This window comes from Shewanella sp. 10N.261.52.F9, assembly GCF_041471165.1.
Taxonomy (GTDB): domain Bacteria; phylum Pseudomonadota; class Gammaproteobacteria; order Enterobacterales; family Shewanellaceae; genus Shewanella; species Shewanella marinintestina.
Genome location: NZ_JBFRNX010000044.1, coordinates 1 through 41,197, shown reverse-complemented (window position 1 = coordinate 41,197; position 41,197 = coordinate 1). Strand labels below are relative to the sequence as shown.

Genomic DNA, 41,197 nt, shown 5'->3' with positions numbered 1-41,197 from the left:
ACGTCAGCCCGGTGAATGATGCCCCAGAATTCCGCTCCGGAAGTGATGTTGCTGGCGATGATGCCAATGACGATAGTTACAATTTTGGCAGTATCAATGAAGGAGCTACCGCAGGAACAGTTGTAGGCACAGTGGTTGCAGATGATCCTGACAGTGGTGATAGGCTAACTTATAGTTTTGCGGGTGGCTCTCTCACCGATGGTGTATTTACGATTGATGCCGATTCTGGCGAGATAACGCTTAATAAAGAGATCGATGATGCAGATCTAGGATCTTTTACTCTAAATGTTGTTGTAACTGATACTACTGGATTAACAGATACTGCAACTGTAGCAATTGAGCTGGCAAATGTTAATGAACCTCCGATTGCTACAGATGACTACTTTGGAGTTGGACTAAGTGGTTCTTATTACAGCTACAACGATAGTACTGATGGCGGCAACTTATCTTCTGTAACACAGGTTAGAAATTTCATTAATAACAATGAAGCCAATGCAACCTTCTTTGCTACGACCCTAAATTATGCTTGGGGTAATGGAAACTTAGGTACAGGTAATAGTCTGCAACAATTCTTGGGTGATGACGCTACAAGCTTAAGCAATGATCCAGGGAATAGCTCTGATGCCATCTTACACATGGAAGGTTCTGTTCAATTAGATGCTGGAACCTACGGCTTAAAAGTAACTGCAGATGACGGTTATTCTGTAATGATTGATGGTGTTGTCGTAGCTGAAGTATCAAGAAACCAATCTTCTAGTACTCGAGTACCCGGCGATGACGGGCATATCTACTTTGATATCGATGAATCTGGCGCTCACTCAATAGAAGTTATTTATTGGGATCAAGGTGGTGCTTATCAACTAAATATCGAATTGGGCGAATTTGATAGTAATAATCAACAAATTGGTGATTACACTCCGCTTGGAGATCAGATAATTGCCAATGGTGTTGCCGTATTTGAGGATACGCCATTCACCTTCACTGCTGATTCAATTCTTGCCAATGATACCGATCCTGATGGTGATATACTGTCAATCATAGCTGTAGGCAATCCACAAAATGGTACGGTAGAGCTAGATATTGAAGGCAATGTTGTATTTACACCCGACGCAGGTTTTACCGGCTCAGCTAGCTACGAATATACCGTCCAAGATGCTGATGGCCTGACTGATACGGCTACTGTTTATTTTGATGTCATGCCAACACGTGATTACGACTACATGGGCGGTACTGATGGTGACAATATTATTCAAGGTTCAGATGACCATGAGATTATTGTCAGTGATACCAGTGGCTTACAAATTGTTCAAGGTGAAAATTATAATTTAGCCTTTATTCTCGATTCCTCTGGAAGTATGGGCGTAACTGCTGTTGATAATGCAAAAACACAATTAATCGAAGTATTTAAAGTGTTATTAGCGTCAGCATCCGGTCAGCACTCTGGTGTTGTAAATGTAGCCGTTATTGACTTCTCAGGTTCTGCAACTCTTAGCCTATCTTTCAACATAAAAGATCTTGATATAGCTGCTCTAGAAAACAATACAAGTGAGGCATGGAAAGCTATTACAAGTGGAGGGAGCACCAACTACATAGATGCGTTTAGCACAACTAAAGATTGGTTTAATAGCAGCGATATATTAGCCAACCCAGGAAACAATGTTACCTACTTTATCACTGATGGAAAACATAACACTGGCGGCAGTCCAAGCTCGGCATTTGATTTACTAAATGGAGTCTCAGAAGTCGAAGCTGTAGGGATAAAAAACTCTATTAAAGAAAATGATATCAAGGATTATGATAGTGACGGTAATGTGAGGTTTAAAGTTGATGTAAACGATTTAGCCGACATTATTTTAGGTAATGAAACCGCATTAGAGCCAGGGAATGACAAAGCGTTTGGCGATGCAGGCAATGACATTTTGTTCGGAGATCTCGTTCAGTTCACTGACGGTTCAACTACAGTTCAAGGTCTATCAGCACTTAAGGCTATTGTAGCGAAAGAAAGCAATGTCGATGAGAACAGTCTCTCAATGCAAGATATCCATCAGTTCATTTCAGACAACCCTTCTGTTTTTGATACTGCAACCGACGCGGATGGCAATGACACACTCGAAGGTGGTGAAGGTAATGACACTCTCTTCGGTCAAGGAGGTAATGACATACTAATTGGCGGAATGGGAGAAGACACCTTAATCGGTGGTCTAGGCGATGACACGCTAACTGGTGGCACTGGAGCCGATACATTTATTTGGACTAAAAATTCAGTAGATAGCAACGACGACATAACAGATACCATTACAGATTTCGATCTTGCTGAAGATAAGCTTGATTTAAGTGACATTCTGCAAGGTGACTCGATAAGTGATTTAGCGCCTTTAATCAGCTTTAGTGTTAATGGCGGCTCTACCACAATCAATATTGATACCAATCAAGATGGTAACTTTGATCAACACATCACTCTAGATGGCATCAACTTAGAAACTGAATACGGTGGCTCTGAATCCGAAATAATATCTGGTTTATTAGGCAACAATGGCGACGGTCCACTTATTGTTGGTACTTCAACAGGTGATCCTGTTACCCAATCGGTCAATGGACCAGATCCACTGGACGATCCATTTAGTCCCGTTGGTTTTGATCATATACCTTAAACGAAAGAAGCAAATAATGGCCTGTGGCAAAACAGGCCGCTATGACCGATACTTCAATAATAATAGATAATAAAATCTTAAGGATAAGTACCTAAAGTGTCTGCTTCTGATCCTAATAGCACAGAGCAGTGGACGATTTCGGCCTCACAACGAGTCATTGTCGATCCTCTGTTAGACAGCTTAGTTCTGCTCACCGAGCATTTCGGTAGCCCCTGTTCCAGTGACTCATTGGCTGCAGGCCTGCCAATGCAAGGTAACGTATTAACGCCTGAGCTATTACCGCAGGCAGCAAATAGAGCTGGACTTGCAGCCAAGTTATCTCGCAAAGGTTTAGACGAAATATCGGCGATTATGTTGCCGTGTATTTTGCTACTTAAAGATAAGAAAGCCTGTTTACTTCGCGAACTTGATATAGAAAAAGACCGTGCTGTTATCCAATTACCAGAAACGGGTGGCAAAGAAACCCTATCCATTGAAGATCTAGAAGCACTGTATGTCGGCTATCTATTTTTAGTTAAGCAAGAATACCGCGGAGACATGGGCCTAGATGTTCATCTGCATGACAGTAAAGTTCACTGGTTATGGCAAACCGTAAAAGACTCTGCACCAATTTATCGAGACGCACTTATCGCGTCAGTGCTAGTTAACTTATTTGCTTTAGTATCACCACTATTTATCATGAATGTGTACGATAAAGTGGTTCCCAACCTAGCATTTGACTCATTATGGGTATTGGCGATTGGTGCTGGTATCGCTTACATCTTTGACTTAATTATGCGCCAATTGAGAAGCTACTTAATTGATGTGGCAGGCAAAAAAGTCGACATCATAGTCTCTTCTCGACTATTCGCAAAAGCAATTGGTATCCCTTTAGAAAAACGCTCGCCTAGCGTTGGTGGTATGGCTAAGCAGCTTGGCGAGTTTGACAGTATTCGCGACATACTAACTTCGGCGACCATAACTACTCTAGTTGACTTACCCTTTGCGTTATTCTTCCTGACCATCATCTATATCGTTGCAGGTGATCTCGCAATTATTCCGCTATTAGGTAGCATAATTATTATTACTTACACATTGATTATGCAGCCAAAGCTTAAGGCTGCCATTGATGAAAGTAATAAGTTTTCAGGACTTAAACACGGCCATCTTATTGAATCATTAGCTTCAATTGAGTCAATTAAATCTAGTGGAGCTGAAGGACTCGTACAAAAAAGCTGGCAGCAGATGATAGGCCACACTGCAAATTGGCAGCTTAAATGTAAAAAAATCACAACATCGGTGACTAATGTGGCCACTTTTGTGGTGCAAACTTCAGTGATTTTTGTTGTGATTTTAGGCGTCTACCGTGTATCGGAAAATGAAATTTCTATGGGTGGAATTATCGCAGCGGTGATCTTATCTAGCCGTGCGATTTCACCGATGGCACAGCTAGCAGGCTTAATGACTCGCGGGAACCAAACCGCGAGTGCACTACGACAACTTGATGAATTAATGACTCAAGAAGATGAGTTTGAAAACAAAGGCCACTTAGTCAGTCGCCAGCGCCTTTTAGGCCAAATTAGTGCGCATCATGTAGGTTTTAGTTATTCCGGTTCTGAGCGTCCAATTCTGCATCCATTATCGATGAATATTGATCCCGGAGAGCGAATAGCAATTATTGGACGCAATGGTTCAGGTAAAAGCACACTAGCAAAACTTCTCGTTGGGTTGTTTCAACCTACTAAAGGTAGCCTGACTTATGACGGCCTAGATTCTGCACAGATCCACCCAAGCGATCTAAGGCGGAACTTTGGTTATTTGCCGCAAGATATCACCCTATTCCACGGCACAATCCGTGACAATATTCTATTTGGGACCCGCCAAGTTACCGAACACCAGCTCATTAGGGCTGTTCAATTGTCTGGCGTTAATCTGTTTACCAATTTAGAAACCGAAGGTCTAGATCAACAAGTTGGTGAGGGTGGTCGTGAGCTATCTCGTGGTCAACGACAAACGATTGCCCTTGCTCGCGCGACACTAAATGACCCTCCGGTTTTATTAATGGATGAACCAACGGCAAGTTTAGATGCTCGTGCAGAAAAGCAATTTATCAATGCGATGCACAACGTCAGCAAGGATAGAACTTTGCTGCTTATCACTCACAAGATGCATCTTCTTAATCTAGTTGACCGAATTATTGTGCTCGATAGAGGCCATATTGTGGCTGACGGCCCTAAAGCTGAAGTGCTTAAAAAGCTCAATGATGGCTTATTAGCTGGAGCGGCGAAAAAATGAGTAAACATCTAACAACCCATGACTTAGAAATGGTCGATGACGTTTATGGCGCAATGATGACCGATGCACCAGCTAGTCATAGGTTAACCATTTGGGCATTAGCTGCGCTAGCCATTACCTTTGTTCTTTGGGCTTACTTTGCAGAACTCGATCAAGTAACAACCGGAATGGGAAAAGTCATCCCCTCCTCTCAAGTGCAAGTCATTCAAAGTTTGGATGGTGGTATTTTACAAGATATGTATGTGCAAGAGGGTTTGATTGTCACTAAAGGTCAGCCATTAGCTCGAATTGACGCTACACGATTTCAGTCTGACTTTGCTCAACAAGAGCAAGAGGTTAATAGCTTGCTTGCCAATGTTATTCGACTGCAAACCGAACTCAATAGCATCACTATTTCTGGCATCAGTAATGATTGGCGAGAACAGGTAAAAATCTCTCCTCAGACACTAATCTTTCCGGCAAGTCTTGAAGACAGCGAGCCAGAGCTAACTCGACGTCAACGTGAAGAATACGTTGGTAGACTCGACAACCTTAGTAATCAGCTTGAAATCCAAGCTAGGCAGATCCAACAGCGAAATCAAGAGATCCAAGAACTCGCGTCTAAGATTAAAACCTTAACAACTAGCTTTCAACTGGTCTCAAGAGAACTTGAACTTACTCGCCCGTTAGCACAAAAAGGTATTGTTCCTGAGGTTGAATTATTAAAACTACAGCGCGTAGTTAACGATATTCAAGGAGAGTTAGCCTCACTTCGCTTGCTCCGCCCTAAAGTCAAATCAACCATGGATGAAGCCATTTTAAAACGTCGTGAATCAGTATTAATTTATGCAGCCGACAGCCGAGCCCAGCTCAATGAAATGCAAACCAAGCTATCACGCATGAACGAAGCTCAAGTAGGCGCACAAGATAAAGTAAGCAAGGCGGAAATTGTCTCACCGGTTAACGGAACGGTTAAAACAGTTCATATTAATACCCTAGGCGGTGTAGTCCAGCCAGGGGTGGATATTATTGAAATCGTCCCATCTGAAGACAAATTATTGATTGAAACCAAAATCATTCCTAAGGATATCGCCTTCTTACACCCAGGGTTACCAGCTGTAGTAAAAGTTACCGCTTATGACTTCACTCGCTATGGAGGTCTTAATGGCACGGTCGAGCATATCAGTGCCGATACTAGCCAAGATGAAGAGGGTAACAGTTTTTATATCGTAAAAGTTAGAACTGAATTTTCTAGCTTAACCAAGGACGACGGCACTGAAATGCCAATCATACCAGGGATGTTAACCTCCGTTGATGTGATTACAGGGCAAAGATCCGTTTTAGAGTACATACTTAATCCAATATTACGGGCAAAAGACACCGCGCTCAGAGAGCGCTAGTCCCGAAAACGACCAGGAGGGGTAAACATGGGTAGTAGCAAAATACGGCAGCTCAAACGAAGTGCACTAGCACTGACTGTTGGTGCACTGATGATGCCGGCATCTGCTTATAGCCAAACACTAGAGCAAGCCGTTGCACATACTTTGGATACTAATCCAGAAATTAGGATTGCATTTAACCGCTTCAAAGCACGTGAAGAGCAAGTCAACCAAGCAGTTGCAGGCTATATGCCAACGGTTGATATTAGTGCGGGTTATGGTTGGGAACAAACCAATAGCCCCTCCACTCGCCGCCGTGTCGTCAACGGTGTTGGCCAAGGTGAAGTCGACGATGATGGCGTAATCGAGCTTGAACGTGGTGAAGCTGGGTTTAGTATTAAACAAATGCTATTTGACGGCTTCTATACCAGCAGTGAAGTGGATAGATATAGTTTTGAAGCCAGTGCAGAGCAGTGGGCACTATTTGCCGCAGCTGAAGATATGGCCTTAGATGTCGTCAATGTGTATATCAACTACATCCGTAGTGAACAAGTACTCACGTTGGCGGAAAAGAACCTTGAAAGCCATAAAGATATCTATGAGCAAATCAAACAGCGGACAGATTCAGGTTTAGGATCGACTGCAGATTTATCGCAAATAACAGGTCGTTTAGCACGGGCCAATGCAAACGTTATTTCAGCACGTAACAATTTTTATGATGCTAAATCGCAGTTTGTCCGCATAGTAGAGCAACAACCTGAAGATATGATTGTGCCAGTTCCTGATGCCGATATGCTGCCAGCTGATCTTGGGACCAGCATTATTATGGCTCAAGAGAATCATCCGATCCTCAAGTCAGCAGCAAGTGATATCAATGCTGCGAAAAATGAAAGAGATTCCGCTCAATCAAATTATTACCCTAAAGTTACCTTAGAGCTTGATGGTAACTGGAATAATAATCTTGATGGTGAAGATGGAATTTCTGGTAGTGGAACATTTCAACGTGATGTAGGCGGTCATAATAATGACCTCGTCGCTATGGTGCGAATGAAGTACAACTTATTTGCCGGTGGCCGCGATCTCGCACGAGAAAAGGAAGCAGCCTACAAAGTTGGCGAAGCCAAAGAGATCCGCCAAAGAGCACATAGACAAGTAGTAGAAGGTGCAAATTTAGCTTGGAATGCTTACGAGCTACTTACGCCACAAAAAATGTATATCCGTGATCATGTTATTGCAGCAAAAGACACTCAAGTTGCCTATAGCCAGCAATTTAACTTAGGCCAACGTACATTACTGGATTTACTTGATACTGAAAATGAGCTGTTTGAAGCCAGAAAAGATTATTTAGAATCTGAATATGATGAGATTATTGCTCAATACAGAGTACTCAATGCAACTGGGCAATTACTTAATTCATTACGCGTAACTAGACCTGACGTTTGGCAAGGCGAAAGAGACTATGAAGGAGGAGTCCCACAATGAAAATCTTATTAATTCTATTAGGTATCATCACACTGGGTGGCTGCTCAATGCGTGACATAGCCACAATGGATGAACCTACGGTACAAGTTAACGATCTTAGCGATATCGATCATGACGGTGTTATCGTTGCTAGAGAGCGTTGTAATGAAACAGCTTTAGGTGCAACTATCGACAATTATGGTTGTGGTAAAATTAAACCGATTAATGAGCGTCAAGAGCTTAAAATTCTGTTCGCGAATGACTCTTACTATATCGACCCTATGTATTACTCTCAGGTAGAGGTCATTGCTGTATTTATGAAAGAGTTCCCAAATACAGATGCCGTCATTGAAGGACATTGTAGTAAAACGGGTAGCCATGAGCATAATCAGGTTTTATCGCAAAACCGTGCTAATGCCGTCAGTTCTTTACTATCAGAGCGTTTTGGTATTGATTCAAATAGGCTCAGTGCTATAGGTTATAGCTTCGATCGCCCAATTGACCCGACTCATACCGCTGCAGCTCACAAGGTAAACCGTAGGGTGATTGCAGAATTAACCGGAGACGATACCACTGCTGATATGAAGTGGCACATCTATACGGTAGACGAAGAAGTTAAATAGGAGTTTTAATAGAGCATCATGGTTGGCAGGCTTTATCCATTAAAAAAATTAAAAAAAGTCTGCCAATTCAAATTGACGGTGTTAACTCTGTCTGTCTTTTGTCTTTATGCTGCTCCGGTAAAAAAACTCGATTCAGCCCTAATAACCCAAACAATTGAGTCACAGTATGGTGAACGTGCGGGTAAAAGAATTAGGGCTTGGTTTAAAATTTTAGATGAAGCGAAGGATTTGCAAGATAGCGATAAAATTCTAATGGTTAATAATTTTTTTAACCTATTTCATTTTGTCGACGATATAAAACTTTGGGGAAATAAAAATTACTGGGCAACGCCCATGGAGTTTATAGGCGTTAGTGGTGGCGACTGCGAAGACTTTTCAATTGCCAAATACTTTACCCTACTCCAGCTTGGCGTTTCAGAAGACAAGTTAAGAATTACTATGGTTAAAGCAACCAGTGTAAATCAATACCATATGGTACTTGCCTATTATGAAACACCAGCCTCTATCCCTCTAGTTTTAGATAATCTTGATAAACAAATAAAGCCCGCGACTCAAAGAACCGATCTGTTGCCTGTTTATAGCTTTAACGGTCGACAATTGTGGTTAAACAAAGAAAAAGGACGCGGTGTGTTAGCAGGCTCCTCGTCTAAATTAGCGAAATGGAATGACCTAAAAGATCGCTTGGGTGTAGAGCGACTTAATCAACCCAAGATAAAACTGGAGTAGTTAACAAGATGACACTGTTTCGACAGATATACACACTACTGTTTGCGCTATTTTTACTGGTGGTTGCAAGTTTGGGTTATGTTCAGTTTACTGAAACTCAAAACTTCCTCACAAAGCAGATGGAGTCTGATCTCAATAATACCAGTCACTCTTTAGGGATTATGCTGGTTCCTGATCTCGAAGCCGGAGACATTGTTGGCGCCGAAACCCTGATAAATGTCATTTTTGAAGGTGGCTATTATCAACAAGTAAAGCTCACCTGGCTCGTCGATGGCAAGCAGCAGGTTTGGCAAAATCCTGTAACTATTGAAGGTGTACCACAATGGTTTATCGACCTAGGTTTATTTAAAACCATCAAACGCGAAAGCACTATCACCTCTGGCTGGATCCAATTAGCACGTCTTGAAATCACCGCTCATCCAGGGTTTGGTTACCACGAGTTGTGGCGCACAATGACTAACGCGATTACCGTATTTTCAATTCTATTTCTTATCGCCATTATCTTTGCTCGCTTAGGCTTAACATGGATATTAAAACCTTTGCACGAAATAGCCGAGCACGCCAAAGAAGTTGCTAATCGAAAGTTTGGCCCAGACATGAAAGTGCCAAAAACTGTTGAGTTAAAATCAGTTGTTCTTGCTTTCAATAGCATGTCAGATCAGCTTAAGCAGATATTTAACTCTCTCGATGAAGAGGTCGGTGAATTAAGAAAGAAAAACTTAGTCGACCAAGTGTCTGGCCTGCCTAATCGCCAATATATGATGGGGCATTTAAACAGTTGGTTAAGCGAACCTAAAAGCGGTGCGCTTATGATGGCTAAGTTTGATTGGCTTGAAGAGGTTCATAGCAAATATGGTTATCAAGTGCGCGACGAAACCATAAAATTACTCGCAGATAAAATGCAACAACATTTAGATGGGGTAACAACATCTGTTATCGCAAGGATCTCAGCTTATGAATTTGCTTTTCTTGTCACTAATTCAGAACATGAGCAAACAAGTAAGTATCTGCAAACACTGATCCGTACTATCAATCAAGAAGTATCAAAAGCTGGCTGTAAGCCCAATGAGCACTTTGCTATCGGTATTGCCGAACGCACAGGGCAAATGTCGGTGACCGATATTCTCGCGCAAGCTGACAACGCTCTGCAGAAATCTATTCAAGATAATAATGTTTTCCACTGGTTTGAAAGCAATGAAAAACAATTGTTCACCAGAGAGCAATGGCGTGAACATTTAAGTACTGCAATAACTGACGGTGAGTTTAAATTTAAGTGGCAACCGATATTGCTTAACGGAGCTAACTCTATTTTACAAAGAGAGCTTTATTGTCAGTTATCTATTCACGGAAAAATGGTACAAGCAGGCCAGTTCATGCCATATGTCGAGTTGCTTTCACTGGGAACATTGCTAGATAAATGCCTCATTGAAAGTATTCATAACAAAAAGCTCCTCGAAAGAAACTTTGAGCCTATCGCTGTGAATTTGACCTTCCAAAGTATGGGCGATCCAGAATTCCACCAATGGTTAAACAAATTCTTGCGCTCATCACCGCTAAGAGAACGGATCTGTTTCGATATCCCTGAAGCGGCAGTTTATAGCGCACCAGAGTCCTGTGAGGCGCTCTGTGCTGTCATTAGAGACAACGGCTCCCATTTTGGTATCGACCATTTCGGTCGTCAGTTTGGTTCTATGTCGTATTTACAAAACCTACGCCCAAGCTACGTTAAACTTGATCAATCTTTCGCTTATTATGACGAAAGTGAGCACAGTAGCGAGCTTTGTCGAGCTCTAATAAATGTGGCTAAAGGCTTAGATATTGAAGTGATTGTGACGGGTATTGAAGAGAACGAGCAGCTAAAACGTTTTGTTCCATTAAAAACGAATGCCTATATGGGTTATATCTCACCGCCAACACCTGTGGAGTAACCGCAAACGGATAAAGGCCTCTCATTTCTCAAGAGGCTTTTTGAAAAGTATTCGCCATGGTTCCATAAAAAGAGAGGATTCGAATCCTTTGCCGGTTTTTAAATACAAAAAAGCGTTTCGATTACTCGAAAGGCTTCATGTAAAAGTGGTCGGCTATGGTTTCATAAAAGAGAGGATTCGAATCCTTTGCCGGTTTTTAAATACAAAAAAGCCTTTCGATTACTCGAAAGACTTAATGTAAAAGTGGTCGCATGACAAAAGAGTGAGGATTCAAGCTCTTTCCCAGCAAATATAAACGAAAAAAGCCTCTTGATTTCTCAAGAGGCTTTTCGAAAAGTGGTCGGCCATGGTTTCATAAAAAGAGAGGATTCGAATCCTTTGCCAATTTTTAGGTACAAAAAAGCCTCTAGATTTCTCTAGAGGCTTCATGTAAAAGTGGTCGGTGATAGAGGATTCGAACCTCTGACCCTCTGGTCCCAAACCAGATGCGCTACCGGGCTGCGCTAATCACCGAAAATCTTTTGTCTTACTTAACTTGCTAAATATCGAGTAAACTCGTTATTTATAAATGTGGTCGGTGATAGAGGATTCGAACCTCTGACCCTCTGGTCCCAAACCAGATGCGCTACCGGGCTGCGCTAATCACCGAAACAATTTAAAGCGTTAGGAAAATGGGGTGACTGATGGGGTTCGAACCCACGACAACCGGAATCACAATCCGGGACTCTACCAACTGAGCTACAATCACCACTGATATTTCCTACTAACAAGTCTCGTTTCCATTCTGGTGCACCCAGAAGGATTCGAACCCTCGGCCTCACCCTCCGGAGGGGTGCGCTCTATCCAGCTGAGCTATGGGTGCCTTGCCTTGTTAGCGGGGCATATATTAGGTCCAAATCGCCTCGCCGTCTACACTTGTTTTGCTTTTTTTACAGGTTTTATGTGCGTTCGCTCAAGATTTGAGTGATTTGTACATTATTTTGTCACTGCGCGTCAAAATAATGACTTGGATGGCACCTGTTTTCGTGTTATCAATAAGGATTAGTCCAAATCCTAATCAAATTAGAATAATAGCGATTGGCGGAACGGCATGTTTAGGGAAGAACCAACTCAGTCAAAATCAACACTGAGGCTACACAAAAGGATTTCTCGCTTAAAAGCGTTAGCGCTGAAATATAAACGAGCAGAAATTACTCAGAATGCTCTGTTAGATATTTCTAACTTTGCAGCAAGTGTAACCACGCCTCAAGAATTCTATTCATCATTGCATCAATCCATCAATGAACTGATCCCGGCTGACAATTTTTTTATCGCTACGCTCAACTCTACTAACGGTAAAATCGAAGTCCCTTTTTTTCTAGATGAAAAAGATTCTCACCCTAACGACTTTTACCCCGACGAAGACTTATCTGACACCTTATATAGTGGTCTAACCGGTTATGTGCTCAAGACAGAGCAGGCGCTGATCTGTAACGATGACACCTATCGTGAGCTAGTTGCATCTAAAGCGATTACGCTGAGAGGAAGTAGTTGCCATCAGTGGATTGGTACCCCTATCAAAAATGCTGATGCCACAATCGGTGTATTGGTGGTGCAAAGCTATAGCCCTAACATTGTCTATACTGAAGTTGAAATAGAGCTAATGAACTTTATTAGCCACCATATAGCAGGCGTTATCCAGCGTCTTGAAAATCAAGAACAGTTAGAGCATGCAATTGACACCCGCACTAAAGAGCTAAGTATTGCCTACAATAAACTTAAGCAAGAGGTCTACGAACGACGTCGCGCAGAGCGTTTGCAGAAATCCCTATTCGAAATAGCAGACTTAGCTAATGCCAATATCGACAGCCAGCAATTTTACACTGAGATTCATCGCGTCATTAGCCACTTGTTACCCGTTAATAACTGTTTTATTTCATTGTTAGATGAGCAAAAGAAAACGTTAACGTTCCCTTATTTCGTTTCTCAGTTTGACCAGCCTTCACCAAAGTCTCGCACACTAGGTGATGGCTTAACTGAATACATCCTTCTCAACCATAAACCAAGGTTACTTAATAAGCAGGATATTAACTCCCTTATCGACTCTGGCGAGCTTTATAGTATCAATCCAGAGCTTAATGATACCAAAGAGATCCATCAATGGATTGCTGTGCCGCTGTTTATCCACGGTAAGGTTTGTGGCGCATTGACTATTTACAGCTACAGCTTTAGCCAGAACTACCAAGAAAAAGACCTAGAGCTACTAACGTTTGTCTCGCAGCATATTGCTACCGCAATAGAAAAGAAACTCTCAGCAGAATCCCTTAAGCTTAGCTACGAGCAATTAGAAGATAAAGTTAATCAACGCACCCGAGCACTAGAAATTGTAAACAGTGATTTAGAGAAAGAAATTAACCAACGTAAACGCATTGAGCGCCAATTAGTTCATGATGCTAAGCATGATAATTTAACCGGCCTACCTAACCGTTCGATGTTTATGGAGCGACTCACTCAGGCAATTAAGCATGTACGCAGGCATACCCTAGAGCGATTTGCCGTACTCTTTATTGATATGGATAGGTTTAAGTTACTCAACGATACCTTAGGTCACTTAGAAGGTGACCGCTTTCTTATTGAAACCGCCAAACGACTAAATCTCTGTATTCGTAGTAATGACATGCTAGCTCGTTTAGGAGGGGATGAGTTTGTTATTTTGCTCGACTCAATTAGTGACTCTCAAGATGCTGAGGATGTTGCAGAAAGAGTATTAGCAGAGCTCTCACGCTCCTATCAATTGGTTAATCAGCAATTTAATTCCAGCGGTAGTATTGGGATTGCTATGAGCGGCCAAAGCCATTCTGATACTAGTGAGTCTATTTTACGAGATGCTGATACGGCCATGTATCAAGCAAAATCACAAGGCAAAGGCTGTTACGTAATATTTGACTATGCGGCTAACAAGCAGCAAATTACCGATATAAAACTCGAAAACGAGCTGAAAAACGCAATCAAAAATAAGCAGCTACAACTAAGCTACTTGCCTATTATGCAGCTCAACACCAGTGTGATAGTTGCATTTGAACCTAGGTTATTTTGGCACCATCCAACACTCGGAAAAATCAAGCAAGCACAGATCAATAATATTGCAGAGCATTGCAATATGGTGATTGAGTTGGATAACTACTTGCTAGATTTTGTTGATAGTCATTTCAGCTCTATGCAGAAAGAATATGGCAAGCAAGTACAGTTACAGGTTTCAGTATCAAGTCAGCACCTAAATCATAAATACGCAGTAAGAGCCCTTAAAAATAGGCTTAAACAGTGCCGGCTCGACAAGAGTAAGTTAACAGTGTTTTTTGATGAAAAAGCCTTTGTGCAAAATGCCAATAATCACATTAGTGCATTTGAGAGCCTAAAGCCTCTTAATATCAATCTTGGTATTGAAGCCTACGGTAGCGCACACAGTGCCATCAGTAGCTTAACTTTTTTACCAATTAACGCATTAAAACTGGATTCAAGCTACTGTGCTCATTTAGAAAACAGCCAACACCTTAAACTAGTTAAAGCTTACTTTAATGCTGCGCAAGCAATGGAGTTAACGGTATTTGCCGTTGGGGTAAACAACGATATGCAAAACCAAATACTTCAACAAGTCGGCTTTGAGTTTGGCCAAGGTATGTCATTAGGTAACGTGGTAGAAGTTACCGCACAGGCTGACTTAAGCCTGAGCAACAACCAGGTATGCGCATAAGCCAGCACTATCAATAACCGATTAAAGAGCCAAGAACTTACGGTACGTTAGCTCTATGCGGGAGGTTATTTATTCTTAAACATATCTCTTAAATTAGCGATATTCGAACGCCCTGATTGCTGCATTTGCTCTGCAGTTTGCGCAGGTTTACGGTTTTCCCAAATCAGATCATCTTGAGGAAGTTCCATCAAGAAGCGGCTTGGTTCACAGCGAATCGTTTCACCAAATTGGCGACGCTCGCGACAAATAACAAACCACAACTCTTTTTGCGCACGAGTGATCCCCACATACGCTAAGCGACGCTCTTCATCGACATTATCTTCATCAATACTACTTTGATGTGGCAAGATCCTCTCTTCTGCTCCCACCATAAAGACGTACGGGAACTCCAAGCCTTTAGACGCATGTAAAGTCATCAATTGGACTTGATCGCCGCCCTCGTCTTCACTGTTACGCTCCATCATGTCGCGCAGCGTTAAACGAGTTACAACCTCAGGTAATGTCATCCCTTCATCAAGATCATCGCCTTGCAGCATTTCAGTAACCCAACGATACAGCTCTGAAATGTTTTTCATACGCATTTCTGCCGCTTTCGCGCTAGTACTGGTCTCATACAGGTAATCTTCGTAGTTAATTTTACGAATTAACTGCTTCACCGCATCAACAGGATCACCTCGTTCTGCCAAATCCCCTGTTTCAACGACAAAGCGGCCAAAATGATACAAGCTAGACATCGCAGCAGGCGGCAGCTCATGGTTCAAATCTGCTTCAAAGATCGCGGCAAACATAGAGATCTGCTTCTTGTTAGCAAAGTTGCCTAAGCGCTCAAGTGTTGCAGGACCAATACCACGCTTGGGTAAGTTAACAATGCGCAAAAAGGCATTATCGTCATCAGGGTTCACGATTAAGCGTAGGTAAGCCATGATGTCTTTAATTTCAGCGCGACCGAAGAAAGATGTGCCACCACTTAGCTTATAAGGAATACGGTTAGTCATTAGCGCACGTTCAAGCAAACGAGACTGATGGTTACCGCGGTATAGAATTGCGTAATCGCCAAAGGAAGTTTTACCCACAAACTTATGGCGGATCATTTCAGCTACTACTCGTTCGGCTTCTTGCTCTTCATTGGCAGCAATAAGCACTCTTATAGGCTCACCATAAGCGAGTTCACTGAATAGTGCCTTTTCATAAACGTGAGGGTTATTGGCAATCAAGATGTTTGCCGCCCTCAAGATACGCTGGCTAGAGCGATAATTCTGCTCTAGCTTAATCAATTTCAATCTAGGGAAATCTTTACCCAGTAACACTAAATTTTGCGGTTTTGCACCACGCCATGAGTAGATAGATTGGTCGTCATCACCTACCACAGTAAAGCGCGCACGCTCTCCCACCAGCAATTTAACCATTTCATATTGGCTAGTGTTGGTATCTTGATACTCATCCACCAGCATATATTGAATACGGGTTTGCCAGCGAGTTCTTACCTCTTCATTCTGTCTTAGCAATAAAGTCGGCAGTAGAATCAAGTCATCAAAATCAAGCGCATTATAGGCTTTCATATGCTGCGCATAGCGCTGGTACAATAGCGCAAACAACTGCTGCTGTTCATCTTTAGCAATTTTGCGCGCCTGCTCAGGAATAACCAGGTCGCCCTTCCAGTTTGAAATGGTCGTTGCTAGCAGCCTTAATAGATCTTTATCTTCATCAAGCTCATCTTGGGTAAGCTCTTTTAATAAAGCCAAGGTGTCTTGATCATCAAATAGCGAAAAACCCGCTTTTAAGCCAACCACCTTATGCTCACGCTTAATGATCTCAAGTCCTAAAGTATGGAAAGTTGAAATCCATAATCCACGTGCTTCTTTACGCCCCATAGACTGAGACACACGTTCTTTCATCTCGCGTGCCGCTTTATTGGTAAATGTTACAGCGGCAATATTACGTGCCTTATAGCCACATTTTTCCACCAGATACGCAATTTTATTAATAATTACTCTGGTCTTGCCACTACCTGCGCCAGCAAGTACTAAGCAAGGACCGCTAACATAGTGCACGGCATCATTTTGTCCGGGATTGAGCTTCATGGATACGTTAAAACCAAGATATTGAGGAAGGTGCTAAAACAGGAATGATAGCAGAAAGCCTTAACTAAGCGGAAAAGTTATCGACAATATCTCTTACTCAAAAATTTACAGCTATATTTATCCATAGTTCAATCATCTACTTAGCTACTATGTCCCGAAGTTTTTTCGTACAGCTACTTGCTAACATTTAATCCTAACACTAAACTAGTGAATGAACGTTCATTCACTTTTGAGTCTATTATGCGCAATAAACACGATCGCATTCTTCGTGCTGCAGAGAAAATTATCGCCGCTGGCGGAATACAAGGTTTATCAATGCAGCAGGTTGCCAAAGAGGCTGAAGTCGCAGCTGGCACTATTTACCGTTACTTTAAAGATAAAGATGAACTTGTCTTAGAGCTTAGAAAAGATGTCTTAGCTCATGTTGCTGCTTCGGTATTAGCCGATCATGACGTCGGTACACTTGAGCAAAGATTCAAAAGAATTTGGATGAAAATGCATGACTTTGGTAAACAAAGATCACCGACCAATTTAAGTTATGAGCAATACGCTCACCTACCTGAAAGTAATACCGAAGAGATCCGTGCGATCGAAATGAAGCTCTTCGAGCCATTACACCGGCTATTTGAACAAGGGCTAGAACAAAAACTGATTCAGCCTCTACATCCACGAGCGCTATATGCCATCTCGATGGAGCCAGCAATGGCAATGGCACGAGCAATGAGGCGTGGCCTCGTTGAATACGACCAAAAAGAAATCACACTTGCCTGCGATCTATGCTGGCGAGCCATTTTAATCCCAACTACACAGACCAACTAAAGGAGTTATCAGGACATGAAAAAATGGACCCTGGTGATGATTATCATTGCAGTACTGGCCTTTGGCTCAGTCATCGGTTTTAACCTATTCATCAAAGGAAAAATTGCCGATGCAATTGCCAACATGCCAGAAGCTGTTGCTCCGGTCACAGCAATTGATGTTATAGAAGCCAAATGGCAACCCACTATCAATGCTATTGGATTTGTAGAACCAAACCAAGGCGTCACTATCGCCAACGAGTTAGCAGGTGTAGTTTCAGCTATTCGCTTCGAAAATGGCAGCCCAGTTAACGATGGACAGATGCTTATTGAGCTAGACTCAAAAGTGGAAAAAGCCAACCTTAAGAGCAAGCAAGTACAATTACCGGCAGCGGAGGCTGACTACAAACGCCTGAGTAAGCTCTATAAGCAAAACTCTGTCTCTAAGCAAGATCTCGATAATAGCCAATCTAAGTACTTAGCTTTGATGGCTGACATTGAAAGCTTAAGTGCCACTATTGGTCGTCGTGAGATAAAAGCACCGTTTAAAGGCCTAGTTGGTATTCGTAATGTTAATTTAGGTGAGTACCTTCAAAGCGGCACAGATATCGTTCGCCTTGAAGATATCAGTACCATGAAGATCCGTTTCACTATTCCACAAACTCAGCTGTCTCGTATTGCTACCGGCCAAAAAGTGCACGTATATGTTGATGCTTATCCAACCGAACCGTTTGAAGGTGTTATTTCAGCGATTGAGCCTGCGGTATTTTACCAAAGTGGTTTAATCCAAGTACAAGCACAGATCCCTAATACCGATGCTAAATTACGTAGCGGTATGTTCGCCAAAGTAGACATTCAATTACCTGAGTTAACAGAGCAAGTCGTACTGCCGCAAACGGCAATCAGCTTTACCCTTTACGGTGACTCTGTTTACCTAATTGAAGAGAAAACCGAAAATGGCGAGCAAGTAAAACGCGTTAAACAAATCAACGTAACTGTACTTGAGCGTGATGAACTCAACGCCTTAGTCAGCGGTGATATTAAAGCGGGTGATAGCGTAGTGACCTCAGGACAAGTTCGCTTAAGTAATAACAGTAAAGTCAAAGTGACTGAGGATGATGCATTAACCCCTCCAGCCACATTGCCACAGCTGTAAGCGGAGGGTTAGCCAATGCGCTTTACTGATATATTTATCCGCAGGCCGGTACTTGCCGCCTCAATCAGCTTTCTGATTTTACTACTAGGCTTTTATTCGCTTAAAAGCATGCAAGTACGTGAATATCCAGAGATGACCAACACTGTAGTGACTGTAACCACCAGCTATTACGGTGCTGATTCAAACTTAATTCAAGGCTTTATCACTCAACCTTTAGAGCAAGCCTTAGCCCAAGCTGACAACGTTGACTTTATGACCTCAGACAGCTTTTTGGGTAGCTCTAAAATCTCTGTGTATATGAAGCTTAACACTGATCCTAATGGTGCTTTGGCTGATATTCTGGCGAAGGTAAACTCGGTGCGTTCCCAGCTACCAAAAGAGGCTGAAGACCCAACAGTAGAGATGTCGACAGGTGCGCAAACTTCTGCGCTATACATCTCGTTTTATAGTGATCAAATCAACTCTAGCCAAATCACTGATTACTTAGAGCGTGTGGTTAAACCTGAACTGTTTACTATTGATGGTGTTGCTAAGGTTAACCTATACGGCGGTATCAAGTACGCCATGCGTATATGGTTAGACCCCGCTCGTATGGGAGCTTTTAACCTGTCTGCTACCGATGTAATGAATGTACTGCAGGCGAACAACTATCAATCTGCAGTTGGCCAAACAAACAATACATTTACGCTACTAAACGGTACCGCTGATACTCAAGTTGCAACCGTTGATGAACTTGAGAAACTGGTTATTGGTAGCAAAGACGGCTTAGTGATCCGTTTAGGTGACATAGCCAGCGTTAACTTGGAAAAAAGTCACGATGTTTACCGTGCTCTAGCCGATGGTCAAGAGGCTGTAGTTGTCGGTCTCGATGTTACCCCTACTGCTAACCCACTGATTGTTGCAGCCGATGCGCGAGCAATGATGCCGCAAATTGAACGCAACCTGCCAATCTCAATGAAGGCTCGCGTACTTTATGACTCATCACTGGCTATTGATGAATCAATCAATGAAGTTATTAAGACCATTGGCGAAGCAGCATTAATCGTTATCGTGGTTATCACTCTGTTTCTAGGTTCGTTCCGTGCCGTCATCATTCCAATTGTGACAATTCCACTGTCGCTCATTGGTGTTGCAGTTATCATGCAGATGTTCGGTTTTACCCTTAATCTGATGACACTACTGGCAATGGTACTCGCCATTGGTTTGGTGGTGGATGACGCCATCGTGGTGGTAGAAAACGTCGACAGGCATATCAAGCTAGGTGAAACGCCATTTAGAGCCGCGATTATCGGAACCCGTGAAATCGCGGTACCCGTGATTTCAATGACCATCACACTTGCTGCGGTATACGCGCCTATTGCACTGATGGGTGGTATCACAGGTTCACTGTTTAAAGAGTTTGCCTTAACCCTTGCTGGAGCCGTATTTATCTCTGGTATTGTAGCACTGACTTTGTCACCTATGATGTGCTCAAAAATCCTTAAAGCACACTCAGAGCCAAACCGTTTTGAGCGCGGCGTTGAGAACTTCTTAAACGGATTAACAAGTCGCTATAACCGCATGCTAACAGCCGTGCTCAATAAGCGCCCTGTGGTGATTGGCTTTGCGTTTATCGTATTCGCTTCGCTACCTATCTTATTTAGCTTTATTCCGTCAGAGCTAGCACCAAACGAAGATAAGAGCGTAGTAATGATGATGGGCACAGCGCCCTCTAGTGCTAACCTCGATTATATCCAAGCCAATATGACATTGGTGACAGATATGATCAGCGCTCAACCAGAAGCGGCGGCATCTTTAGCATTCGTCGGTGTGCCTAACGCCAACCAAGCCTTTGGTATTGCGCCACTAGTGCCTTGGAGCGAACGCGACAAGAGCCAAAAGCAGATGCAGGAGTTCTTTGGTAAAGAAGTGAAAAACGTACCTGGCATGGCAGTAACCACCTTCCAAATGCCTGAGCTACCGGGCGCTTCAAGTGGTCTACCTATCCAGTTTGTTATCACTAGCTCAAGTTCATTTGAGAGCTTATTCCAAATTGGTTCAGGCGTACTTGAAAAAGTGCAGCAAAGTCCGCTGTTTGTATACTCAGAGGTGAACTTAAAGTTCGACTCAGGTTCAATGAAGATCCATATTAAGCGTGACGTTGCCGGTGCCTACGGCATCACCATGCAAGATATCGGTCTCACGCTTACCACCATGATGAGTGATGGTTACGTCAACCGTATCAACTTAGACGGTCGCTCGTATGAGGTGATCCCACAAGTTGAACGAGCATTGCGTGCTAACCCTGAAGCGCTAGCGGGTTATTACCTCACCGCAGCTGACGGTCGTTCAATCCCACTGTCAAGTTTAGTGGATGTAGAGATCATCTCAGAGCCACGCTCATTGCCACACTTCAACCAGATGAATGCAATTACCGTAGGTGGCGTTGCAGCGCCAGGCGTTGCCATTGGTGATGCTATTGCCTTCCTTAAGAACATTGGTGATAACGACTTACCTAAAGGCTATAGCTACGATTTCTTAGGTGAAGCGCGTCAATACGTGACTGAAGGCTCAGCACTATATGCCACCTTTGGTTTAGCGTTAGCGATTATCTTCTTAGTTCTTGCTAGCCAATTTGAAAGCCTTAAAGATCCATTAGTGATCTTAGTATCTGTGCCGTTAGCTATCAGTGGTGCTTTAGTTGCCTTAGGTTGGACTCATGTGTTTGGCCTATCGTCGATGAATATCTACACTCAGGTCGGCTTAATAACCTTGGTGGGGCTAATTACTAAGCACGGTATCTTAATGTGTGAAGTCGCCAAAGAAGAGCAGCTGCATAATGCCTTGAGTAAAATGGACGCCATTAAGCATGCTGCGACGATTCGCTTACGTCCAATCTTAATGACCACTGCGGCGATGATAGCGGGTCTTATCCCATTGTTATTTGCTTCTGGAGCAGGCGCTGTTGCGCGCTTTAACATCGGCCTAGTAATCGTGTCAGGTCTAGCAATTGGTACCGTATTCACCTTGTTTGTTCTACCAGTAATTTATACCTACTTGGCAGAAAAACATGAGCCTCTGCCTGTATTTGATGAAGATACTCAAGAGACTAAAGCTTCCCACGCTTAACCTTTAACCCAACCAAAAGCCTGCAGCATTGCAGGCTTTATTATTGCCATTTGATTTATCGAGTTTTGATTCACACTCAACGGTGATTATTTTGGCAATATACCTATGCTCAGGTACAATCAATTAATAACAAGCACTATGCACTTAAGCGGATATAGATAATGATTAACCCGAAGAAAATCGAAGAAGTTGCTAAGCAGTTAAGCGAAAATCTACCTAGCGGATTGAAGCAGTTCGCTGGCGAATTTGAAGAACGTAGCAAGCAGGTACTGCAAAATCAGCTACAAAAATTAGATGTCGTATCTCGCGAAGAGTTTGAAGTGCAGCAGCACGTGTTAATTAAAACCCGTGAGAAACTAGAAGCACTACAAGCGCAAGTAGACGCGCTAGAAGCTAAGTTAAACCAAGCAGGCTAACTTTACTAAGTTAGCTGCCGCGGTTCATGTATTTAAATAGAAAGAGCATCTATTATTAGATGCTCTTTTTGTATTCACAAAATGAAGTATCTCTGAATAGTATTAGTATTAGTCTTCGCTAGCACTACTCTCAAATACTTTAGCAAGCAAAATAATGCTACAAGCCAGCAAAGCTAAGTCTTTCACAATAAACTGACCGCTGCCGGTGAGCATAGCAAAGCCCATACTGGTTTCGTATGCGGGCAGGCTAATCACAAACGTTTGCGTGGCGGCAAACGTCAACGCAGCAATACAGAGCCCCGCAATATAAGCATTTTTAGACCAAGGCAGTAACGCGATACCAGCAACTGCAATCAATTCAATCACACCGATAAAATAAGAGCCGTGCAGCACGCTAAACAAGTCGTAAATCCAGCTAAATAGCGGACTTGTGCGCATCAACCCTTCAATACCATCGGCCTCGTATTGGGTGAATTTCATACCACCTATCCACAACATTACTAGCACGATTCCAGTTAACATCAGCTTCTCAGCTAGCTGGTTAATGGTTTTGTTACCACTATAAAATGAGCTAATGAACAAGGCTAAGCCAACAATACCTAGATATTTAATCAGCCCCTGACCTGCACCAATTGCTGGGAAACCACCTAAACTATCTAGCCAAACCGGGTGGGTAAACATCATCAGTAATGGCAAAGTGGCTAAACCTGCGTACAGGTAAATCAGCACTTGCGCCCAACGCTGTCGCGGCTTCAGCAGGGCAATGACCGTAAGCAATTGTACAAACCCAATAACAACTCCTAGCCAAGGGAGAGCTGGCAAGCCAACCTCCAATAATTGCTGAGAGAAATAGCTTGAGTCGTTTGCTGTAAATCTAGGCATTGCGGTCAGCAATAAAAAGCTCGCTAACAAGATCCGTGCAATCACAATAGTGTTAGCAACGGATAAGTGTTTAAGTATATTAGACATGTAAGGCTCCTATTTTTTGCAGTAGACCCGCAAAAGCAATAATGCCTTTCATTCAATTAAGTATTTTATGAAATAAGATTAATTTACGCTTCATCCACAAGGGCTAGAATGTCACGACTTCAATAGTTAGCCTTGTGGCATAACGAGTCTTCTTCAATAACGGCCTGTATTAAGGCTTTGTATACTGCGTACTGAGGCATTTTTGAATAATTTAAATCCAAACCACCCAACTCTATTTTCGCCTCCACAAACCCATAAACTGATCATCTTGGCTTGGGCGTTACTGTTAATCATCCCTGCCACTATCTATCTAACCGCTAGCAGTTTATTCCCCAGTATTGCCTTAAATACTTGGCTATCTGAAACCCTTTATTGGCTCACCAGTACAGGTACTGCACCTTATGGCATCATCACTGGCTTACTCATTCTCACAGCTTGCTATCGCAGTATGAGTAAAGCACATTTCATAAAGCTAGTATTAGCGGTTTCAATCAGTATGGCGGCCACATTAAGCCTTAATCAATTTTTAAAACCCTACTTTGCCGAGCCTCGCCCCAACGCTGCTCTACTTGAGCAAGAATACCTACTAAATACCCAAGATTTTTATCAGCATGACAAAGCCGAAAAAAGACAAATAATAACAGTTGCCATCAATCAACTTGATATTGCCCGCCCAGATCTGCAGCTTAGCTCTTCAATTAAGCGCCACTGGCAGCATGAAGTCGGTTACGCGTTTCCATCGGGTCACACACTATTTGCAGTCACCTTAGCTCTTGTTGTTGGCTATTACCTATTACTTTCGGGCAATCTAGTTATGCCATTGCTTCTATTATCTTGGGCCATTGCTATGGGCTTTAGCCGCATGTTATTGGGCATGCACTGGCCACAAGATGTCTTAGCATCAACAGCAATTGGTGGTTGTATCGCCTTTAGCAGTATTTATATGACTCAAATATTGTGGGCTAAGGTCAGTAATAAACTCAACATGCCATTAAAAACAGCGTGATCAATCACAGCCATAATATTAACTCAGCAAAATAAACTTTATTAAGACGCTTGCTTGCGCTTGATATTAATTGCGGTATTCTGCCTGCAAACAAAACGGTATTTTGATGAAAAACATGGCTGAATTGCAATTAGATAAGATTGACCTGCATATCCTCAAACTAATGCAGCAACATGGTAAATTGTCTAATCAAGAACTCGCTGAAAAGGTAGGCCTTTCGCCATCTCCTTGCTCTAGACGGGTTAAGTCACTAGAAGAAGCTGGCTATATTGCCGGCTACGCCACCTTGCTCAGTGCAGAACATTTCGATCTAGCGCTCACTGCCTATATTCAAGTGCGATTAGAAAAGCACTCAACAGATATCCTTGATGCCTTTGAGGAGAAAATCAGCAGTTACGATGAAGTACAAGAATGTTGCCTGCTCACTGGTAGCGATGCCGATTACCAAATAAAAGTACTGGTGACCGACATGAAGCACTTTAAAGTGTTCCTGCTCGACAAACTCACCACCAATGACCACATTGCGGGTGTACGTTCGAGCTTCGTCCTAAAACAAGTTAAAAACCAAACCAGCATTCCGCTACCTAGCTAGACTTCTGTTTTACTCACCTGCTTTTAGGCAGCTAAATCCACCGCAGATAGCAGCCAAGAGACTATAATCTGTGCATTCGCTCTCATTTTTCAGTTTATTCGTTAAATGATTTTATTGCGCATAAGCGTTAATACAAACCGGCCAGCGCAATAAAAAAACATCAAGAGTCAATATAGCAATAAATAAATTCAAAAATAGGCACCAAGAAGACACCAAATATTACAAAAGTAATTTTTAACGCTTTTTTTTGGCGTTGACTCGCGTTTTTAAACCACTAATATGCGCGCTCTTAGTTGATCAAGATAGTCAGAAAGAGAGCTCCAATGAGTACAGTAAAACAAGGGCACTTTAGCTCAAAGATAGGCTTTATTATGGCCGCGGCAGGTTCAGCTGTGGGCGTAGGTAATATTTGGGGTTTCCCAACTCAAGCTGCCACTCATGGCGGCGGCGCTTTCTTGCTGGTTTATCTGTTTCTGATCTTAGTACTCGGCTACCCAATGTTAATGGCCGAACTCATGATTGGTCGCCACGGCCAAACCAATCCAGCAGATGCGATGGCTAAAATCGCCAACACTCCGCTCACCAAAAGAATAGGTAAAGCAATTGGCTTTATCTCAATTGTGACCGCCACACTAATCTGTACTTTCTACAGTATTTTATCAGGCTGGTTTGTTAGTTTTGCCATTGCGCCTATTGCAGAGATAAGCGGCCAAACTCAAGCGGCTAATTGGTTAATGGATTTTAGCTTGTCGCGCAATCTAGTGTTTACCCTAATCTTTATCGCTATGGTGATTTTAGTGATCCGCCAAGGTGTACAAAAAGGTATCGAGCGTTGGTCTAAGCGTTTAATGCCTATGTTATTACTGATCTTAGTCGCTGGCGTGGTGTATATCTTGACTCAGCCTGGCGCCATGCAAGGTTTAGAAGTATTACTAGTACCTGACTTTTCGCGGGTATTTGATGCAGATGTATTGATTGGCGCGCTAGGACAGACCTTTTTCTCATTAACCATTGGTACTGCGGCAATGATGGTTTATGGCGCTTACTTAAGCCAAAAAGAAGACCTAGCTAAGCTAACCGCCTACGTCACCCTAACCGACACCTCAGTGGCATTTTTAGCGGCATTAATGGTGATCCCTGCTATGTACGTGGCGCAGCATAACGGCGTACAAATTTTTGCAGAAGATGGCAGCTTACTGAACTCTGACACCTTAGTGTTTACTGTACTGCCTGCACTATTCGATACTATTGGCGGTGTGAGCCAATACCTATTAGCGATTGTGTTCTTTATCTTAATGACCATTGCCGGTTTAACTTCAGCTATCTCAATTGTTGAAGTGCCCACCAGCTACTTAGTTGAGAAAACGACCTTAAGCCGCGACAAAGCAACTTTGCTTGTAGGCAGCTTAATTGCCGCGCTATCTATGATAGTTGTGTTTAATTTCGATAGCCTATTCAGCTTTATGATCACCCTAACCACAGAGCGTGCACAGCCACTAATAGCTCTAGGTATTGCCATCTACTTAGGTTGGGTATGGAACAGAAATCAGTTAATCACAGCGATTGGTCAGCAAGAAGGTGTGCAAGCTAATAGTCTTTTCTGGAAAGTATGGCCTTGGTATGTGAAGTACATTTGCCCACTTTTAATCATCATGATTATTGTGCAGCTAATTAGCTAAATAGCTAAATAGCCGCATTTTGAGCAAACTTTGTAAGGGCGATATTATCGCCCTTTTTCTATGTGCGCCCCTCAAGAAAGTGAAGCCTGTCACACCTACCTGTGACCCTTTGTCGCACCTTGGGACAAATTGGTTTGCTGTATTTATAAAGCCCTGTAAAACAGGCGAAAAATAAATAACGACAGTGACACCATGATGAACAAGAAAAGTATTTTGACGATTCCTTTCGTCACCTTGGGATTAATCTCTCTCCCCTGCTTAGCCAATGAAGCTGTGACAAAAACTGACGAATCGCCAACTGTAGAGCGCATCGTGGTCACTGGCGAATTGATGAAAGACCCAACCAAAACCTATACCGACCCTAAAAAACCACGCTTACCTTTACCTGCATATGATGGCGCAGGATTTTTAAAGACCATTCCAGGTTTTAGTATCGGCCGAAAGGGTGGCGCAGGTGGTGATCCTAGCCTACGCGGCTTAGGCGGCTCCCGTTTAAGTATTGTTGATGATGGTCAGCATGTCGCTGGTACCTGCGGCGGACGTATGGATCCACCAACAGCCTATATTTACCCTGAAGCCTACGACAATATTACCGTAATTAAAGGGCCACAAACCGTTAAGTACGGTCCCGTAGGTAGCGCAGGGACGGTGTTATTTGAAAAGGACCGTCACAGCTTTGATGAACCGGGGCTTGATGGCCGCGCGAGTATGACCGCAGGTAGCTTTGGTCGTACCGATTACTTGGTCGAGCTGAAAGCGGGTGACGAAAAACATTACTTCGATATGGATGTTAACCAGTCATCAAGTGATCATTATAAAGATGGTGATGGCAATAAAGTGCAATCGAGTTACGACCGTTCTAACTACAACTTTGCACTTGGTTGGACTCCAACTGAACAAACCGTTTTAGAGCTTGCCTATGGCAGTTCATCTGGCGAAGCTGAGTATGCCGACCGTGCCAATAAAGCCCGCGAAATTAGCAATGAAAACCTAACCTTTTTACTGCAACACGAATTTGATAGCCAGTGGTTAAACAGCATTGAGCTGCAAGCTTACACCAATGAAAATGACCACGTCATGGACCAATTTGACCAAGGGGTCAACTCGGGGACTAACGTTAGACGCACCACCTCGGGTGGGCATTTATGGCTCGACTTTACTTTAGCCAACGACTGGACATTAACTGCTGGCGTTGACCATATGGACAGTACCCATGAGGGTCGCAGCATTAATCCTACTGTTGATAATGGACTCGATGACCTGCTCAATAAACCGTTCAAAGACAATATGCGCTATCAAACCAGTGGCTTATTTGTTGAATCCACCTATGAGTTACCCCATGGGCAATTGCTTGCAGGCGCGCGTTATGACCACTGGAAAACCGAGCTTATGGTTGGTCAACAAGGTGAACGCAGCGATGACTTGTTCAGTGGTTACGGTCGCTATGAGTTAACGTCAGGTAACAGCCAGTACTACGCAGGTGTTGGCCACGCGCAGCGCATTCCTGATTACTGGGAGATCATGAAAGCCGATGTGAATAACCCAAGCCAAAAAGCCTTCGACTTAGCGCCAGAGAAAACCACTCAGCTTGATATCGGTTGGATCTACGAAGCGGATATCGCTATCTCTACTTCACTGTTTTACGGTGAGATCCGTGACTATATCTTAATTGATGCCAATACAGATAAAACCAGTGCTTACAACATTGATGCGACAGTTTATGGCGGTGAAGTCGCTGCAACGATTCCGCTAACCGAGCATTTTTCAACGCAAACAAGCGTTAGCTATAGCCATGGTGATAACGACACTGCAGGCACTCCACTTGGGCAAATTCCACCGCTTGAGGGACGTATTACCTTAGATTACCAATACAATCAATGGGCAGCGGGCTTACTTTGGCGCCTAGTGGCAGCTCAAGATCGAGTGGCTATTGGAGAGGGGAATATCTCAGGCCAAGACTTAGCAGAAAGTAGCGGCTTTGGTACGCTTTCGTTCAACGCAAGTTGGAAGCACAACGATGCACTCTTGGTTAGCTTTGGCGTAGAAAATCTATTTGATATTACCTATGCCGAGCACATTAGTCGCTCAGGTGCAGGTAACGACATTCCAGGCAGCGAACCAACATTTCAAGTTAATGAACCCGGCCGCACTGCGTGGGTAAAAGTGGATTACACTTTCTAATCTTTAGCTTTTTAACTAAAAAGTCCGCTCAACTGAGCGGACTTTTTGTTTTTCAATGAACAACTAATACTTAGCTGCTAATACCGAATTAGCTAAGCCAGCACTTCTTCCAATGCCTTTAAACATAAGGCAACGTTTTCACGACGAGCACCATAACCCATCAAACCGATACGCCACGCTTTACCCGCTAGTGCACCAAGGCCTGCACCAATCTCAAGATTGTAGTTTTCTAATAGTTGCTTTCTAATCTTCGCGTCATCAATCCCCTCAGGAATATAGACTGCATTTAACTGCGGTAAACGCTGCGCTTCAGTGACTACAAATTTAAGCCCTAAACGCTGTAGTCCGTGACGCAATACTTGATGCATATCCGCATGACGCTGCCAAGCAAGCTCTAACCCTTCTGCCGCTAATAAACGTAGTGATTCATGTAAGGCATAAAGCGCATTAACCGGAGCAGTATGGTGATAACTGCGCTTGCCATCGCTCGATGCATCCCAGTACCCCATCACTAAGGTTTGATCTAAAAACCAGCTCTGCACTGGCGTTTTACGTGCTTTTAGCTTCTCAACTGCAGCTGGTGAGAATGACACAGGCGATAACCCCGGCACGCAAGATAGGCACTTCTGACTGCCAGAATAAATGGCATCAATACCCCACTCATCGACTCTTAACTCTACGCCACCTAATGAAGTCACCGCATCAACAATCGACAAACAACCATGCTGTTTTGCTAAGGCACATAAAGCCTGCGCATCAGACAAGGCGCCAGTTGATGTTTCTGCATGCACAAACGCTAAGAATTTAGCATCAGGGTTTGCAGCCAATGCGCTTGCCACGAGATCAGCGTCAACCGCTTCGCCCCATTCGTTATCAACCACGACCGCAATACCACCAACACGTTCTACGTTTTGGCGCATGCGCTCACCAAACACGCCGTTACGGCAAACAATCACTTTTTCACCTGGCTCGACCAGATTCACAAAACAGGTTTCCATGCCTGCACTACCTGGCGCTGAAACCGCTAACGTCATCTCATTGGTCGTTTGAAAAGCATATTGAATCAGCGCTTTAAGCTCATCCATCATAGCGACAAATAAAGGGTCTAAATGACCAATAGTTGGTTTAGCCTGCGCAGCTAATACTTCAGGATAAACATCTGATGGGCCTGGCCCCATTAAAATACGGCGTGGCGGTGAAAATGATTCAATAAAAGGTGCAGGTAACATGTTTTTTTCCTCTAAAACTAGGCGCTTTTATAAGGTTAGGATTTGACTGCTGCCATGCTGCTAGAACGATAAATATCGAAAAGCCCCTACGTGTTAGTCAGTCTTTAGTGGAATATTATTATTGTTATATCTTTATTGGTGTAAAACTGTTCACTAAAAAAGCAATGTAACGACAATACTACAGAAGAAGCTCCAATACTATCAACCGCCTAACTGATAATATTTATAGCGATTAACAGAAATAAAAAAGGCAGCGACATGTAAAACGCCGCTGCCTTTGATGCCCTAAAAACTCCATCAATCGCGATTATCTAAGAACAGTTGATACGCAGGACTGTCTGTTTCTTCTTGATAGACAAAGCCTAAATCAGTTAAAAACTGCTGGAACGGTAAACTATCACTCGCTGGCACTTCAAAACCCGCCAGCACTCTACCGTAGGCTGCACCATGATTACGATAATGGAATAAACTGATATTCCATTTGCTTTGTAAGGTGGTTAAAAACTTAAACAGCGCACCAGGGTGCTCAGGAAACTCAAAGCTAAACAAACGCTCTTCTATCGGTTCTGGCGGCTGACCACCCACCATATAACGCACATGCAGCTTAGCGGTTTCATCATTCGATAAATCTTGTACTCCAAAGCCTTCAGATTCTAGCTTAGCAATAATTTCATCTAACTCATCTTGGCCTCGCGATAAACGAATACCCGCAAACACTACCGCTTTATCACGACTACTAAAGCGATAGTTAAATTCGGTCATTGCCCGTTGTTCTAACAGCTCACAAAAGCGTAAAAAGATCCCCGGGCGCTCCGGCACTTTTACCGCTAGAATAGCTTCTTTTTGCTCACCTAATTCGCAGCGTTCAGACACATAACGTAAGCTATGAAAATTTACATTGGCACCACTGAGAATCGCGCCAAGCTTCTCACCTTTGCCGTTAATGCCGATATACTTTTTTAGGCCTGCCAGCGACAGCGCACCTGACGGCTCAGCAATCGCACGAGTATCCTCAAAGATATCTTTGACCGCAGCACAGATTTCATCTGACGTTACGGTAATCACGTCATCAACATATTCACGCGCCAATCTAAAAGGCTCAGCGCCAATCTGCTTTACCGCTACGCCATCAGCAAATAATCCAACTTGCGATAACACTACCCGCTCATCAGCGTCGATTGCCGCCTTTAAACAAGCAGAGTCTTCAGGCTCTACGCCGATGATTTTAACTTGTGGCATCACGGCTTTATAATAAGCAGCAACCCCGGCAATCAGCCCGCCGCCACCAACAGGTACAAATACCACTTCAAGATCCCGCTGCTGCTGCAACATCTCTTGCGCAACGGTACCTTGGCCGGCAATCACGGCTTCATCGTCAAACGGCGCCACATACACACGGCCTTCATTTTCAGCCAAACTTTGGGCATAGGCATTCGCTTGATCAAATGCTTGTCCGTGCAACACCACTTCACCGCCCAAACGTCTAACCGCATCGACTTTAATATCCGGCGTGGTTTCTGGCATCACAATCACCGCGCTAATACCACGAGCTGACGCAGACAATGCTACGCCCTGAGCATGATTGCCAGCTGAGGCGCAAACAACGCCGCACGCACACTCATCTGTCGTCAGCTCAGCTATTTTGTTATAAGCGCCACGCAGCTTAAAAGAATGCACTGGCTGCATATCTTCACGCTTTAAAAATACCTGACAACCTAAGCGCGCTGACAGCTTGTTCATGCTCGATAATGGCGTCACTTTAGCGACATCGTAAACCGACGACAGCAAAATTTTCTGTAAATAATAGTGGGCTAAATCCAGTTGTGATTGTGATGCTAAAGCCAACATAAACTACCTCTTAAACCCGTTAAATCCATTACACTAATTTACTGGTATCACGCACAGCGCCTTTATCGGCACTGGTCGCAAGTAGCGCATAAGCTTTAAGCGCTAGTGATACCTGCCTTACACGCCCCAATGGCTTCCAAGCATCTTTGCCTAGCGCTTCCATCGCAGTGCGACGCGCGGCTAATTCAACATCACTGATCGCCAATTTGATGGAGCGTGCAGGAATATCAATTTCAATTCGATCGCCCGTTTGCACTAAACCTATGGTGCCACCAGCTGCAGCCTCAGGTGAAACATGGCCAATAGACAAACCTGACGTACCACCCGAGAAGCGACCATCTGTAATCAACGCACACTTAGTGCCAAGACCACGAGACTTTAAGTAACTGGTTGGGTACAACATCTCTTGCATACCGGGTCCACCTTTAGGGCCTTCATAGCGGATCACCACCACATCGCCAGCTACCACTTCACCACCTAAAATCGCAGCAACTGCGTCATCTTGGCTTTCATACACACGTGCACTACCAATAAAGGTATGGTTTTCGACTTCAACGCCTGCAGTTTTAACGATACAACCATCGACGGCGACATTACCTGCTAATACCGCTAAACCACCTTCTTGGCTAAAGGCAAACTCACGGCTGCGGATACAACCTTCCTGACGGTCATCATCAACACTGTCCCAGCGACAATCTTGGCTAAAGGCTTTAGTGGTTGGAATACCTGCAGGGCCTGCCGAGAAAAACTTACGTACAGCAGCATCGTCACTCTGAGCAATGTCGTATTTAGCCAATACTTCCGCCAAGTTTTTACCCGCTACGTGATAGGCAGTATTGTGCAGTAAGCCTGCTCGGTCTAACTCACCTAAAATGCCCATCACACCACCGGCGCGGTGCACATCTTCCATGTGATACTTTGGCGTTGCTGGTGCCACTTTACAAAGGTGTGGTACAAGGCGAGAAAGTCGGTCGATATCTGCCATGGTAAAATCTACTTCAGCCTCTTGCGCCGCCGCCAACAAGTGCAATACGGTATTACTTGAACCACCCATCGCGATATCAAGTGTCATCGCATTTTCAAAGGCATCAAAATTGGCAATATTGCGTGGCAATGCTGACTCGTCATCATCGCGATAATAGCGCGTCGCTAAATCCATAATGCGGCGCCCAGCCTCTAAGAAAAGCTCACGACGATCAGCGTGAGTCGCCAGCATTGAGCCATTACCCGGTAGCGATAAACCTAGCGCTTCAGTTAGGCAATTCATTGAGTTAGCAGTAAACATGCCCGAGCATGAACCACACGTAGGGCACGCGCTGCGCTCAATCTTTTCGCTGTCTTCATCTGATACACGCTCGTCTGCACCGGCGACCATAGCATCAACCAGATCGAGTTTAATCAGTTTATCTGAAAGCTTAGTTTTACCCGCTTCCATCGGTCCACCAGAGACGAAAATCACTGGAATGTTAAGACGTAGCGAAGCCATTAGCATGCCCGGAGTGATCTTGTCGCAATTAGAAATACACACTAAGGCATCGGCGCAATGCGCGTTGACCATGTATTCAACGCTGTCGGCTATCAGCTCGCGTGACGGTAAGCTATAAAGCATGCCGCCGTGGCCCATCGCAATGCCGTCATCAACAGCAATAGTATTAAATTCTTTAGCGATACCACCGGCTTCTTCAATCGCGCCAGCAACTAACGAGCCCATATCTTTAAGGTGCACATGCCCAGGTACAAACTGAGTAAACGAGTTTGAAATAGCAATAATCGGCTTACCAAAATCATTATCCTTAACGCCTGTTGCACGCCATAATGCACGTGCTCCTGCCATATTACGGCCTTCGGTACTGGTTGCTGAACGTAGTTTTGGCATTGCTTTATCCTTGATATAAAATGGGTCATTCATTGACGCATTTATGCTGATTCTTTATTGCTTAACCCAACCGAGTTAAGCCACTTCAATTTGTTTTCTGTGTTTATTGTTAGATAATTAATCGGAGCTTATGGATGTTATAACACCTCTAGCCAGCCCCATTTATCTTGCGTCTCTCCGTTAAATAAACCGAAGAAACTTTGCTGAATTTGTTTGGTGATCTCACCACGCTTACCTGTGCCAACTTCGATACGATCAACACTGCGCACAGGTACAATCTCAGCTGCAGTGCCAGTCATAAAGATTTCATCGGCAAGATAAAGAAACTCGCGCGACATCTGCTCTTCAACCACTTCATAACCTTGATCCCGTGCCAAGGTGATAATCGTGTCGCGCGTTAGCCCCATCAGAATAGCGGCAGTTGCTGGCGGTGTGTAGATTTTGTTCTTTTTAATCACAAATATATTGGCGCCAGCCGCTTCGCTCACTAAGCCGTTAGTATCAAGAGCAATCCCTTCATCAAAGCCGTTGCGTTTAGCTTCGGTGGAAATTTGTAATGATGAAAGGTAATTACCTCCCGCTTTAGCACCAGTCGGAATAGTATTGGGCGCTAAGCGATTCCATGACGTTACTGCCACATCAACACCCGCATCCATGCTGTCTTCACCTAAGTAAGCGCCCCAAGGAAACGCAGCGACCATTAAGTCGCACTGAGCATCTTTAGGCGGCGTAATACCCATGCCCACATCGCCATAAAAAGCCAATGGTCGGATATAAGCACTGCTTAAGCCATTACCTAAGACTGCGTCGCGGCAAGCTTGCATGGCATCATCGAAACTATAGGGGATCGGCATACGGTAGATCTTGGCTGAATCAAATAATCGCTGCACATGCTCAGTTAACCGAAACCCCGCTGGGCCATTTGGCGTATCGTAAACTCGAATACCTTCAAAAACCGACGTGCCATAATGCAGTGCGTGAGACATAACATGTACCTTAGCATCACCCCAAGGCATCATTTCACCATTGAACCAAATTAATTCTGCTGTTTTAGCGGCCATTTTCTCACCCTTTCTATTTTGCTAATGCGGTAGTTGAATTGCTTACTAATACGCGGCAATCAATGACATCAATAAGCTTATCTATCTGATTAGTCAGCAAGCCAATTTCACGCTCACTCTCTACCAACATGTCGATGCTGGTACTGTTATTACTATTAATCTGCATACTTAAGTTGGCGACCTTAAAACCACGATGGCGAGCAACGCGTAAAACACGCTCTAACACTTCAGGTCTTTGCTGCACGTTTAACGCTAATGAGTAATTGTTCATATTCTTGCTCTCCATCTTGCTTAAATCCTGTCGTTTCAATGCTTCTGCTTTAATACTTGTTTCAAGTCAGTCATGCCGTAATTGACTTAAGCCAATACCAATTAAGTTTGCTTATCCATCTCTTCCATCATGTCTTGGTTCGAGGCTCCCGGCGGCACTAACGGCCATACATTGTGAGCATCATCAATCGACACGTGCAGTAAGAAAGGTCCTTCGCTATTGAGCATCTCATCTAAGCCAGCTTCAACTTCACTGGCTTTAAAGATGTTGCGTCCAGGGATATCGAATGCCGAAGCCATTTTTACAAAGTCTGGGTTATCTGACAGGTCGGTTTCGCTATAACGCTCTTCAAAAAACAACTGTTGCCACTGCTTTACCATGCCGAGCTTTTGATTATCGATAAGTAAGATTTTTACCGGTAAGCGCTTGCGCTTAATCGTCGTTAGCTCCTGTACATTCATCATAAAAGAGCCATCGCCTGATACTGTTACTACTGTGGCATCTGGGCGTGCCACTTTAGCGCCAATTGCAGCGGGTAAGCCAAAACCCATAGTGCCGAGACCAGCACTTGAAAGATGGTCTTCCGGTCGATTGAAAAACATATGCTGTGCAACCCACATTTGGTGCTGACCAACATCACAAGCCACGACACTGTTTTTCGGTAACTTATTGGCTAAACGGTTTAACATTGCTGGTGCGTAGATTAGCTCACCGGGACGGTCATAACGCCACTGATGCGTTTGTTTCATCTCATCAACCTTGGCTTGCCATGACGCAAACTGCTCACCTAGATTTTGACTTAATGCAGGCAGGATTTGGCGTAAGTCGCCAGCGATAGCCACTTCAGGTAAGCGTAATTTGCCAAGCTCAGCAGCGTCTATATCAAGGTGAATAACTTTGGCGTTTTCAGCAAAGCTAGCTAAACGGCCGGTAACTCTATCGTCGAAACGTGCGCCAACCACTATCAATAAATCACATTCTTGTACGGCTAAATTCGCCGCCTTAGAGCCATGCATCCCCAACATGCCCAAGTAACCAGGCGTATCTATGGTAATAGAGCCTAGACCTTTGAGTGTTGCCACTGATGGAATGCCGGTCACTTGAATAAAGTCGCGTAATTGCTCAACAGCACTCGCCATACCCACGCCGCCGCCAACATACAGCATTGGCTGCTTAGCTTGTTCGATAAGCTCGCGCGCATCGTTAATTTGCTCTGGGGTATGCTCAGGCTCGGCGCTGATAGCTTGCAGAGGTGTTTTATATTCCAGCATGGCAATTTGTACATCTTTAGGAATATCCACCAATACCGGCCCCGGACGACCTGATGCAGCGATTTCAAAGGCTTTATAAAGCGTCGGCACTAGCTCATCAACATTAGTCACCATAAAGCTATGTTTAGTACATGACAGTGACATACCTAGAACGTCGATTTCTTGAAACGCATCTGTACCAATAACCGCTGTGGAAACTTGACCTGTGATAGCAACAACTGGCACAGAGTCCAGCAGCGCGTCAGCAAGTGAGGTGACTAAATTCGTTGCCCCAGGGCCAGATGTGGCAAAGCAAACCCCTGTTTTGCCACTTGCTCTGGCGTAACCCACAGCTGCAAATGCAGCTCCTTGTTCGTGGCGGCTAAGCAGATGCTCTACCGGGCTACCATAGAGCGCATCGTAAATAGGCATAATCGCTCCGCCAGGGTAACCAAACACTGTTGTTACACCATGTGCGGCAATCGCTTTTATGACTGCGTCTGCGCCTCTTATCATTTGCCCTTGTTCCATCAGCTCTTACTCCACTACATTTAACTTTATTTCTTAAGGGGTTAGCTTTTGCTTAACCCCTTAAACGAAAAAACCCCCGTTCCTTTCGGAGCGGGGGTTTTTGCAATCTTAAACCTAAGTTAGGTATGTCGATTCGATATGCGCAGCCCCCGCTGTGATTTAATAATCACGACGGTAATAATCACAATAATCAGCTGGGCAGCTTGTTTGAACATATTCGACTTGTATCCTAATCAGATTCTTTGCTTAAATTCGGTGTCGTTTAAAACGCGACCATTTAGAAGTACCACAAAGCCTATAAAAAACACAATAAAAAACTTTTTAACATCAAAATTAATCAAGTTGAGCCTATTCCTTTATCGACTCATATACTGACAAATAATCATGTTCTGCCTAACGGATTTAATACCACTAACGTGTTAATCATTAATGTTTTTTCTAAAATATCTTTTGTCTCTAACAAACACTTTAACGACCAAGAGTCTAGAGCGGGTTACCCTCCAGACTATTGGTAAAAAAGTGATTAACTTTCTTCGACAATGCGCTTCATTTCGGTCATATAGCCACGTAACTCAGCACCAATCTTTTCAACGGCGGTACCACGAATTGCCGCATTTACTTCAATTAGGCGTACGTTATCGACACCGTTACTCGCGTCTTGCAAGCCACCACCTAAGTACTCGGCAGACATGTTAGCCACATAGTCGCTTAGTAAAGGCAGTGCCGCATGGTTGAACAAATAACAGCCGTACTCAGCTGTATCTGAAATCACTACGTTCATTTCATATAAACGTTTACGTGCAATGGTATTAGCGATAAGCGGCGTTTCATGTAAAGACTCATAGTAAGCAGACTCTTCAACAATCCCTGCTGCAACCATGGTATCGAACGCAAGCTCAACACCCGCTTTAATCATGGCTACTAAGAAGATGCCCTTATCGAAGTATGCTTGCTCATCGATATGCTCTTCACAACCCGGTGCATTTTCAAAACCAGTATCGTTAGTCTCGCTGCGCCACTTAAGTAAATTAGCGTCATCGTTAGCCCAATCCGTCATCATGGTCTTAGAGAATTCGCCACCGATGATGTCGTCCATATGCTTTTCAAATAGCGGCTTAAGGATAACTTTAAGCTCTTCAGCCATGTCATAAGCTTTGATCTTGGCAGGGTTAGAGAGTCGGTCCATCATGTGCGTGATGCCACCGTGCTTTAGCGCTTCCGTGGTGGTTTCCCAGCCTTGCTGAATAAGCTTAGCTGCGTATCCTGGCTCAACACCATCGGCAACCATCTTCTCATAACCAAGAATCGCACCCGTTTGCAGCATGCCGCATAAAATGGTTTGCTCGCCCATCAAGTCTGACTTCACTTCGGCAATAAACGATGAATGTAAAACGCCAGCACGATCGCCACCTGTTGCACTCGCATAAGCCTTAGCGATATCAAAACCTTCAGCCTTAGGATCATTTTCAGGGTGAACTGCAATCAATGTTGGTACACCAAAACCACGCTTATATTCTTCACGAACTTCAGTACCCGGACACTTAGGTGCCACCATGATTACCGTGATATCTGGACGTACTTGCATGCCCTCTTCAACGATATTAAAACCATGAGAATAAGACAGGGTTGCACCTTGCTTCATCAGCGGCATAACAGTGTTAACTGCATTGGTGTGTTGCTTATCTGGAGTAAGGTTGAGCACTAAATCCGCATCAGGAATAAGCTGTTCAATGGTGCCAACACGGAAACCATTGCCCGTGGCTTTTTGGTACGAGTCGCGCTTTTCATTAATCGCTTGCTCACGCAATGCAAAAGAGATATTCAGACCTGAGTCACGCATATTCAAACCTTGGTTCAAACCTTGTGCGCCACAACCTAAAATAACGATGTTCCAACCTTTAATAAAGTTACAGCCTTCGCTAAATTCACTACGATCCATAAAGCGGCATTGTGCCAGCTGTTCTAATTGTTGACGCAAATTCAGAGAGTTAAAATAGTTAGCCATCTGATATACCACCTTGATTCTGGACATTTAAACGGGCTGACTCTTAACCGAGCCACGCTGTGATTAAGGTCACTATAGCGCAAGCTTTTGATTGCTTAAAATGATATATTCGAAACGTCATATTGCATTTATTGCAACATCAATAGCCAGAGCGAAATATAAAGGTTACGTGAAAGTAGCTGCAGGAATAGCGGAGTCACTGTGGATATAAGAACCATCAAGCTTTATTTGCATCTAGCAGACAGCTTACATTTTGCTAGAACGGCGCAGGCGATGCATGTCAGTCCATCGACATTAAGTCGTGCGATGCAAAGATTGGAAGAGGAAGTTGGCGCACAATTATTTCAACGCGATAATCGCAGTGTCACCTTAACCAGTGCTGGGGTCGAATATAAAAACTTTGCCGAAGTGACGCTGGCTCAGTGGGCTAAATTGAAAACAAAATTAGATCCCAAGCAAGATGTTCTAAGAGGCAAGCTCAATATCTATTGTTCGGTCACTGCTGCCTATAGCCATTTACCGGGATTACTCGACCGCTTTCGCCGTGAGCACCCTCAAGTTGAAATAGCCCTGATCACTGGTGATGCTGCAAACGCGGTGAATGAAGTACGTAATAATCGTGCCGATATCGCGATTGCAGCGCTACCCGATGCTTTTCCTGACACCCTACATTTTGCCAAAATAGATGACGTCCCTTTATCCATCATCGCACCAACTTTTAGGTGTCAGGTACAAGAGTTATTAACCGAATCTTATATCCCGTGGGATAGACTCCCCTTTATTGTTCCAGAACACGGACCCGGTCGAAAGCGAATTGATAACTGGTTCAAATCATTAGGCTTAACACCCAATATTTACGCACAAGTATCGGGACAGGAAGCAATAGCTTCGATGGTCGCACTTGGATGTGGTGTCAGTATTACTCCAGAGGTGGTAATTAACAATAGTCCAGTGCGTGACCGCATTCAGTTGTTAAGCTCACCAATAGAAATTCCGCCATTTGAACTTGGCTGTTGCTGCAAAGTAAAACGCCAGCAAGAGCCTATTATCGACGCCTTTTTAAGTGCTATCTAACTTACTTCTGAATGCGCTTGGACACCATTAATGATCAAGTTACGTAACCAACTATGACTTGGATCTAGGCTAAAGTGTTTATGCCACACCAGCACATAAGCACCTGGCTCAACTTTTACCGGCACGTCTAAGCAAACTAAATCATAGTCGGCAATCATCTGCATCAGGTATTTCCGCGGAGCACATAAAATCAGATCGCTATGCTCACATAAACCCAAGGCACAATTAAAGTCAGTCATGTTAACCGCGATATCACGCTGTAAATGCTGCAACCTAAGCACATCATCTAACAACCAATGTTCAACACCTCCAAAGGCCACCTGTAAATGTCGATACTTAAGGAAAGTGTCGAGATCCCAAGTCTCTTTTAATAAAGGGTGTCCACGCCTAACTAAACATACTGGATAGTCACGGATCAGTTCTGCATAACCAAGCTCTTCCGGCAAGTTATTCATATGCAACAAAGAGCGGTTATCCCATTCGCGGCAAATAATCCCCATATCGATTTCACAACGCAATAACTTATCCATACTGTCATGTGACCAAGTCTGACTATTAACACTAACTAATGGTGCATCTTTCAAAAGTTTGGGCATAAAGTGCGGATAACTTAGCGAGTAAGCAGTTTCAACTACATGCATTCGAAATCGGCGCTGACTTTCAGCAGGTTCGAAAGTACTCGGGCGAGTAAACTGATCAAGCCGTTGTAATACCTCTCTAAGTTCCGGTGCTAACTCCAGAGCTCTAGGTGTCGCCTTTAATCCATAAGCCGTGCGCTCAAATAACTGATCATCAAAAGTCTCCCTTAATTTACTTAGCTGTTTACTCACTGCCGATTGGCTCAAATGTAATCTTGAGGCAGCAGCGGTAACACTCTGCTCTTCGAGCAAGACTTCTAACACCCTAAGTAAATTGAAATCCAACTGTTTCACATAGACCTTCTATATAAACACGCTAACCTACAGACATCATAAAGCCTTTATGACCCAGGAATAACAAAAATCAGGACAATATCGATATTCAACCGATAAAAAACCAACTGCAAATGGCCTATGACCTATGACCTATGACCTATGACCTAAAAGGATGTACGAAGAGTCGATTATGTGAAGCATATAATCGCACTCGGTTCGCGCAGCGAACTTATGGAGCTGAAAGCAAAGTGTTTTGAGTACGTGTTGAATGTTTAGAGATGATGACAATAAAGGATAGCGAAGCGCTATTTATTGAATTGATGTTTGCCTATAAAAAGCACGATATTTAGTAAATTCCAGACGTAAAAAAGCCCGCTACAGGGTAGCGGGCTTTGATACTAA

The 41,197-nt window shown here is 43.7% G+C and carries 27 protein-coding genes and 4 tRNA genes; 17 read left to right on the top strand and 14 right to left on the bottom strand.

Annotated elements, in window-relative coordinates; translation table 11 throughout:
- The 7 genes from AB4298_RS21090 to AB4298_RS21060 form a co-directional block, all read left to right on the top strand.
- A partial coding sequence (locus tag AB4298_RS21090; protein ID WP_371988310.1) for an Ig-like domain-containing protein occupies window positions 1–2,651 on the top strand: 2,651 nt, incomplete at its 5' end.
- 96 nt (window positions 2,652–2,747) lie between these two features.
- Entirely contained in the window at window positions 2,748–4,925 is a 2,178-nt protein-coding gene (locus AB4298_RS21085; protein WP_371988309.1) for a type I secretion system permease/ATPase, read from the top strand.
- On the top strand, window positions 4,922–6,304 hold the full coding sequence (locus AB4298_RS21080; protein WP_249000820.1) for an HlyD family type I secretion periplasmic adaptor subunit: 1,383 nt from the start codon (window positions 4,922–4,924) through the stop codon (window positions 6,302–6,304). The genes AB4298_RS21085 and AB4298_RS21080 overlap by 4 nt, the downstream gene beginning before the upstream one ends.
- A 27-nt stretch (window positions 6,305–6,331) precedes the next feature.
- Window positions 6,332–7,765, top strand: coding sequence for a TolC family outer membrane protein (locus AB4298_RS21075; protein ID WP_249000819.1), 1,434 nt, complete (start codon window positions 6,332–6,334; stop codon window positions 7,763–7,765).
- Window positions 7,762–8,367, top strand: coding sequence for an OmpA family protein (locus AB4298_RS21070; protein ID WP_249000818.1), 606 nt, complete (start codon window positions 7,762–7,764; stop codon window positions 8,365–8,367). The genes AB4298_RS21075 and AB4298_RS21070 overlap by 4 nt, the downstream gene beginning before the upstream one ends.
- A gap of 18 nt (window positions 8,368–8,385) precedes the next feature.
- A complete protein-coding gene (locus tag AB4298_RS21065; protein WP_249000817.1) occupies window positions 8,386–9,093 on the top strand; it encodes a transglutaminase-like cysteine peptidase in 708 nt (235 codons plus the stop codon).
- A gap of 8 nt (window positions 9,094–9,101) precedes the next feature.
- The gene (locus AB4298_RS21060) at window positions 9,102–11,021 is read left to right on the top strand and encodes a bifunctional diguanylate cyclase/phosphodiesterase (RefSeq protein WP_249000816.1); all 1,920 of its coding nucleotides are present in this window, start codon (window positions 9,102–9,104) and stop codon (window positions 11,019–11,021) included.
- A gap of 436 nt (window positions 11,022–11,457) precedes the next feature.
- Here AB4298_RS21060 and AB4298_RS21055 read toward each other — a convergent pair.
- The 4 genes from AB4298_RS21055 to AB4298_RS21040 form a co-directional block, all read right to left on the bottom strand.
- Window positions 11,458–11,534, bottom strand: a tRNA-Pro gene (locus AB4298_RS21055).
- Window positions 11,535–11,592: 58 nt separating this feature from the next.
- Window positions 11,593–11,669, bottom strand: a tRNA-Pro gene (locus tag AB4298_RS21050).
- Between the two features lie 24 nt (window positions 11,670–11,693).
- Window positions 11,694–11,769, bottom strand: a tRNA-His gene (locus AB4298_RS21045).
- Window positions 11,770–11,806: 37 nt separating this feature from the next.
- Window positions 11,807–11,883: transfer RNA gene (locus AB4298_RS21040), tRNA-Arg, on the bottom strand.
- A gap of 228 nt (window positions 11,884–12,111) precedes the next feature.
- Here AB4298_RS21040 and AB4298_RS21035 point away from each other — a divergent pair.
- On the top strand, window positions 12,112–14,751 hold the full coding sequence (locus AB4298_RS21035; protein WP_371988308.1) for a sensor domain-containing diguanylate cyclase: 2,640 nt from the start codon (window positions 12,112–12,114) through the stop codon (window positions 14,749–14,751).
- 65 nt (window positions 14,752–14,816) lie between these two features.
- Here AB4298_RS21035 and rep read toward each other — a convergent pair whose 3' ends face one another.
- Window positions 14,817–16,832: a DNA helicase Rep gene (rep, locus tag AB4298_RS21030; RefSeq protein ID WP_249000814.1), complete on the bottom strand. Its 2,016-nt coding sequence runs from the start codon at window positions 16,830–16,832 to the stop codon at window positions 14,817–14,819.
- Window positions 16,833–17,072: 240 nt separating this feature from the next.
- On the opposite strand from rep, the gene AB4298_RS21025 reads away from it, so the two are divergent.
- The 4 genes from AB4298_RS21025 to ubiK all read left to right on the top strand — a co-directional run bounded on the left by AB4298_RS21025 (window position 17,073) and on the right by ubiK (window position 22,309).
- On the top strand, window positions 17,073–17,651 hold the full coding sequence (locus AB4298_RS21025) for a TetR/AcrR family transcriptional regulator (protein WP_249000813.1): 579 nt from the start codon (window positions 17,073–17,075) through the stop codon (window positions 17,649–17,651).
- Between the two features lie 15 nt (window positions 17,652–17,666).
- On the top strand, window positions 17,667–18,785 hold the full coding sequence (locus AB4298_RS21020) for an efflux RND transporter periplasmic adaptor subunit (RefSeq protein ID WP_249000812.1): 1,119 nt from the start codon (window positions 17,667–17,669) through the stop codon (window positions 18,783–18,785).
- 15 nt (window positions 18,786–18,800) lie between these two features.
- Entirely contained in the window at window positions 18,801–21,893 is a 3,093-nt protein-coding gene (locus tag AB4298_RS21015; RefSeq protein WP_371988307.1) for a multidrug efflux RND transporter permease subunit, read from the top strand.
- Between the two features lie 161 nt (window positions 21,894–22,054).
- Window positions 22,055–22,309, top strand: a complete 255-nt coding sequence (gene ubiK / locus AB4298_RS21010; RefSeq protein ID WP_249000810.1) for a ubiquinone biosynthesis accessory factor UbiK — start codon at window positions 22,055–22,057, stop codon at window positions 22,307–22,309.
- Between the two features lie 108 nt (window positions 22,310–22,417).
- Here the strand turns inward: ubiK and AB4298_RS21005 are convergent, their stop codons facing one another.
- Complete coding sequence (locus AB4298_RS21005; RefSeq protein ID WP_371988306.1) at window positions 22,418–23,278, bottom strand: DUF417 family protein; 861 nt, start codon at window positions 23,276–23,278, stop codon at window positions 22,418–22,420.
- Window positions 23,279–23,480: 202 nt separating this feature from the next.
- On the opposite strand from AB4298_RS21005, the gene AB4298_RS21000 reads away from it, so the two are divergent.
- From AB4298_RS21000 to AB4298_RS20985, 4 genes are all read left to right on the top strand, one after another.
- Window positions 23,481–24,284: a phosphatase PAP2 family protein gene (locus AB4298_RS21000; RefSeq protein ID WP_371988305.1), complete on the top strand. Its 804-nt coding sequence runs from the start codon at window positions 23,481–23,483 to the stop codon at window positions 24,282–24,284.
- Between the two features lie 115 nt (window positions 24,285–24,399).
- A complete protein-coding gene (locus AB4298_RS20995) occupies window positions 24,400–24,876 on the top strand; it encodes an Lrp/AsnC family transcriptional regulator (protein WP_220781537.1) in 477 nt (158 codons plus the stop codon).
- Between the two features lie 323 nt (window positions 24,877–25,199).
- Window positions 25,200–26,555, top strand: coding sequence for a sodium-dependent transporter (locus AB4298_RS20990; RefSeq protein ID WP_249000807.1), 1,356 nt, complete (start codon window positions 25,200–25,202; stop codon window positions 26,553–26,555).
- Window positions 26,556–26,750: 195 nt separating this feature from the next.
- Complete coding sequence (locus tag AB4298_RS20985; protein WP_371988311.1) at window positions 26,751–28,736, top strand: TonB-dependent copper receptor; 1,986 nt, start codon at window positions 26,751–26,753, stop codon at window positions 28,734–28,736.
- A gap of 92 nt (window positions 28,737–28,828) precedes the next feature.
- Here the strand turns inward: AB4298_RS20985 and AB4298_RS20980 are convergent, their stop codons facing one another.
- The 7 genes from AB4298_RS20980 to ilvC form a co-directional block, all read right to left on the bottom strand.
- Window positions 28,829–29,965 carry a pyridoxal-phosphate-dependent aminotransferase family protein gene (locus tag AB4298_RS20980; protein WP_249000805.1) on the bottom strand — a complete coding sequence of 379 codons (1,137 nt, stop codon included), beginning with the start codon at window positions 29,963–29,965 and terminating at the stop codon, window positions 28,829–28,831.
- A gap of 297 nt (window positions 29,966–30,262) precedes the next feature.
- Window positions 30,263–31,813 (bottom strand): threonine ammonia-lyase, biosynthetic, encoded by a 1,551-nt coding sequence (gene ilvA / locus AB4298_RS20975; protein ID WP_371988304.1) that lies wholly within the window; start codon window positions 31,811–31,813, stop codon window positions 30,263–30,265.
- Between the two features lie 28 nt (window positions 31,814–31,841).
- Window positions 31,842–33,689: a dihydroxy-acid dehydratase gene (ilvD, locus tag AB4298_RS20970; protein WP_371988303.1), complete on the bottom strand. Its 1,848-nt coding sequence runs from the start codon at window positions 33,687–33,689 to the stop codon at window positions 31,842–31,844.
- 137 nt (window positions 33,690–33,826) lie between these two features.
- Entirely contained in the window at window positions 33,827–34,750 is a 924-nt protein-coding gene (locus tag AB4298_RS20965; RefSeq protein ID WP_249000802.1) for a branched-chain amino acid transaminase, read from the bottom strand.
- Window positions 34,751–34,763: 13 nt separating this feature from the next.
- On the bottom strand, window positions 34,764–35,021 hold the full coding sequence (gene ilvM / locus AB4298_RS20960; protein ID WP_248472621.1) for an acetolactate synthase 2 small subunit: 258 nt from the start codon (window positions 35,019–35,021) through the stop codon (window positions 34,764–34,766).
- A gap of 101 nt (window positions 35,022–35,122) precedes the next feature.
- Window positions 35,123–36,802: an acetolactate synthase 2 catalytic subunit gene (gene ilvG / locus AB4298_RS20955; RefSeq protein WP_249000801.1), complete on the bottom strand. Its 1,680-nt coding sequence runs from the start codon at window positions 36,800–36,802 to the stop codon at window positions 35,123–35,125.
- A 523-nt stretch (window positions 36,803–37,325) separates the two neighbouring features.
- Window positions 37,326–38,807, bottom strand: a complete 1,482-nt coding sequence (gene ilvC / locus AB4298_RS20950) for a ketol-acid reductoisomerase (protein ID WP_371988302.1) — start codon at window positions 38,805–38,807, stop codon at window positions 37,326–37,328.
- 201 nt (window positions 38,808–39,008) lie between these two features.
- Here ilvC and ilvY point away from each other — a divergent pair, with 201 nt between their 5' ends.
- Entirely contained in the window at window positions 39,009–39,881 is an 873-nt protein-coding gene (ilvY, locus tag AB4298_RS20945; protein ID WP_371988301.1) for an HTH-type transcriptional activator IlvY, read from the top strand.
- Here the strand turns inward: ilvY and AB4298_RS20940 are convergent.
- Window positions 39,878–40,813 carry a LysR family transcriptional regulator gene (locus AB4298_RS20940; RefSeq protein ID WP_220781526.1) on the bottom strand — a complete coding sequence of 312 codons (936 nt, stop codon included), beginning with the start codon at window positions 40,811–40,813 and terminating at the stop codon, window positions 39,878–39,880. The genes ilvY and AB4298_RS20940 overlap by 4 nt on opposite strands.
- Window positions 40,814–41,197: the final 384 nt, after the last annotated feature.

What these genes read in the sequence shown, in the direction of transcription:
- ilvA (WP_371988304.1), bottom strand. Translation starts at nt 31,813, where the DNA reads ATGTTGGCTTTAGCATCACAATCACAACTGGATTTAGCCCACTATTAT.
- rep (WP_249000814.1), bottom strand. Translation starts at nt 16,832, where the DNA reads ATGAAGCTCAATCCCGGACAAAATGATGCCGTGCACTATGTTAGCGGT.
- AB4298_RS21020 (WP_249000812.1), top strand. Translation starts at nt 17,667, where the DNA reads ATGAAAAAATGGACCCTGGTGATGATTATCATTGCAGTACTGGCCTTT.
- ilvD (WP_371988303.1), bottom strand. Translation starts at nt 33,689, where the DNA reads ATGCCAAAACTACGTTCAGCAACCAGTACCGAAGGCCGTAATATGGCA.
- AB4298_RS21060 (WP_249000816.1), top strand. Translation starts at nt 9,102, where the DNA reads ATGACACTGTTTCGACAGATATACACACTACTGTTTGCGCTATTTTTA.
- AB4298_RS21025 (WP_249000813.1), top strand. Translation starts at nt 17,073, where the DNA reads ATGCGCAATAAACACGATCGCATTCTTCGTGCTGCAGAGAAAATTATC.
- AB4298_RS20985 (WP_371988311.1), top strand. Translation starts at nt 26,751, where the DNA reads ATGAACAAGAAAAGTATTTTGACGATTCCTTTCGTCACCTTGGGATTA.
- AB4298_RS20990 (WP_249000807.1), top strand. Translation starts at nt 25,200, where the DNA reads ATGAGTACAGTAAAACAAGGGCACTTTAGCTCAAAGATAGGCTTTATT.
- AB4298_RS21005 (WP_371988306.1), bottom strand. Translation starts at nt 23,278, where the DNA reads ATGTCTAATATACTTAAACACTTATCCGTTGCTAACACTATTGTGATT.
- AB4298_RS20995 (WP_220781537.1), top strand. Translation starts at nt 24,400, where the DNA reads ATGGCTGAATTGCAATTAGATAAGATTGACCTGCATATCCTCAAACTA.
- ilvM (WP_248472621.1), bottom strand. Translation starts at nt 35,021, where the DNA reads ATGAACAATTACTCATTAGCGTTAAACGTGCAGCAAAGACCTGAAGTG.
- AB4298_RS20980 (WP_249000805.1), bottom strand. Translation starts at nt 29,965, where the DNA reads ATGTTACCTGCACCTTTTATTGAATCATTTTCACCGCCACGCCGTATT.
- ubiK (WP_249000810.1), top strand. Translation starts at nt 22,055, where the DNA reads ATGATTAACCCGAAGAAAATCGAAGAAGTTGCTAAGCAGTTAAGCGAA.
- AB4298_RS21015 (WP_371988307.1), top strand. Translation starts at nt 18,801, where the DNA reads ATGCGCTTTACTGATATATTTATCCGCAGGCCGGTACTTGCCGCCTCA.
- AB4298_RS21075 (WP_249000819.1), top strand. Translation starts at nt 6,332, where the DNA reads ATGGGTAGTAGCAAAATACGGCAGCTCAAACGAAGTGCACTAGCACTG.
- AB4298_RS21080 (WP_249000820.1), top strand. Translation starts at nt 4,922, where the DNA reads ATGAGTAAACATCTAACAACCCATGACTTAGAAATGGTCGATGACGTT.
- AB4298_RS20965 (WP_249000802.1), bottom strand. Translation starts at nt 34,750, where the DNA reads ATGGCCGCTAAAACAGCAGAATTAATTTGGTTCAATGGTGAAATGATG.
- AB4298_RS21035 (WP_371988308.1), top strand. Translation starts at nt 12,112, where the DNA reads ATGTTTAGGGAAGAACCAACTCAGTCAAAATCAACACTGAGGCTACAC.
- ilvC (WP_371988302.1), bottom strand. Translation starts at nt 38,807, where the DNA reads ATGGCTAACTATTTTAACTCTCTGAATTTGCGTCAACAATTAGAACAG.
- ilvG (WP_249000801.1), bottom strand. Translation starts at nt 36,802, where the DNA reads ATGGAACAAGGGCAAATGATAAGAGGCGCAGACGCAGTCATAAAAGCG.
- AB4298_RS21070 (WP_249000818.1), top strand. Translation starts at nt 7,762, where the DNA reads ATGAAAATCTTATTAATTCTATTAGGTATCATCACACTGGGTGGCTGC.
- AB4298_RS21065 (WP_249000817.1), top strand. Translation starts at nt 8,386, where the DNA reads ATGGTTGGCAGGCTTTATCCATTAAAAAAATTAAAAAAAGTCTGCCAA.